This window comes from Nocardia sp. NPDC051750 (assembly GCF_044453135.1).
In the GTDB taxonomy this organism is placed as follows: Bacteria; Actinomycetota; Actinomycetes; order Mycobacteriales; family Mycobacteriaceae; genus Nocardia.
The window spans coordinates 1,245,201-1,302,061 of record NZ_JBITCK010000002.1; the positions used below are offsets into that span (position 1 = coordinate 1,245,201).

The 56,861-nt window shown below is 68.1% G+C and carries 53 protein-coding genes (2 of these 53 cut by a window edge); 35 read left to right on the top strand and 18 right to left on the bottom strand.

Annotated features, from left to right (window positions below):
* The 7 genes from ACIA75_RS13205 to ACIA75_RS13235 form a co-directional block, all read left to right on the top strand.
* Positions 1-699 carry the 3' portion of a branched-chain amino acid ABC transporter permease gene (locus tag ACIA75_RS13205; protein WP_397103502.1) on the top strand. The gene continues 315 nt to the left of window position 1, outside the view, so 699 of the gene's 1,014 nt are visible here — the last part of the coding sequence; its start codon lies beyond the left edge, outside the window; its stop codon occupies positions 697-699.
* Complete coding sequence (locus ACIA75_RS13210; RefSeq protein ID WP_397103248.1) at positions 696-2,117, top strand: branched-chain amino acid ABC transporter permease; 1,422 nt, start codon at positions 696-698, stop codon at positions 2,115-2,117. Before ACIA75_RS13205 ends, ACIA75_RS13210 begins: the two co-directional genes overlap by 4 nt.
* Positions 2,114-3,151, top strand: coding sequence for an ABC transporter ATP-binding protein (locus ACIA75_RS13215; RefSeq protein ID WP_397103250.1), 1,038 nt, complete (start codon positions 2,114-2,116; stop codon positions 3,149-3,151). The genes ACIA75_RS13210 and ACIA75_RS13215 overlap by 4 nt, the downstream gene beginning before the upstream one ends.
* Positions 3,148-3,897 carry an ABC transporter ATP-binding protein gene (locus ACIA75_RS13220; RefSeq protein ID WP_397103252.1) on the top strand — a complete coding sequence of 250 codons (750 nt, stop codon included), beginning with the start codon at positions 3,148-3,150 and terminating at the stop codon, positions 3,895-3,897. Before ACIA75_RS13215 ends, ACIA75_RS13220 begins: the two co-directional genes overlap by 4 nt.
* A 58-nt stretch (positions 3,898-3,955) precedes the next feature.
* The gene (gene polA, locus ACIA75_RS13225) at positions 3,956-6,700 is read left to right on the top strand and encodes a DNA polymerase I (RefSeq protein ID WP_397103253.1); all 2,745 of its coding nucleotides are present in this window, start codon (positions 3,956-3,958) and stop codon (positions 6,698-6,700) included.
* Between the two features lie 200 nt (positions 6,701-6,900).
* A complete protein-coding gene (locus ACIA75_RS13230; protein WP_397103255.1) occupies positions 6,901-7,035 on the top strand; it encodes a hypothetical protein in 135 nt (44 codons plus the stop codon).
* Positions 7,036-7,126: 91 nt separating this feature from the next.
* Positions 7,127-7,567 (top strand): alpha-isopropylmalate synthase regulatory domain-containing protein, encoded by a 441-nt coding sequence (locus ACIA75_RS13235; protein ID WP_397103257.1) that lies wholly within the window; start codon positions 7,127-7,129, stop codon positions 7,565-7,567.
* 134 nt (positions 7,568-7,701) lie between these two features.
* On the opposite strand, the gene trxA is transcribed toward ACIA75_RS13235, so the two are convergent.
* Complete coding sequence (gene trxA / locus ACIA75_RS13240) at positions 7,702-8,085, bottom strand: thioredoxin (RefSeq protein ID WP_397103259.1); 384 nt, start codon at positions 8,083-8,085, stop codon at positions 7,702-7,704.
* A gap of 187 nt (positions 8,086-8,272) precedes the next feature.
* The gene (locus tag ACIA75_RS13245; protein WP_397103261.1) at positions 8,273-8,806 is read right to left on the bottom strand and encodes a 2'-5' RNA ligase family protein; all 534 of its coding nucleotides are present in this window, start codon (positions 8,804-8,806) and stop codon (positions 8,273-8,275) included.
* A gap of 203 nt (positions 8,807-9,009) precedes the next feature.
* On the opposite strand from ACIA75_RS13245, the gene ACIA75_RS13250 reads away from it, so the two are divergent.
* From ACIA75_RS13250 to ACIA75_RS13260, 3 genes are all read left to right on the top strand, one after another.
* Positions 9,010-9,882: an ABC transporter substrate-binding protein gene (locus ACIA75_RS13250; RefSeq protein WP_397103504.1), complete on the top strand. Its 873-nt coding sequence runs from the start codon at positions 9,010-9,012 to the stop codon at positions 9,880-9,882.
* 284 nt (positions 9,883-10,166) lie between these two features.
* On the top strand, positions 10,167-11,096 hold the full coding sequence (locus tag ACIA75_RS13255; RefSeq protein ID WP_397103263.1) for an amino acid ABC transporter permease: 930 nt from the start codon (positions 10,167-10,169) through the stop codon (positions 11,094-11,096).
* Positions 11,093-11,869 (top strand): amino acid ABC transporter ATP-binding protein, encoded by a 777-nt coding sequence (locus ACIA75_RS13260; RefSeq protein WP_397103265.1) that lies wholly within the window; start codon positions 11,093-11,095, stop codon positions 11,867-11,869. Before ACIA75_RS13255 ends, ACIA75_RS13260 begins: the two co-directional genes overlap by 4 nt.
* A gap of 13 nt (positions 11,870-11,882) precedes the next feature.
* On the opposite strand, the gene ACIA75_RS13265 is transcribed toward ACIA75_RS13260, so the two are convergent.
* The gene (locus ACIA75_RS13265; protein WP_397103267.1) at positions 11,883-12,968 is read right to left on the bottom strand and encodes an isocitrate/isopropylmalate dehydrogenase family protein; all 1,086 of its coding nucleotides are present in this window, start codon (positions 12,966-12,968) and stop codon (positions 11,883-11,885) included.
* Positions 12,969-13,129: 161 nt separating this feature from the next.
* On the opposite strand from ACIA75_RS13265, the gene ACIA75_RS13270 reads away from it, so the two are divergent.
* Positions 13,130-14,014, top strand: coding sequence for an SPFH domain-containing protein (locus tag ACIA75_RS13270; RefSeq protein ID WP_397103269.1), 885 nt, complete (start codon positions 13,130-13,132; stop codon positions 14,012-14,014).
* Complete coding sequence (locus ACIA75_RS13275; protein WP_397103271.1) at positions 14,014-14,187, top strand: hypothetical protein; 174 nt, start codon at positions 14,014-14,016, stop codon at positions 14,185-14,187. Before ACIA75_RS13270 ends, ACIA75_RS13275 begins: the two co-directional genes overlap by 1 nt.
* Before the next feature lie 63 nt (positions 14,188-14,250).
* Here ACIA75_RS13275 and ACIA75_RS13280 read toward each other — a convergent pair whose 3' ends face one another.
* The gene (locus tag ACIA75_RS13280; RefSeq protein WP_397103273.1) at positions 14,251-15,123 is read right to left on the bottom strand and encodes a class I SAM-dependent methyltransferase; all 873 of its coding nucleotides are present in this window, start codon (positions 15,121-15,123) and stop codon (positions 14,251-14,253) included.
* Positions 15,124-15,290: 167 nt separating this feature from the next.
* Here ACIA75_RS13280 and rpsA point away from each other — a divergent pair, with 167 nt between their 5' ends.
* Positions 15,291-16,757 carry a 30S ribosomal protein S1 gene (gene rpsA / locus ACIA75_RS13285; protein WP_397103506.1) on the top strand — a complete coding sequence of 489 codons (1,467 nt, stop codon included), beginning with the start codon at positions 15,291-15,293 and terminating at the stop codon, positions 16,755-16,757.
* A 155-nt stretch (positions 16,758-16,912) separates the two neighbouring features.
* Here rpsA and ACIA75_RS13290 read toward each other — a convergent pair whose 3' ends face one another.
* A complete protein-coding gene (locus ACIA75_RS13290; RefSeq protein WP_397103275.1) occupies positions 16,913-17,125 on the bottom strand; it encodes a hypothetical protein in 213 nt (70 codons plus the stop codon).
* A 185-nt stretch (positions 17,126-17,310) separates the two neighbouring features.
* Here ACIA75_RS13290 and coaE point away from each other — a divergent pair, with 185 nt between their 5' ends.
* Positions 17,311-18,513: a dephospho-CoA kinase gene (coaE, locus tag ACIA75_RS13295; protein ID WP_397103277.1), complete on the top strand. Its 1,203-nt coding sequence runs from the start codon at positions 17,311-17,313 to the stop codon at positions 18,511-18,513.
* A gap of 169 nt (positions 18,514-18,682) precedes the next feature.
* Here the strand turns inward: coaE and ACIA75_RS13300 are convergent, their stop codons facing one another.
* On the bottom strand, positions 18,683-19,195 hold the full coding sequence (locus ACIA75_RS13300) for a DUF402 domain-containing protein (RefSeq protein WP_397103508.1): 513 nt from the start codon (positions 19,193-19,195) through the stop codon (positions 18,683-18,685).
* Positions 19,196-19,327: 132 nt separating this feature from the next.
* On the opposite strand from ACIA75_RS13300, the gene uvrB reads away from it, so the two are divergent.
* Positions 19,328-21,520 (top strand): excinuclease ABC subunit UvrB, encoded by a 2,193-nt coding sequence (gene uvrB, locus ACIA75_RS13305; RefSeq protein ID WP_397103279.1) that lies wholly within the window; start codon positions 19,328-19,330, stop codon positions 21,518-21,520.
* Between the two features lie 20 nt (positions 21,521-21,540).
* On the opposite strand, the gene ACIA75_RS13310 is transcribed toward uvrB, so the two are convergent.
* Positions 21,541-22,011, bottom strand: a complete 471-nt coding sequence (locus ACIA75_RS13310; RefSeq protein ID WP_397103281.1) for a VOC family protein — start codon at positions 22,009-22,011, stop codon at positions 21,541-21,543.
* 164 nt (positions 22,012-22,175) lie between these two features.
* Between ACIA75_RS13310 and ACIA75_RS13315 the strand changes: the two genes are divergently transcribed.
* The 3 genes from ACIA75_RS13315 (at position 22,176) to ACIA75_RS13325 (ending at position 24,306) form a co-directional block, all read left to right on the top strand.
* Positions 22,176-23,051: a DUF6597 domain-containing transcriptional factor gene (locus ACIA75_RS13315; protein WP_397103283.1), complete on the top strand. Its 876-nt coding sequence runs from the start codon at positions 22,176-22,178 to the stop codon at positions 23,049-23,051.
* 60 nt (positions 23,052-23,111) lie between these two features.
* On the top strand, positions 23,112-23,519 hold the full coding sequence (locus tag ACIA75_RS13320; RefSeq protein ID WP_397103285.1) for a DoxX family protein: 408 nt from the start codon (positions 23,112-23,114) through the stop codon (positions 23,517-23,519).
* A gap of 334 nt (positions 23,520-23,853) precedes the next feature.
* Positions 23,854-24,306, top strand: a complete 453-nt coding sequence (locus ACIA75_RS13325) for a universal stress protein (protein ID WP_397103287.1) — start codon at positions 23,854-23,856, stop codon at positions 24,304-24,306.
* 68 nt (positions 24,307-24,374) lie between these two features.
* Here the strand turns inward: ACIA75_RS13325 and ACIA75_RS13330 are convergent, their stop codons facing one another.
* On the bottom strand, positions 24,375-26,705 hold the full coding sequence (locus ACIA75_RS13330; RefSeq protein WP_397103289.1) for an ATP-binding domain-containing protein: 2,331 nt from the start codon (positions 26,703-26,705) through the stop codon (positions 24,375-24,377).
* A gap of 147 nt (positions 26,706-26,852) precedes the next feature.
* Positions 26,853-28,187, bottom strand: coding sequence for a diguanylate cyclase domain-containing protein (locus tag ACIA75_RS13335; RefSeq protein ID WP_397103291.1), 1,335 nt, complete (start codon positions 28,185-28,187; stop codon positions 26,853-26,855).
* Between the two features lie 156 nt (positions 28,188-28,343).
* Between ACIA75_RS13335 and ACIA75_RS13340 the strand changes: the two genes are divergently transcribed.
* On the top strand, positions 28,344-29,534 hold the full coding sequence (locus tag ACIA75_RS13340) for a beta-ketoacyl synthase N-terminal-like domain-containing protein (protein ID WP_397103293.1): 1,191 nt from the start codon (positions 28,344-28,346) through the stop codon (positions 29,532-29,534).
* A gap of 477 nt (positions 29,535-30,011) precedes the next feature.
* On the top strand, positions 30,012-33,068 hold the full coding sequence (gene uvrA, locus ACIA75_RS13345) for an excinuclease ABC subunit UvrA (RefSeq protein WP_397103295.1): 3,057 nt from the start codon (positions 30,012-30,014) through the stop codon (positions 33,066-33,068).
* Positions 33,069-33,239: 171 nt separating this feature from the next.
* On the opposite strand, the gene ACIA75_RS13350 is transcribed toward uvrA, so the two are convergent.
* The gene (locus ACIA75_RS13350; protein WP_397103297.1) at positions 33,240-33,581 is read right to left on the bottom strand and encodes a DUF1844 domain-containing protein; all 342 of its coding nucleotides are present in this window, start codon (positions 33,579-33,581) and stop codon (positions 33,240-33,242) included.
* 346 nt (positions 33,582-33,927) lie between these two features.
* Entirely contained in the window at positions 33,928-34,476 is a 549-nt protein-coding gene (locus ACIA75_RS13355; protein ID WP_397103299.1) for a DinB family protein, read from the bottom strand.
* Between the two features lie 331 nt (positions 34,477-34,807).
* Between ACIA75_RS13355 and infC the strand changes: the two genes are divergently transcribed.
* The 3 genes from infC to rplT all read left to right on the top strand — a co-directional run bounded on the left by infC (position 34,808) and on the right by rplT (position 36,280).
* Positions 34,808-35,449 carry a translation initiation factor IF-3 gene (gene infC, locus ACIA75_RS13360; protein ID WP_397103510.1) on the top strand — a complete coding sequence of 214 codons (642 nt, stop codon included), beginning with the start codon at positions 34,808-34,810 and terminating at the stop codon, positions 35,447-35,449.
* Between the two features lie 143 nt (positions 35,450-35,592).
* Entirely contained in the window at positions 35,593-35,787 is a 195-nt protein-coding gene (rpmI, locus tag ACIA75_RS13365) for a 50S ribosomal protein L35 (RefSeq protein WP_033245213.1), read from the top strand.
* Between the two features lie 112 nt (positions 35,788-35,899).
* On the top strand, positions 35,900-36,280 hold the full coding sequence (gene rplT, locus ACIA75_RS13370) for a 50S ribosomal protein L20 (RefSeq protein ID WP_033245214.1): 381 nt from the start codon (positions 35,900-35,902) through the stop codon (positions 36,278-36,280).
* Positions 36,281-36,436: 156 nt separating this feature from the next.
* Here the strand turns inward: rplT and ACIA75_RS13375 are convergent, their stop codons facing one another.
* Together ACIA75_RS13375 and ACIA75_RS13380 are read right to left on the bottom strand one after the other, a co-directional pair.
* Entirely contained in the window at positions 36,437-36,784 is a 348-nt protein-coding gene (locus ACIA75_RS13375; RefSeq protein ID WP_397103302.1) for a winged helix-turn-helix transcriptional regulator, read from the bottom strand.
* A 12-nt stretch (positions 36,785-36,796) separates the two neighbouring features.
* Positions 36,797-37,183: a hypothetical protein gene (locus ACIA75_RS13380; RefSeq protein ID WP_397103304.1), complete on the bottom strand. Its 387-nt coding sequence runs from the start codon at positions 37,181-37,183 to the stop codon at positions 36,797-36,799.
* 373 nt (positions 37,184-37,556) lie between these two features.
* Between ACIA75_RS13380 and ACIA75_RS13385 the strand changes: the two genes are divergently transcribed.
* A complete protein-coding gene (locus ACIA75_RS13385; RefSeq protein WP_397103306.1) occupies positions 37,557-38,411 on the top strand; it encodes a TrmH family RNA methyltransferase in 855 nt (284 codons plus the stop codon).
* Positions 38,412-38,429: 18 nt separating this feature from the next.
* Here the strand turns inward: ACIA75_RS13385 and ACIA75_RS13390 are convergent, their stop codons facing one another.
* Both ACIA75_RS13390 and ACIA75_RS13395 read right to left on the bottom strand, forming a co-directional pair.
* On the bottom strand, positions 38,430-38,780 hold the full coding sequence (locus tag ACIA75_RS13390; protein WP_397103308.1) for a hypothetical protein: 351 nt from the start codon (positions 38,778-38,780) through the stop codon (positions 38,430-38,432).
* 91 nt (positions 38,781-38,871) lie between these two features.
* On the bottom strand, positions 38,872-39,438 hold the full coding sequence (locus ACIA75_RS13395; RefSeq protein WP_397103310.1) for a TetR/AcrR family transcriptional regulator: 567 nt from the start codon (positions 39,436-39,438) through the stop codon (positions 38,872-38,874).
* A gap of 101 nt (positions 39,439-39,539) precedes the next feature.
* Between ACIA75_RS13395 and ACIA75_RS13400 the strand changes: the two genes are divergently transcribed.
* Positions 39,540-40,985, top strand: a complete 1,446-nt coding sequence (locus ACIA75_RS13400; RefSeq protein ID WP_397103312.1) for a DHA2 family efflux MFS transporter permease subunit — start codon at positions 39,540-39,542, stop codon at positions 40,983-40,985.
* 43 nt (positions 40,986-41,028) lie between these two features.
* Here ACIA75_RS13400 and ACIA75_RS13405 read toward each other — a convergent pair whose 3' ends face one another.
* On the bottom strand, positions 41,029-42,321 hold the full coding sequence (locus tag ACIA75_RS13405) for a glycosyltransferase 87 family protein (RefSeq protein WP_397103313.1): 1,293 nt from the start codon (positions 42,319-42,321) through the stop codon (positions 41,029-41,031).
* A gap of 169 nt (positions 42,322-42,490) precedes the next feature.
* Here ACIA75_RS13405 and pheS point away from each other — a divergent pair, with 169 nt between their 5' ends.
* The 4 genes from pheS (at position 42,491) to ACIA75_RS13425 (ending at position 47,825) form a co-directional block, all read left to right on the top strand.
* Complete coding sequence (gene pheS, locus ACIA75_RS13410) at positions 42,491-43,564, top strand: phenylalanine--tRNA ligase subunit alpha (protein ID WP_397103315.1); 1,074 nt, start codon at positions 42,491-42,493, stop codon at positions 43,562-43,564.
* A gap of 28 nt (positions 43,565-43,592) precedes the next feature.
* Entirely contained in the window at positions 43,593-46,094 is a 2,502-nt protein-coding gene (gene pheT, locus ACIA75_RS13415) for a phenylalanine--tRNA ligase subunit beta (RefSeq protein WP_397103317.1), read from the top strand.
* A 135-nt stretch (positions 46,095-46,229) separates the two neighbouring features.
* Positions 46,230-46,742, top strand: coding sequence for a hypothetical protein (locus tag ACIA75_RS13420; RefSeq protein WP_397103319.1), 513 nt, complete (start codon positions 46,230-46,232; stop codon positions 46,740-46,742).
* A gap of 39 nt (positions 46,743-46,781) precedes the next feature.
* A complete protein-coding gene (locus ACIA75_RS13425) occupies positions 46,782-47,825 on the top strand; it encodes a hypothetical protein (RefSeq protein WP_397103321.1) in 1,044 nt (347 codons plus the stop codon).
* 38 nt (positions 47,826-47,863) lie between these two features.
* Here ACIA75_RS13425 and mscL read toward each other — a convergent pair whose 3' ends face one another.
* Positions 47,864-48,301, bottom strand: a complete 438-nt coding sequence (gene mscL / locus ACIA75_RS13430) for a large conductance mechanosensitive channel protein MscL (protein WP_397103323.1) — start codon at positions 48,299-48,301, stop codon at positions 47,864-47,866.
* Between the two features lie 248 nt (positions 48,302-48,549).
* Between mscL and ACIA75_RS13435 the strand changes: the two genes are divergently transcribed.
* The 5 genes from ACIA75_RS13435 to ppc all read left to right on the top strand — a co-directional run bounded on the left by ACIA75_RS13435 (position 48,550) and on the right by ppc (position 55,141).
* Positions 48,550-48,906: a hypothetical protein gene (locus ACIA75_RS13435; RefSeq protein WP_397103325.1), complete on the top strand. Its 357-nt coding sequence runs from the start codon at positions 48,550-48,552 to the stop codon at positions 48,904-48,906.
* A gap of 274 nt (positions 48,907-49,180) precedes the next feature.
* Positions 49,181-50,365, top strand: a complete 1,185-nt coding sequence (locus ACIA75_RS13440; protein ID WP_397103327.1) for a Cmx/CmrA family chloramphenicol efflux MFS transporter — start codon at positions 49,181-49,183, stop codon at positions 50,363-50,365.
* Between the two features lie 357 nt (positions 50,366-50,722).
* A complete protein-coding gene (locus ACIA75_RS13445; protein WP_397103329.1) occupies positions 50,723-51,304 on the top strand; it encodes a GNAT family N-acetyltransferase in 582 nt (193 codons plus the stop codon).
* Positions 51,305-51,471: 167 nt separating this feature from the next.
* Positions 51,472-52,152, top strand: a complete 681-nt coding sequence (locus ACIA75_RS13450; protein ID WP_397103331.1) for a hypothetical protein — start codon at positions 51,472-51,474, stop codon at positions 52,150-52,152.
* 118 nt (positions 52,153-52,270) lie between these two features.
* Positions 52,271-55,141: a phosphoenolpyruvate carboxylase gene (gene ppc / locus ACIA75_RS13455; protein WP_397103333.1), complete on the top strand. Its 2,871-nt coding sequence runs from the start codon at positions 52,271-52,273 to the stop codon at positions 55,139-55,141.
* A 12-nt stretch (positions 55,142-55,153) separates the two neighbouring features.
* Here ppc and ACIA75_RS13460 read toward each other — a convergent pair whose 3' ends face one another.
* On the bottom strand, positions 55,154-56,350 hold the full coding sequence (locus ACIA75_RS13460) for an FAD-dependent monooxygenase (protein WP_397103335.1): 1,197 nt from the start codon (positions 56,348-56,350) through the stop codon (positions 55,154-55,156).
* A 79-nt stretch (positions 56,351-56,429) separates the two neighbouring features.
* On the opposite strand from ACIA75_RS13460, the gene ACIA75_RS13465 reads away from it, so the two are divergent.
* A protein-coding gene (locus ACIA75_RS13465) for a TetR/AcrR family transcriptional regulator (protein ID WP_397103337.1) crosses the window boundary here: on the top strand, positions 56,430-56,861 show its 5' portion. It continues 129 nt past the right edge of the window; the window shows 432 of its 561 coding nt (coding positions 1-432); its start codon is at positions 56,430-56,432; the stop codon falls past the right edge of the window.

Genomic DNA, 56,861 nt, shown 5'->3' on the forward strand with positions numbered 1-56,861 from the left:
GCCACGGCGGTGGGGCTGGAACGGGTGGCCTATCGACCGCTACGGCGGCGCGGCGCCAAACCGCTGGTCTTCCTCATCACGGCCATCGGAATGTCGTTCGTACTCCAGGAATTCGTGCATTTCGTGCTGCCCAAGGTGTGGCCGGATCTGGGCGGTACCAATGCCCAGCAGCCGATCATCCTGGTGGAACCCACGGTGCAGTTCAGTTTCGGCGGCGCCGATGTCACCAATGTGACCCTGGTGATCGTGGTGTCGGCGGTGGTGCTGGCGCTGCTGGCCGAACTGCTGATCAACCGGACCAAGTTCGGGCGCGGTATCCGCGCGGTCGCCCAGGACCCCGATACCGCGACCCTCATGGGTGTCTCGCGCGAACGCGTGATCATGCTGACCTTCCTCATCGGCGGCCTGCTCGCGGGCGCGGCGGCCATGCTGTACGCGTTGAAGATCCCCAACGGCATCATCTATTCCGGCGGATTCGTGCTCGGTATCAAGGCCTTTGCCGCCGCGGTGCTCGGCGGGATCGGTAATCTGCGCGGCGCACTGCTGGGCGGACTGTTGCTCGGACTGGTGGAGAACTACGGGCAGATACTGCTGGGCACCGAATGGCGCGATGTGGTGGCGTTCGTGGTACTCGTCGCGGTGCTGTTCTTCCGGCCGACCGGCATTCTCGGCGAAAGTCTCGGGAAGGCCCGCGTATGACTGTCTCGACGAAGACTCCGGAGAAACGCCCGCCCGCCGCGTCTCCGCCGGCGCGGGGGCTGGGCGATACGTTGCGCGCCTGGTGGAACGGGCTGAGCCGGCCCGCGCAGTGGGCGGTCGGCGTTCCCGCGATCCTGCTGCTTGCGCTGTTGCCGCTGTTCCCGCCGCCGCTGCTGGACACTCCCGCTACCAGTTTCGGTGGCGTCATGGCGCAGTTCGCCATGTACGCGCTCATCGCGATCGGGTTGAACGTGGTGGTGGGCCAGGCCGGGCTGCTCGACCTCGGCTACGTCGGCTTCTACGCTGTCGGTGCCTATACGGTCGGCTTGCTGACCAGCCCGAACAGCCCGTGGAACCAGACCGACGGCGGCTGGCTGGACTCGGATTGGGCCTGGCTGGCCTGTGTGCCGCTGGCCATTATGGTCACCGCGGTCTCGGGTTTGATCCTGGGATCGCCGACGCTGCGGTTGCGCGGTGACTATCTGGCGATCGTCACCCTCGGCTTCGGTGAGATCGTGCGCCTGCTCGCCGATAACCTGGGCGATCTGACCAACGGCAGCCTGGGGTTGTCGGGTATCGCGTATCCACGAGTGGGTGAATCGGAGACGAGTCCGGGCGGGGTGTTCTCCGCCGGCAATGTCGGCTCCGACAGTTCGAACCTCCTGGAACGGGCCAACTCCGGCACCTGGTGGTACTGGGTGGGCATGCTGGCCGTGATCGCGGTCCTGCTGCTGGTCGGCAATCTGGAGCGCAGCCGGGTCGGCCGGGCGTGGGTGGCGATCCGGGAGGACGAGGACGCCGCCGAGATCATGGGCGTGCCGACGTTCACATTCAAACTGTGGGCGTTCATGATCGGCGCCGGGATCGGCGGACTGTCCGGCGCCCTGTTCGCCGGGCAGGTCCAGTTCATCAACCCGACCGGCTTCAACATCATCAACTCGATGCTGTTCCTGTGCGCGGTGGTGATCGGCGGCCAGGGCAACAAGCTCGGCGTGATCGTGGGCGCGTTCCTGGTGGTATATCTGCCCAACCGGCTGATGTCGGTGCAGCTGGTGACCGATGAGGCCACCGGCTATGTGCGGCTGGCGGTGATCGCCGTGGTTGTTGCCGCGCTGCTGGCCGGCTGGCGGTTGTGGGCGCGTAAGGCGGCCGCGACCTGGATCCGGTGGGCGTATCTGACCGTGACGGTGATCGCCGCGGTCTACGCCGTGCTGCTGCTGAGCAGCATTCTGCTGTTCTATCCCGGCGGCGCCCAGTCCCTGGGTGACCTGAAATATCTGTATTTCGGCATTGCGCTGGTGGTGATGATGATCCTGCGACCGCAAGGGTTGTTCCCGGTCCGGCAGAAACTACTGGCCTACGGGCGGCAGATCATCCGGGCGGTACGGCCGGCCGGGGCCGTGGAGGTGAACCGATGACCGGGCCGCACGCCGGTGGTGCGATGTTCAACAACGACGATATGAATGCCGAATTCGCCACCGAGAAGCTGCCCGTCATGGACCAGCCGGCCGGTCCGGTGGATGTCACCGCCATCGATCCGGCACTCGGTGATGCCACCGTGGTCGCCGAAACCGTTGCCCCGCACCGGGAGATCCGGACCGCGGTGGGCGAGTCACTGCTCCGCACCGAGGATCTCACCGTGAAATTCGGTGGGCTCACCGCCCTGGACGCGGTGAGTTTCGATATCCGGCGCGGCGAGATCCTGGGCCTCATCGGACCCAACGGCGCGGGCAAGACCACCTGTTTCAACGCCATCACCGGCGTCTACCGGCCGAGCGGGGGCACTGTCGTCTTCGACGGCCAACCGCTGACCAAGATCAAACGGAATACCATCACCCGGCTCGGCATCGCGCGCACTTTCCAGAATGTGCGGTTGTTCGGGGAAATGACCGCTCTGGAGAATGTGGTGGTGGGTACCGACGCCCGGCACCGGACCTCGATCCCGGGCGCGATACTGCGCACCCCGCGGCACCGCCGCGAGGAACGCGATGCCGTCGAACGCGGGATGGCGCTGCTGGAATTCGTCGGGATCGCGCCCCGCGCGGTGGAAAAGGCCCGCAATCTGTCCTATGGCGATCAGCGCCGGCTGGAGATCGCGCGCGCCCTGGCCACCGAACCGAAACTGCTGTGCCTGGACGAACCGGCCGCCGGGTTCAATCCCAGCGAGAAATCCGCGCTGATGGATCTGATCCGCAAGATTCGCGACGACGGGTTCACGGTGCTGCTGATCGAGCACGATATGCGACTGGTGATGGGCGTGACCGATCGCATCGTGGTGCTCGAGTTCGGGCGCAAGATCGCGGACGGTCTGCCCGCGGATATCCGCCAGGATCCGGCCGTGATCGCGGCGTACCTCGGTGTACCCGACGACGAACTGGAGGCACGGGATATGCCCGGTCCCGGTCCCGGCCCGCGTGGCTACCCGAACTACCCATCGGAAGGACAGCGATGACGGTGCCCGGGTTCGTCCACGGGGCGGACACTCTGCTCGAGGTCGACGATATCGTCGTCAATTACGGCAGAATCCAAGCGCTGCACGGTATTTCACTGCAGGTGACCGACGGTGAGCTGGTCACCCTGCTCGGCGCGAACGGTGCCGGTAAGACCACCACCATGCGCGCGCTGTCGGGTCTGCTGCCGCTGACCCGCGGGCGGATTCTGTTCGAAGGCCGCGATATCACTCGGATGAAGGCCCACGATCGGGTTGCCGCCGGGCTGATCCAGGCACCCGAGGGGCGGGGTGTGTTCCCCGGGATGACAGTGCAGGAGAACCTCGATATGGGCTGCTATGCGCGGCCCTACCGGCACAAACCGGAGTACAACACCGCGCTGGAGCAGGTGTTCGAGCTGTTCCCGCGGCTGCTCGAGCGGCGCCGGCAGGTCGGCGGCACCCTCTCGGGCGGCGAACAGCAGATGCTGGCGATCGGCCGGTCGCTCATGGCCCGGCCGCGGCTGCTGCTGCTCGACGAGCCGTCCATGGGGCTGGCGCCGATGGTGATCCAGCAGATCTTCCGGATCATCGCCCAGATCAACCGGACCGGTACCACGGTGCTGCTGGTGGAGCAGAACGCCCGGCAGGCGCTGGCGCGTAGTCATCGCGGCTACATCATGGAAACCGGGGAGATCGTCAAGACCGGCCGCGGGCCGGAGCTGCTGGACGATCCGGCGGTGCAGGCCGCGTACCTCGGTGTCGGCTGACCGGCCGGGAACTCCCTGGGGCCCGGGATGTCGGGGGCAGTCCCTAGACTCTCGGGGTGTGACCCCACCGACCACCGCGCAGCCGACCGCCCCCGCCCCCGCCGACGCCTCCGGTTCGCCGGAAACCCGGCCCACGCTGCTGCTACTGGACGGGCACTCGCTGGCCTATCGGGCCTTCTACGCGCTGCCGGCGGAGAACTTCCAGACGGTCACCGGCCAGACCACCAACGCGGTGTACGGGTTCACCGCCATGCTCATCAACCTGCTGCGCGATGAGAAACCCACGCATATCGCGGCGGCCTTCGATGTCTCCCGGCAGACCTTCCGGGTGGACGCGTTCCCCGAGTACAAGGCGAACCGGTCGAAGACCCCGGACGAATTCCGCGGGCAGGTCGAACTCACCAAAGAGGTACTGGGCGCGCTCGGTATCCCGGTGATGGCGATCGAGGGGTACGAGGCCGACGACCTCATCGCCACCATCACCACGCAGGCCGTACCGCAGGGATACCGGGTGCTGATCGTGACCGGTGATCGCGACGCCATTCAGCTGGTCAACGAGAACGTCACCGTCCTGTACCCGCGCAAGGGTGTCTCGGATCTCACGCGGTTCACACCCGAGGAGGTCGACAAGAAGTACGGTCTGAGCCCCACCCAGTACCCGGATTACGCCGCGTTGCGCGGGGATCCGAGCGATAACCTGCCGGGCATCCCGGGTGTGGGGGAGAAGACCGCCGCCAAATGGATCCGCGAATACGGGGATCTGAACACCCTCGTGGACAAGGTGGACGAGGTCCGCGGCAAGGTCGGCGACGCGCTGCGCGCCAACCTCAGCAGTGTGGTGCTCAACCGGCAGCTCACCGAGATGGTCCGCGACGTCCCGCTGCCCTACACCCCCGACCAGCTGGCCCAGGGCGCCTGGAACCGGGAGCGGATCCACCAGTTGTTCGACGATCTGGAATTCCGGGTCCTGCGCGACCGGTTGTTCGAAACCCTCGCGCCGCCCACCATCGAGGCCGAATCGGGTTTCGAGATCAGTGGTCAGGCGCTGGAACCCGGCAGCGTCGCGGACTGGCTCGCCGAGCATGCGAAAGCCGGTGCCCGGCACGGTATTTCCCTGTCCGGTAGTGGTGTGCCGGCCGCCGGGGATGTGCGTGCCCTGGCGATCGCCGCCGCGGACGGCGAATCCGGCTATATCGATGTCACCGGCCTCACCGCCGAAGACGACGCGGCGCTCGCGGCGTGGCTGGCCGATCCCGCCCCTGCCAAGGCCCTGCACGAGGCCAAGAGCGCCCTGCACGCGTTGCGCGGCCGCGGCTGGAGTCTCGCCGGCCTCACCAGCGATACCGCCCTCGCGGCCTATCTGGTCCGGCCCGGACAGCGCAGTTTCAATCTCGACGATCTGTCGCTGCGCTACCTGCACCGGGAACTGCGCACCGAAACCGAGGCGGAGCCCCAACTGTCGCTGCTGGACGCGGAGGACGCGGTCGACACCGAACTCGCGCAGCACGAGATGCTGCGCGCCCGCGCCGTGGCCGATCTGGCCGACGCCCTGGACGAAGAGCTGGCGAAGATCGAATCCACGCCGCTGCTGGACGAGATGGAATTGCCGCTGCTCGCGGTGCTCGCCGATCTCGAAGACGCCGGAATCGCCGTCGATATGGACCAGCTCACCGCGTTGCAGCGGCAATTCGCCGATAAGGTCGCCGATGCCGCCAACGCGGCGTACGGGGTGATCGGCAAACAGATCAATCTCGGTTCGCCCAAACAGTTGCAGGTCGTCCTGTTCGACGAGCTCGATATGCCCAAGACCAAACGCACCAAAACGGGGTACACCACCGACGCGGACGCACTGGAATCGCTCTACGAGAAGACCGAACATCCTTTCCTGCAGCATCTGCTGGCGCACCGCGATGCCACCCGCCTCAAGGTCACCGTCGACGGCCTGCTGAAATCCGTCGCCGACGACGGCCGGATCCACACCACCTTCAACCAGACGATCGCCGCCACCGGCCGGCTGTCGTCCACCGAACCCAATCTGCAGAACATCCCCATCCGCACCGACACCGGCCGGATGATCCGGGACACCTTCGTGGTCGGCGACGGGTACGAATCGCTGATGACCGCCGACTACAGCCAGATCGAAATGCGGATCATGGCACATCTGTCCGGCGACGCCGGCCTGATCGAGGCCTTCAACTCCGGCGAGGATCTGCACACATTCGTCGCGTCCAAGGCGTTCGACATCCCGATCTCCGAGGTCTCTCCGGAACTGCGCCGGCGGATCAAGGCCATGTCCTACGGCCTGGCCTACGGTCTCAGCTCCTACGGCCTGTCCGCCCAGCTGAAGATCAGCACCCAGGAGGCGAAGGAGCAGATGGATATCTACTTCGCCCGGTTCGGCGGTATCCGCGACTATCTGCACGCCGTCGTGGAACAGGCCCGCAAGGTCGGCTACACCCAGACCCTGTTCGGGCGCCGCCGCTACCTCCCGGATCTGGACCACAGCAACCGCCAGCGCCGCGAATCCGCCGAACGGATGGCCCTCAACGCGCCCATCCAGGGAACGGCCGCCGATATCATCAAGGTTGCCATGATCAACGTGCAGCACGCGCTGCGCGATACGGGCCTGCGGTCGCGGATGCTGCTGCAGATCCACGACGAACTCGTCTTCGAAGTGGCGCCGGGGGAGCAGGAGCAACTGCGGGAGCTGGCTCGGGACAAGATGTCCTCGGCGATCGAACTGTCGGTGCCGCTGAGTGTTTCGGTCGGCGTCGGGCGCAGCTGGGACGCCGCCGCGCACTGACTCGCCTGTTCGCAGGTCCACGACCCCGCCGCGGCGCCGATACCCGGCCGGCGGGGTCGCTGGAGTCTGGTTCGTCACCGTCGGCTCCGGCGAATTCCGGGTTACGGGCCGGTGACCAGCGGAAACACTACTGCGGGGTAGGTCGAACCGCGCCGCGGATATGGTTGCTATCCGCCGGATGAGTCTTTATCCTCGATCCCGTGCAGATCCCCGCCGACGGCCTACGTGCCGCGCCGATTCTCGCGGACCGCGAGGGCGCGGCGCTTCTTGCGCGCACCGCGAAGGCGGCCCGGCGGGTCCTTGCCGTAGTAGTAACCCGCCGTAGCGGGGTCTGATTCGGACCGGCCCCCTCGCTGCGGGCCCCATTTTCTTCGATTTTGCTGGTCCCCCAACCTGCCAACCTTCTCTGGGAAGACCTACGTGCTCATGACCACACTGACTCTGGAAAACGACGCCCTGACCATTGCCGCGCCCCGTAGCCTGCGCTCCGAATGCGCCGAGCTGACCGCGGCCCAATTCCACGACCGCTACGGCGAATGCGCGGGGCCGATCCGCCTCGCGGGCTGGTCGTCCACCGGCAACCGTGGTGGTGCGTTCACCGCCACCCTCGAATTCGCCGGATGGTCGCGTTCGGTGGTGGCCGCCGGCAGCCCCATCGCCGCGATGACCTCGGCACTCTACGAGGCCGGCTATCCGGTCGAGATCCTGCGGTTCCATCAGCGCCGGACCGCCGCCGGTACCGCCACCTTCGTGCAATGCGAATTCGACGGCCGGCGCGGCTGGGGGGTGGCGCTCGCGGCGGACGGCGCGGAATCGTCGGTGCGCGCGATGATCGCCAACGTGAACCGGCTGGTCGCGCTGCACTGAGCAGGGCGAACCCCCGGCAATCCGGACCACCGGCATTCGAAAACCGGGAACCGAACGCCGGGCGAACGGAATGAAACAACGGCGGGCTCTACACCATCCCCGGAAAGTGTAGAGCCCGCCGTCGTTCGCCGATTCTATTCGGCGACTTCGCCGTTGGCCGCTTGTTGCTCGGCGAGTTGCTTACGAACCTCGTCCATATCGAGCTCCTTGACCTGAGACACCAGATCTTCGAGCGCCGCGGGCGGCAGCGCACCCGGCTGCGCGAAGACCAGGACGCCCTCGCGGAAGGCCATGATGGTCGGGATGGACTGGATATTGGCTGCCGCCGCCAGGCCCTGTTCGGCCTCGGTGTCGACCTTGCCGTGCACGACATCGGGATGCTTGTCCGACGACGCCTCATAGGTCGGGGCGAAACTGCGGCACGGTCCGCACCAGGAAGCCCAGAAATCGACCAGTACCACATCGTTGCTGGTGACTATGTCATCGAAATTCTGCTGCGTCAGTGTCTGGGTGGCCATGACGTCCTCTCGTGGTCGGTATACAGGCTGCAACGCCGGCCCCGGCCGCGGTTGTTCCACGGCGGTGTCGTACGCCACCGGACCCCACCATAGTTGCGCCCGGGTGCTCCAGTGGCGCGGCTCGGCGCCGCAGGTGGGCGCAACCGGGCCGGGGGTGGTGTCGTCGCGGTGACGTGGGTGCCCGCGGTCAGGCCTGTTCCGCGATCGGCCAGGCGCGGCGCTGGTCGCCGTCCCAGCGGCGCAGCCCGACCACGGTCGCGGTCATGTCCTTGTCCGCTGCGACGGCCGTCACCGCCTCGCCGATCCGCTGCGGCAGTACCCGCCGGGCCAGGGTGATATGCGGGGTCCAGTGATTCGGGTGCAGATTCGCCGGGACATCCGGGCACGGCGCCACCACCTGATATACCCGCCGGTGCCACGCCAGCAGCTGGTCGGACGGCACCACCGCGCGCACCAGAATCGGCCGGCGCGCCCCGAATACCAGTACCCCGCCGAGCCGGATCGGGAACGGCCGGAACGGCAGATTGCCGAGCTCTGTTTCGATCCGCGGCCAGATCTGCCGGGCCACCGCCACCGTGATGTGGGGCCGGTGGCTTTCGGTGTCACCGGCCCGGGCGGTGCGCCCGAGCCCGGGCAGGCCCGCTTCGGCGAGCAGTTCCCACTGTCGCCGGATTCGCTGCTCGGTTACCTCGTCGAGCAGTAATTCCACCGACTGCACCATGATCTGCAGACGCTAGCCGGTCGGCGGCCGTGTCAGCGGCGGAATGGTCGCGGTGCGCGCCGCGCCGGGATCAATTCTGGGTTACTACGGCCGTGTCGGCCGCCCGGTTCGCCTAGTGTGCTGACAACGTCCACTAGTGGCCGTGGGCCCACGATTCTTCGCGACGGCAGGTGGTGAGGGTGGCTTATCGATCCGGTGCCCGGATGCGGCGGATACTGTGCGGGCTGGCCGGTGTGCTGCTGACGGCGGGGTGCGTGACCAATATCGAGGACACCGGGCCGGTACCACCCAAGGTGGCGGTGCAGACCGTGCCGGAGCTCGCGGCGCGCCTGCCACCCGGGATCGCGGCGGCGGGGGAGGTCGTGGTCGGCGTGAATGTGCCGTACCAGCCGAACGAGTACCGCGATCGGCACGGTGAGATCGTCGGGTTCGATATCGATCTGATGGACGCCGTGACCGCCGTCCTGGGGATACGCGCCCGGTACACCGAGTCGGCGTTCGAGAAGATCATTCCCGCGGTCCAGGCCGGTACCTACGACCTCGGCATGTCGTCGATCACCGACACCCCCGAGCGGGAAGAGCAGGTCGATTTCGTCACCTACTTCACCGCCGGGGTGCAGTGGGCGCAGCGGACCGGCGACGATATCGATCCCGAGAACGCCTGTGGTGCGCGTGTCGCGGTGCAGGCGACGACGGTGGAACATATCGACGAGGTGCCGGCCAAGAGTGAGGCATGTATCGCCGCCGGCAAGGATCCGATCATCATCGACGCCTTCGACGAGCAGAGTGCGGTGACGAACGCGCTGGTTCTCGGGCAGGTCGACGCCATGTCGGCGGATTCGCCGGTCACCGCGTACGCCATCAAACAGACCGACGGCAAGATCGAACCGGCGGGACCGGTGTTCGACGCGGCGCCTTACGGATGGGCGGTCGCGAAAGGTTCGCCGCTCGGGCCGCTACTGCGGGACGCGGTGCAGTACCTGATGGACAGCGGGCAGTACCGGCAGATCACCGAGAACTGGGGTGTGCAGGAGGGTGCGCTGGGCACCTCCGTGATCAACGGCGCGAGGAGTTGACCCCAGGATGCGATACCTCCGTCTCGGCTGCGTCCTCCGCGGACCGAATGAATACGACCCGAGGGAGCTGCCATGATGCGGTACTGCGATACCTCCGCTTTCGCTACGGCCTCCGCCGACCGCAGGAATTCGATCCGAGGGAGCTTTCATGATTCGGTGTCTCTGCCTTCGCTGCGGCCTTCGCCGACCGTGTGACTTCGATCCGAGGAAGCTTTCGTGATGCGATACCTCAGCCTCGGCTGCGGCCTCCGCCGGCCGCATGAACACGATCAGAGGAAGCTTCGATGAGTGGTGGGCCGGGCGCGGTACGTGAGGAGACGGAACCGGAACCGATCAGGGCTGTCCCGTTGCGGCGGCCGGGCCGGTGGGCCGCCGCGATCGTGATCCTGGCGCTGGCCGGGTTGTTCGTCTACGGCGCGGCCACCAACCCCGCCTACCGCTGGGACGTGTACTGGCAGTATCTGCGGGATACGCGGATCGCGTCCGGTGCGGTGGTCACCCTGGAACTGACGGTTCTCGCGATGGTGATCGCCGTCGTGCTGGGCACGGCGCTCGCGGTGATGCGGTTGTCCCCGAACCCGGTCCTGCGGGCCACCGCCTGGGTCTACCTGTGGATCTTCCGGGGCACCCCGGTATATGTGCAGCTCGTGTTCTGGGGTCTGGTGCCGTCGCTGTATCAGCATGTGGCGCTGGGTGTTCCGTTCGGACCCCGCCTGCTCGAGGTCGATGTGCAGAGCCTGCAGGCGGCGTTCGCGTTCGCGGTGATCGGGCTGGGGCTCAACGAGGCCGCGTATATGGCCGAGATCGTCCGGGCCGGGATCAACTCGGTGGGCGAGGGGCAGCGGGAGGCCTCGATCGCGCTCGGGATGTCCTGGTCGCAGACCATGCGCCGGACCGTGCTGCCGCAGGCCATGCGGGTGATCATCCCGCCGACCGGTAACGAGCTGATCAGCATGCTGAAGACGACCGCGCTGGTTACCGCGATCCCGCTCAGTACCGATCTGTTCGGCCGTGCCCGCGATATCTACGGCGTGAACTTCCTGCCGATCCCGCTGCTGCTGGTCACCGCGACCTGGTATCTGGCGATCACCAGCATCCTGATGGTGGGCCAGTACTACCTGGAGAAATACTATTCGCGGGGTATCTCCCGGCAGCTGACCGCGAAACAGCTGCAGGAACTGGCCGACGCGCAGGGAGAGGCACAGGCGAAATGAGCGCGACGAGTCCGGAGCCGATGGTCCGCGCCGACCGGGTGCACAAGAATTTCGGTGCGCTGCGCGTGCTCAACGGGATCTCGCTCGAGGTCCGTCGTGGGCAGGTGCTCTGTCTGATCGGGCCTTCGGGGTCGGGTAAATCCACATTCCTGCGCTGTATCAACCACCTGGAACAGGTCGACGCCGGCCGCCTGTACATCGACGGGGAGCTGGTGGGCTATCAGGAGCGCAAAGGCCGGTTGTACGAACTGCATCCCCGGGAAGCGGCCCGGCAGCGCCGGGATATCGGGATGGTCTTCCAGCATTTCAATCTGTTCCCGCATCGCACCGTGCTCGGCAATATCGTCGAAGCGCCCACGCAGGTGAAGAAGTTGCGCAAGGCGGCCGCCCGGGAACGCGCCACCGAACTGCTGGACCGAGTCGGGCTGGCGGACAAGGCGAATGCCTATCCGGCGCAGCTGTCCGGTGGCCAGCAGCAGCGGGTCGCCATAGCCCGGGCGCTGGCCATGGACCCGAAACTGATGCTGTTCGACGAACCCACCTCGGCTCTGGACCCCGAACTGGTCGGCGAAGTTCTCACCGTGATGCGGGAGCTGGCCGATTCGGGGATGACGATGGTCGTCGTCACGCACGAAATGGGCTTCGCTCGCGAGGTCGCCGACCAGCTGGTTTTCATGGACCAGGGCGTGGTCGTCGAAGCGGGACCACCCGCGGAAGTGCTGGCCGCCCCGCGGCACGACCGGACGAAAGAGTTTCTCGCCCGGTTGCTGTAGCGGTGGTCACCCGTCACCACTTGTGGACCCGTGCGGTGACCTGTTCGGTGAATTCGCTCGTCGATGCCAGCCCGCCCAGATCGGCTGTGGCTATACCGGCGGCAAAGGTCGCGGCCACCGCCCGGTCGATCCGGTCCGCCGCCTGCGCCAGGCCCGGATCGGCGCGCCGGCCCGCCAGCCAGCGCAGCAGCATGGCCGCGGAGCGGTGCAGGGCGACCGGGTTCGCGCGGTTCCGGCCTGCCAGGTCGGGCGCGGCACCGTGTACCGCCTGCGCCATGGCCCGTGTGGCAGAACAGTTCAACGATGCCGCGGTGCCCAGTGAGCCGCCGAGCTGGGCGGCCAGGTCGGACAGGATATCGCCGAACAGGTTCTCGGTGACCAGGACATCGAAATCGCCCGGTGCGCGCACCAGATGCGCGGCGGTCGCGTCGACGTGTTCGTCGTCGACCCTGATATCGGGGTATTCACGCGCCACCTGATAGCAGGCATCCCGGAACAGTCCCATGGTGAGCGGCAGGACATTCGCCTTGTGCACGATCGTCACCTGCCGGCGCCGGGTCGCGGCCAGCCGGAAGGCCTCATGGGCGATCCGCTCGCACGCGGCACGGGTCACCAGACCGACCGATAGCGCGATATCCGGGGTGGGGCAGAATTCCCCGGAGCCGACGGCCATGTTCCGGTCGGCGTAGAAGCCTTCGCTGTTCTCCCGCACGATCACCAGGTCGATATCGGGTGCCACCGACCGGATTCCCGGAATCGCCTGCACCGGACGGATATTGGCGTGCAGCCCGAAATGGCGGCGGACGGCACCGCCGGGTGCGCTGCGGTGCTGCGGGGGATAGGCGGCGTTGTCGTGCGGGCCGAGGATCCAGCCGTCGGTCTCGGCCATGCCGTCGAGGGTGGATTCCGGTAGCGCGGTGCCGAATTCGTCGATCGCCCGGCGACCCATCGGCAGCGCGACCCACTCCGCGGCCCGGCAGCCGGCGGCCGACAGGGCTTCGTCCACCACCCGCCGCGCCGAACCCACTACCTCCGGCCCGATCCCGTCCCCGTCGACGAGACCCAGGCGTAGCCGCTGTCCCGATCCTGTCTCGCCCATTCGGTCATCGTTGCAGGAGCGCGCACCCCGGATTGTGCCGGCCCGCTGAGTGTGGCACCGCGGCCCGCGGACCGGCTATCTGCCTCGTGGCGGCGGCGGTCTTGTCGGTGCCGCCGCCGGGTGCTAGCTTAGTGATATCACTTTGATAGAGGGAGGATGTCATGAAGTTTCGGGACGCCGCACGGGTCAACGGGTTTCTCGTCTTGCTGATCTGGCTGGTTCTCACGATCGCCGTGGCGGCCGTGGCGGTAGCGGGCTTCGTCGTTTTCGGGCAGAACCAGAACGTCGCCGCGCTGGCCGGGGCCATCGTCGCCTGTGTCGTCGGAGTGCTGCTGCTGCTCGGGATCACCGGGCTGGTCGTGGTGAACCCGAACGAGGCCAAGGTCGTCCAGTTCTTCGGCCGCTACATCGGATCGGTGAGCGATCCGGGATTCTTCTCCGTGCTGCCGCTGACCGACCGGCGCAGTATCTCGCTGCGGGTTCGCAACTTCGAAACGCAGAAGCTGAAGGTCAACGACGCCGACGGAAACCCGGTGGAGATCGCGGCGGTGGTCGTCTACAAGGTGGTCGACAGCTTCAAGGCGGCCTTCGCCGTCGACGACTACGAGGAGTACGTGGAGACCCAGTCCGAGGCAGCGGTGCGGCACCTGGCCACCACCCATCCCTACGACGCCCACGACGACGACCGGACCAGCCTGCGCGACGGCGCCGAGGTCGCCTCGGAACTCACGGTGGAACTGCGGGAACGTACCGAAACCGCGGGGATCGAGGTCATCGAGGCCCGGATCACCCACCTCGCCTACGCGCCGGAGATCGCCCAGGCGATGCTGGTCCGCCAGCAGGCCAACCAGGTGGTCGCCGCCCGGGCGCGGATCGTGGAGGGTGCGGTCGGCATGGTCGGGATGGCACTGGACCGGCTCACCGCCGAGGGGATGGTCGAACTGGACGAGGATCGCAAGGCGACCATGGTGTCGAACCTGCTCGTGGTGCTGTGCGGTGACCGGCCGGTCCAGCCGGTGGTGAACACGGGATCGCTGTACAGCTGATGCCGGAACGCAAGAAGGTCCTGCTCCGGCTCGACCCGGCGGTGTACGACGCGATGGCGAAATGGGCAGCCGACGATCTGCGCAGCGTGAACGCGCAGATCGAGTTCGCCCTCCGGCGCGCTCTCGAGCAGGCCGGGCGTCCTCTGCGACCCTCCCGCGGCGACGACTCCTGAATGGTTCCCGCCCTCCGGGCCCGCGATCACGGCGGGCACGGAGGGCGTTCTCTTGCCGATGATCTAACCGGTGGCGGACGCGGGTTTGTGGCTGATGAAGATCGCGGTTCCGGGGAATATCTGTCCGCGTAGCGGGCTCCACTGGCCCCATTCGCGGTCGAGCCATTCCGGCCAGTCGGGTTCGATGATGTCGTCGAGTACCAATCCGGCTGCCACCAGTTCCCGGACGCGGTCACCGATCGTGCGGTGGTGTTCCACGTAGGTGCAGCGGCCGTCGGCATCGAATTCGGTGTACGGGGTGCGGTCGAAGTAGGGGAACACGGCTTCGAGGCCGTCCGGGCCGGGATCGTCGCGGAAGATCCAGCGCATCGGGTGGTTCACCGCAAAGACCCAGCGGCCGCCGGGGCGCAGGACCCGGGCGATCTCGCGCATGACCCGCGCGGAATCGGCGACGAACGGGACCGCCCCGAACGCCGAGCAGGCCAGATCGAAGGATTCGTTCGCGAAGGGCAGGGCCTCGGCACCCGCCTGCACCAGCGGGACCCGGGGCCCGCCCCGGTCCATCGCGGCAAGCCCCCGCGACAACATTCCCATCGATATATCCAGCCCGACCGGATGCGCGCCCTGCCCGGCCAGCCATCGCGCACACGGTGCCGAACCGCAGCCGAGCTCCAGGATCCGCTTCCCGCTGATCTCCCCGAGCAGCCGCATATCGCCTTCGTGCAGGCCCTCCGGACACCAGACGAACTCACCCCCGGGGCTTGCCGTACCCAGGAACTCTCCGTGCGTATCGTGGTACTGGCCGGCGTCGGCATCCCACCAGCGCCGGCTCGCACGTTCACTCTCTGCCGAATCGACCCGTGAGCGTGCGGCACCCGTGGTTCCCAGCCGTGCGGTGGCCTGAGCGTGGCGATCTTGAACGAGGTCGTCGGACACGACGCGAAGCCTATAGTTCCGCAGCGGGGGGTCGTTTGCCCGGCTGGATACGGGTCGCGTACGCTGAACCCGCAAGTGATCACACCCGGAGCCGCTGGGTGTATCGCAGCGTACCGAAAGTCTCAATGTCCGCAACCGATCACAATCCGTCCGGAGCAAACCGCCACATGCCCACCACCGTCACCTCGCCGCAGGTAGCCGTCAACGACATCGGCTCCGCCGAGGATTTCCTCGCCGCCATCGACGCCACGATCAAGTACTTCAACGACGGCGATATCGTCGAAGGAACCATCGTCAAAGTCGACCGCGACGAGGTCCTGCTCGACATCGGTTACAAAACCGAAGGCGTCATCCCGTCTCGCGAGCTCTCCATCAAGCACGATGTCGACCCGAACGAGGTCGTTTCCGTGGGCGATGAGGTGGAGGCCCTTGTTCTCACCAAGGAGGACAAAGAGGGTCGCCTGATCCTGTCCAAGAAGCGGGCTCAGTACGAGCGCGCCTGGGGCACGATCGAGGAGCTCAAGGAGAAGGACGAGGCCGTTCGCGGCACCGTGATCGAGGTCGTCAAGGGCGGTCTGATCCTCGATATCGGTCTGCGCGGCTTCCTGCCCGCGTCGCTGGTCGAGATGCGCCGCGTCCGCGATCTGCAGCCGTACGTCGGCAAGGAGATCGAGGCCAAGATCATCGAGCTCGACAAGAACCGCAACAACGTGGTTCTGTCGCGTCGCGCCTGGCTGGAGCAGACCCAGTCCGAGGTGCGCAGCGAATTCCTGCACCAGCTGCAGAAGGGCCAGGTCCGCAAGGGTGTGGTCTCCTCCATCGTCAACTTCGGCGCCTTCGTCGATCTCGGCGGTGTCGATGGCCTGGTGCACGTCTCCGAGCTCTCCTGGAAGCACATCGATCACCCGTCCGAGGTGGTCGAGGTGGGCACCGAGGTCACCGTCGAGGTTCTCGACGTCGACCTGGACCGCGAGCGCGTTTCGCTGTCGCTCAAGGCCACCCAGGAAGATCCGTGGCGGCAGTTCGCCCGCACCCACGCCATCGGCCAGATCGTGCCGGGCAAGGTCACCAAGCTCGTTCCGTTCGGTGCGTTCGTTCGCGTCGAAGAGGGCATCGAGGGCCTGGTGCACATCTCCGAGCTGGCCGAGCGCCACGTCGAGGTCCCGGACCAGGTTGTGGTCGTGGGCGACGACGCGATGGTCAAGGTCATCGATATCGACCTGGAGCGTCGCCGGATCTCGCTGAGCCTCAAGCAGGCCAACGAGGACTACAGCGCCGAGTTCGATCCGTCGAAGTACGGCATGGCCGACAGCTACGACGAGCAGGGCAACTACATCTTCCCCGAGGGCTTCGATCCCGAGACCAACGAATGGCTCGAGGGCTTCGACAAGCAGCGGGAAGAGTGGGAAGGCCGCTACGCCGAGGCGGAGCGCCGGCACAAGATGCACACCGCGCAGATGGAGAAGATGGCGGCCGACGCCGCGGCCGAGGCCGTCAATGGCACCGGCGCGTCGAACTACTCCTCCGAGAGCGGCCAGCAGGCGGCGTCGAGCCCGGCCGAGTCGGGTGGCGGTTCGCTGGCCAGCGATGCCCAGCTCGCGGCCCTGCGGGAGAAGCTCTCCGGTAACGCCTGAGGCGTTCCGGTAGCGGAATAGCAGAACGAAAGACCCCGGTCCGGTGGACCGGGGTCTTTCGTGTCAGTAGCCGACGGTGAACCGGTGGATGTGCGGCGGGTGCGAAAACAACAGTGGCCCGGTCCGGAGACCGGGCCACCGTTGTCCGTCGCGAACTAACCGGCCGGGACCGGGACCCAGCGCGGCCAGGCAATCGACGGACGTGGGCGATGAGCGGCGAGACTGTGCCGGGGCGCGGCCGTATAGGTACTGAACCAGGAGCGGCGATACTTCGCCAGGAATGCCGCGACGGCCGGAATCGCGAGACAGTGCACACGACCCGCCGATCCCAGCCGATGCCGGCCTGTGCGGTAGTGCCAGATGCGCATGCTCGTTCCTTTGCTATCCGTGACAGATGCGGTGAAATCGGGGCCTGCACTCAGGCCGAACAGTAACCCAGGAGGTGGCGTAATCAGGACATTTGTGTCGTTCTCCCCCGACTGGGCGTGTCGAGAGGGTAGGGCGGCGTCAACCTCGTCACCGGTTCGGTGCCCGCGGATGCGAGACTGAGCGAATGTTGCGAATCGGCCTCACCGGAGGTATGGGCGCGGGCAAATCGACGGTCGCGCGGGCACTCGTCGCGCGGGGCGCGATGCTCATCGACTCCGATGTCATCGCCCGGGAGGTAGTCGCCGCGGGTACTCCCGGACTCGTTGCTCTGGTCGAGGCATTCGGCGCGGATATCCTGGCCGCCGACGGCAGTCTGGACCGTCCGGCTCTGGCGGCCAGAGCATTTCGCGACGACGAATCACGCACGACCCTGAACTCGATCACCCATCCGCTGGTGGGGCAGCGCACCGCCGAATTGCTGGCGGCCGCGGCGCCGGACGCCATCGTGGTGCAGGATGTCCCGCTGCTGGTGGAAAACCATATGGCGCCCTTCGTGAATCTGGTGCTGGTGGTGGATGTCGCTGCCGAGACCCGGATCCGGCGGCTCGTCGAGTACCGCGGCGTCCCCGAGGACGACGCGCGTGCCCGGATCGCCGCGCAGGCGACCGATGAGCAGCGGTACGCGGCCGCGGATGTGCTGCTGGACAACAGCGGCCCCGCCGGTGCGGTCGAAGCGACGGTGGATCGGCTGTGGGACGAGCGGCTGGTTCCGTTCGAGGCGAATATGCGGTCCGGCGCGGCGGTGCGGCCGGCGCCGCGGATCGTGGAACCGAACCCGGAATGGCCGGCGCAGGCGCGGCGGCTGATCGCGCGGCTACAGGTGGCCGCCGACGCGGCCGCAGTGCGAATCGATCATATCGGTGCCACCGCCGTGCCCGGCCTGGCCGCGAACGACGTTCTCGACCTGCAGGTCACCGTGCCGGACATGGCTGCGGCCGACGGTATCCGGGAGGCTGTGGCGGCCGCCGGATTCCCCGCTGTCCCGGGCCGTACCCACGATGATCCGGAGCCGGTTTTCGGGGACGCCGCGGCTCCGCACCATCGGACTCTGCGCGTACACGGTAGCGCCGACCCTGGTCGCCCGGCATATATCCACGTCCGGGCCGCCGGTGATCCCGGTCAGAAGTTCGCCCTGGCCTTCCGGGACTGGTTGCGCGCCGAGCCGGCGGCCCGGGCGGAATACACCGAGGTGGAGCAGAAGGCAGCGGCCGCAGCCTCCGGGCTCGATCGTGACGAGGCGAGCGCTGCCTACCATGCGGTGCAGGAGCCCTGGTTCGACTCGGTGTCTCCGCGGGTTCGCGCCTGGCGAGCCGAGAACCCGGAGTAGGTAGCGTCTGCACCGGAGTAAGGTTCCCGGCCGCATCGGCGGCGACCAGCACGGCCCATCCGGTTCGAGCGATCCGAACGGCGCTGCCGGTGCGGTAGTGGCGTGCGGGGTCCACCGAGCCACAGGTACCGGCGGCCCGGCCGGGGTGGTGGATTTCGGCCGCCGGGGCTCACAGCCAGGTGAGCGGCATACCCAGGGAAGCGGTCCAGGCTTGGAAATCGTGGCCGTGGGCGGCGATTCCGTCGATGGCGCGGGTGGCGGTCGCCACTGCCTGCTCGGCGGCGGCCGCGTCGAGCAGGCCGGTCGCGTGGGCGGCGAGCAGTTCGTCGACATCCAGCAGCTGGGTTTCGCGTCCGGTCCGGACGACCAGGTCGAGGTAGTGGTCGATCGAACGCCAGCGTTTCGGCCCGACCTCGCCGAATTCGCCGATATCGATGTAATAGTCCTGGTCGCGCATATGGGCGGGATGGAAATGGAAGACCGTCGCTCGGATGGCGAGTGCGGGCAACAGCCAGGATTCCATGTAGTGGAACTGCGGGTGGTCGGCGGTGCGGGCCATGTACAGCCCCCAGGGTTCGAGGTGGTAGCGCTCGACCTCGCGGATGAAACCCTTCGGGTCGGTATTGGTCAGTTCCGCGATATCGAAGTACTCCACCTTGGGCCGGTGGACCTCCACGCTCATTGCCTCTGTCACAGCTGCTGAAGCTACCGCAGCACGGGCCCCGCCGTAGACCGGCGGTATGTGCGCGCGGTGCACTGCGGCGGCATCAGCGGAGGGCGGAAATCTGTCGGTGACGGCGCCTAGTCTTGGGGTATGGCATTCGCAACCGAACTCCGTGCGGCCGGCGTCTCCGGGACCGAGGCCGACGGGGAGACTCCGCTGGCGAAATCGGAGTTCCGCCCGGTCGGGGAGATCGAGCGCACCGGCGGGCGGTTCGAGGTCGTCAGCCCCTATCAACCGGCCGGTGATCAGCCGGCCGCCATCGAGGAACTGGAACGCCGGATCACGGCGGGCGAACCCGATGTGGTGCTGCTCGGCGCCACCGGTACGGGTAAATCCGCGACGACCGCCTGGCTCATCGAACGGCTGCAGCGCCCCACACTGGTGATGGCCCCGAACAAAACGCTGGCGGCCCAGCTGGCCAACGAGCTGCGGGAGATGCTGCCGCACAATGCGGTGGAGTACTTCGTCTCCTACTACGACTACTACCAGCCCGAGGCGTATATCGCGCAGACCGATACCTACATCGAGAAGGACAGCTCGATCAACGACGATGTGGAGCGGCTGCGCCATTCGGCCACCTCCGCGCTGCTGTCGCGCCGGGATGTGGTGGTGGTCGCGTCGGTGTCCTGTATCTACGGTCTGGGCACCCCGCAGTCCTATCTGGACCGTTCGGTACTGCTCGAGGTGGGCGCGGAGGTCGACCGGGACGCGTTTCTGCGGATGCTGGTGGATGTCCAGTACACGCGCAACGATATGTCCTTCACCCGCGGCTCGTTCCGGGTGCGCGGCGATACCGTCGAGATCATTCCCTCGTATGAGGAATTGGCCGTGCGCATCGAATTCTTCGGCGACGAGATCGAGGAACTCTATTATCTGCACCCGCTCACCGGGGATGTGGTGCGCAAGGTCGATATGGTGCGGATCTTCCCGGCCACCCACTATGTGGCCGGTCCGGACCGGATGGCGCGCGCGGTCACCGATATCGAGGCCGAACTCGAGGAACGTCTGGCCGAACTGGAGGGCAAGGGCAAACTCCTGGAAGCGCAGCGGCTGCGGATGCGCACCCAATACGACCTGGAGATGATCCGGCAGGTCGGCTTCTGCTCGGGTATCGAGAACTATTCACGCCATATCGACGGGCGGCCGGCGGGTTCGGCACCGGCCACTTTGCTGGATTATTTCCCGGACGATTTCCTGCTGGTCATCGACGAATCGCATGTGACGGTGCCGCAGATCGGCGGTATGTACGAGGGGGATATGTCGCGGAAGCGCAACCTCGTCGAATACGGTTTCCGGCTGCCGTCGGCGGTGGACAACCGCCCGCTCACCTGGGAGGAGTTCGCCGAGCGGATCGGGCAGGCGGTGTATCTGTCGGCGACCCCCGGCGACTACGAACTCGGCCGTGTCGGCGGCGAGGTGGTGGAGCAGGTGATCCGCCCCACCGGTCTGGTCGACCCGCAGGTGGTGGTCAAACCGACCAAGGGCCAGATCGACGATCTGGTGCACGAGGTGCGGCTGCGGGTCGAACGCGACGAACGGGTCCTGGTCACCACACTCACCAAGAAGATGTCGGAGGACCTGACCGACTACCTCCTCGGCCTGGGGCTGCGCGTGCGCTACCTGCACTCCGAGATCGACACCCTCCGGCGGGTGGAGCTGCTGCGGCAGCTGCGGCTCGGCGAGTACGACGTGCTGGTGGGTATCAACCTGCTGCGCGAGGGGCTGGACCTGCCGGAGGTATCGCTGGTCGCCATCCTGGACGCCGATAAGGAAGGGTTCCTGCGCAGCACCAAGAGCCTGATCCAGACCATCGGCCGCGCCGCCCGCAATGTGTCGGGCGAGGTGCACATGTACGCGGACAAGATCACCGATTCGATGCGTGACGCCATCGATGAAACCGAACGCCGCCGGGCCAAACAACTCGCCTACAACGCGGAGATGGGGATCGACCCGCAGCCCCTGCGCAAGAAGATCGCCGATATTCTCGATCAGGTCTATTCCGAGGCCGACGACGAGGTCGCGGTGGGCGGATCCGGCCGCAACGCCAGCCGCGGCCGGCGGGCGCAGGGCGAACCGGGCCGCGCGGTGAGCGCGGGGATCGTCGAGGGTCGCGATATCAAATCCATGCCGCGTGCCGAACTCGCCGATCTGGTCGCCGAGCTCACCGATCAGATGATGAACGCGGCCCGCGAGCTGCAGTTCGAACTCGCGGGCCGGCTCCGCGACGAAATCGCCGACCTGAAGAAGGAGTTGCGCGGTATGGACGCGGCCGGCCTGCAGTGACCGGGTCCGGTGCGCGGTGGTCAGCTCTGGGTGGCCAGCCATTCGTCGACCCGGCGTTCGGCTTCCTCGCGCGACACGTCCTCGACGCGGGTCATGACGACCCAGCGGTGGCCGAAGGGGTCCTTGAAGGCCGCGTAACGGTCACCGGTGACGAAGGTGGCCGGATCCTCGGCCACCGCGGCACCGTGGTCGCGGGCCCGCGCGATGACCGCGTCGACGTCGGGGCAGTAGTGGACGAGGGATGTGTGCACCCATTCACCGTTCGGCGCCAGGACGTTCTGGTCCGGGACCGGTTGGCCCATCTGGATCGTGGAGTCTCCTATCTTCAGTTCGGCGTGGGCAGGCTGTCCATCGGGCATATCGTTGCGGGAGAGCACCTCGGCATCGAGGACCGCGCAATAGAAATCGATCGCGGCGTTGCCGTCGCTCACTGCGATGAAACAGGTGATCGAGTGGTAGCCCTCGGGGATGGGGTTCACGGTTTCGCTCATAACGCCGAGTCTGCTCGGACGCGCGGCCGGGGTCTTGTAAGAAAGCGACAGCCTCCCGGCGCGCGGAAGCCGCCGGGTCACGGGGCGCGGAAGCCGCGGGCCTCGGCGCCGCGGCCTGCTCGGCGCTCTCCCGCGCGGGCTTCCCACAGCCGCCGGGTGCTGTCGTGACAGATCCGGGTACTCCGGCGCGGGTACCCCTGGCTGCCGACCGCAAGGCGATCCTGCATCCGCATGAGCAGGAGCGCTATCGGACGCTGAATCGCCTACCGGCCGGCCCGGCGGTGGCCACCCATGTCGAGTGGTACTGGTCGGTGCGCTGGGATATGCGGGGCCGGGCCCCCTATTTCGCCGAGGTGCTGCCGTATCCGTGCATGCACCTCACCTTCGAGCAGGACGGGGACCGGCGTGGGAGTTTCGTCAACGGCGTGTGCACGACGAAATACGTGCGGGAACTAGCCGGTGCGGGCGAGACCTTCGGGGTCCGGTTCCGGCCCGGCGGCTTCGGCGCGTTCACCGGGTTCGATGTCGGCGCGTTCAAGGACCGGGCGGTGCCCGCCGCCGAGGTGCTGCCCGATATCGGCGATCTCGCCGACCGGGTACTCGCCGAATCCGGCGATCCCGGCCGGCGCCGGGTGGTGGAGGACTATCTGGGGACGAGGCCCGTTCCGGACGATCCGAATTACCGCCGGGTGCTGGAGATCGCCGCCGCAATGGCCGGCGACCCGGAACTCACCCGGGTCGACCAGGTCGCCGAGCGGTTCGGGGTTCCGGTGCGGACAGTGCAGCGATTGTTCCGCCGCTATATCGGTGCCGGCCCGAAATGGGTGCTGCGCCGGTATCGGCTCCAGGACGGCGCCGATCTGCTGGCCCGGGGCCGCACCGCCGACCTCGCGGCGCTCGCCGCCGAACTCGGATATTTCGATCAGGCGCATTTCACTCGCGAATTCACCGCGGAAGTCGGAATGGCGCCGCTGGAATATGCCAAGAATTCGTTACGCTCGCGCGATGAGGTGACCTCCAAGGTGCTGCCTGCCTCATAATCGACCGCAGCATGATCACGCAGGCCCTGCTCGTGCCCCATCGATCTCGAGGAGCTGGACATGGACGTCGTGGTGTTGATCGGCCGGGTGATGTTCGTCATTCTTTTCCTGAGCTCGGCGCTGGGACATTTCACCCAGACCAAAGCCATGGCCGGTTATGCGCAGGCCAAGGGCGTACCCATGCCGGAGATGGCGGTCCGGGCCTCGGGGGCGCTGATGCTGCTCGGCAGCCTCAGCATTCTGCTCGGGATCTGGGCGGACCTGGGTGCCCTGCTACTGCTGGTGATGATCGTCCCCACCATGATCATGATGCACAGTTTCTGGAAGGAAACCGATCCCGAGGCCACCCAGGCGGAGACCATCCAGTTCAATAAAGACCTCGCCCTCGCGGGCGCCCTGGTGATGCTGTTCGGCTTTTTCGCGCGCTCCGATGATTTGGGACTGACAATTACGGGTCCGCTGTTCTGACTGTGCCCGGCGGTGGAAATGCCGCGAACACCGATATGCGGTGCGGCCGAGCTGTGAGGAAAATCCCACCGCGCCAACGGTGTTCGTATTTCTTGTGACTCGTCACAGGTTTGCCCGGGCGGCCGGTACGAAGTGCCAGGTAGGCGCGGACGGCGCCGGTCGCGGTGGCAAACTGTGAAACACCGGTGTTGCCGCGACGCACTGTGATGTAGAACGAATCCGGTTGATCGGCCCTCGGTTACGGCTATGGTCTACGCAGTCGCTGCGCCGTTGCCGGACTTTCCCTCGGGCGTTCGGCCGGCCGCGTTTATACCCCGCACAGTTGGAGGAGAGAATGACCGCCTACCGGACCATTGTCGTCGGTACCGACGGCTCGGACTCGTCGTACGTCGCCGTGGACAAGGCCGCCTCGCTGGCCGGAGCCGCGGGCTCGACACTGATCGTGGCCTGCGCCTACTACCCGACCGACGACCGTGATGTCGCCGCCGCGAGCGATATGCTCAAGGACGAGGCCTACCAGGTTCGTGGTTCGGCGCCGACCAACGAGATCCTGCGCACCGCGCGGGACCGGGCCGTGGCGGCGGGCGCCAAGGAGATCGTCGAAAAGGCGATCGTCGGTGAGCCGGTGGAATCCCTGCTGGATCTGATCAAGGAGACCCAGGCCGATCTGCTCGTGGTCGGCAACCGCGGCCTGAACACCCTGGCCGGCCGCCTGCTGGGATCCGTGCCCTCCGATGTGGCGCGGAAGTCGAAATCCGATGTCCTGATCGTGCACACCGTGCGCTGATCACCCCGCCGTAGTAGCGACGCCGCGCCCGGAACCCGGTTCCGGGCGCGGCGTCTGTGTAGCGGGGGTCAGCGCGCCAAGCGGTGCAGTTCGGGTGGGAGATCGGTGCTGTGGACTACGGTGAGCCGCTGGGTGGCGCGGGTCAGCGCGACGTACAGATCGTTGCGGCCGCGCGGCGAATCGGCGATCACCGCACCGGGTTCGACCAGATACACCGCATCGAACTCCAGGCCCTTGGCTTCGGTCACCGTCAGCACCCGCACGGATTCGGTTTCCAGATGGGCCAGCTCGCCGAGGTTCTCGGCCGGAGCCAGCACGGCCGCGGTTCCGGGGCCGTGCTCTTCGGCGAGCAGCCGGGCCAGTGTCGGCCCGATCTGCGGGGGCGGCACCCGGTGGGCCCGCGGGACCCGGCCCGTTTCCCGGACGGACCGTGGCACCTGGGCGGCGGGGTCGACGGCGGCGAGGACATCCGCCGCGATCGCCATGATCTCGGCCGGGGTGCGGTAGTTCACCGTCAGCTCGGTGCGCTTCCACCGCTTGGCCACATAGGGCTCCAGCATCTGCTCCCACGAGTTCGCGCCTGCCGGGGCGCCGGTCTGCGCGATATCGCCGACCACGGTGACCCACCGGTTCGGGATTCGGCGCATCACCATGCGCCAGTCCATCTCCGACAGTTCCTGCGCCTCGTCGACGATCACATGGCCGTAGGTCCAGGTCCGGTCGCCGGCGGCGCGTTCGGCGGTGGTCTGCCGGTTGCGCACCTGCTGTCGTTCGGCGAGCTGGCTCGCATCGATGAGGTCGTAGGCCATCAGGATTTCCGGGTCGAGTTCGTCCTCGAGGTCCTGCGGGGCGGAACCGGTCAGGATGTCCAGGGCATCCTGGGCTTCGGCGAGCTGGGCGCGCCAGCGGCGCCGGGCGCGCTCGCGCTCCTCCGCGTCGTCGGTGCCCAGTAGTTCGGCCAGTTCGTCGAGCAGCGGGGCGTCGGCGGCGCTGAACTCACCGGTTCCGGTACGCAGGAGTTCGGCCCGGTCGGCCGGGCCGAGGATCTTCCCGGCGGCGCGGTCGAGGCGCTCGGCGTCGGCGAGCAGATCGCCCAGGACCTGCTGCGGGGTGAGCAGCGGCCACAGGTCGGCGAGGACTCGGACGATCTTCTGATCGGCGCGCAGTTCATCGCTGATCTCGCTGAGATCGGCGGAGCTGAGCAGGCTGCGGCCGCCACCCAGGGGGTCGGCGCCCATGGTTTCCGCCAGCTGGTCGGTGAGTGCCTCGATCACCATCGAGACGAAGATCGGCCGCGCCAGGTTGTGCGGGCGGCGGGACGAGCGGGCGCGCCCACGAGCCCTGGTGACGATCTTGCGGTCGAGGGTGACCGGATAGCCGTCGAAACTCAGCGTGATGGGTTCGCGCGGGACCTGCTGCCGGTCCCGGACGGCGTTCTTCAGAATATCGAGGATCTGCAGTGATCCCTTGAGTTCCGCGGCGCGCAGCGAATCCTCCCGGGTGGCCTTCACCCCGGGATACAGGTTGCCGATCGTGGACAGCAGCACCCCGGTCTCACCGAGCGAGGGCAGCACCTGGCCGATGTAGTCCAGGAACGTGGCATTGGGCCCGATGATCAGCACACCGCTCTTGGCCAGCTGCTGACGGTAGGTGTAGAGCAGGAACGCGGCGCGATGCAGCGCGACCGCGGTCTTACCGGTGCCCGGCCCGCCCTGCACGACCATCACGCTCTTGTGCTCCGCGCGGATGATCGCGTCCTGTTCGCTCTGGATGGTTTCCACGATGTCGGACATATGCCCGGTCCGCGCGGCGTTCAGTGCCGCCAGCAGTGCGCTTTCGCTGCCGACACCGCCGTCGGAGGTGGTCGCGCCGGCGCGGCGGGCCGCGTCGAGATCGAGGTATTCGTCGTTGACCGCGGTGACCCGGCGGTTGCGGGAGCGAATATGCCGCCGCCGCGCCACCCCGTCCGGGGCGGCGGTGGTGGCCAGGTAGAACGGCCGGGCCAGCGGGGCCCGCCAGTCCAGCAGCAACGGCTCGTAGTCGTTGTCCTCGTCCAGGATGCCGAGGCGGCCGATATAGCGCTGCTCCGGCCCCTCGTCGCCGTCCGTGATGTCGATGCGGCCGAAGCACAGACCGTGCTCGGCGGCATCGTATTTGGCCAGATCCTCGGTGTAGAGGTGGGTGAACGATTCCCGTTCGGTGCGGGCCTGCGGGGTGCCCCCGGTTTCCAGCAGCACCGTGCGCAGCCGCTGGTCGGCGTAGGCGCGCATACCGTCCAGCCGGTCGTACAGCACCGACAGGTACGCCTGCTCCTGTTCGATATCTCGTGTCGCCGCATCCGGCGGCAACTCGGCGGAGTCCAGGGCGTCGGGGCGTTCCTGGGTGCGGTTGTCGGGCAAGTTCTGGCTCCTTCTCACCCACGGCGGGACAAGCTCGGCGAAACACGACGCTGCGGTGCACATCGGTGATGCTGTGGTGCGCACAGAGTTGTCGAGTCTACTGCGGGTGCCGATCGCATGACGTTCCCGCTGGTCCGGTGGCTGTTGTCAGGAGACGTTGGTGTTGTCGCCGCGGCGGCTGTGCCTCTGGGCCGCCTCGCGCTGTCCCAGCGGTTTGGCCTCGTACATGGCGATATCGGCATCGTGCAGCACCGCTTCCGGGGTGCGGGTGTCACCGGGCTCGAGGGTGGTGACCCCGATGGAGGCATTGACCGCGATCCGGTGGCCGCGCGCGACGATCGGTTCGGCCATGGCCGCACGCAGCCGCTGGACCAGGGGTTCGAGTTCTTCGTCGCCGGGCCGGCCGCCGAGCAGTACGAGGAATTCGTCACCGCCGAGCCGGCCTACCAAGTCCTCGGCGCGCAGCGCGGACCGCAGCCGGTGGGCCACGATGCGCAGCACCGTATCGCCGATCGCGTGACCCATCGTGTCGTTGATCGATTTGAAGCCGTCGAGGTCGATGAACATCACGGTGGACACCCGCCGGTGCGCGCTGCTGGCGGTCAGCGCGCCCGACAGTTGCGACAGGATCAGCGACCGATTGGCCAGGCCGGTCAGCGGGTCGTGGGTGGCCTGGTATTCGAGCTGGCGGCGGCCGGCCAGGTATTCGGTGATATCGGTGTACGAACACACTGCCGCGACGCCCTGTTCGTCCGGGTTCAGCAGCCGGCTCGACACAGCCAGCCAGCGCCGCTGGCCGTCCGGGCGGCCCACCGCGAAGACGAAGCCGGTGATCGTCTCGCCGGTGGCGAGGGTTCGCGCGACCGGGTGCCGGGCGCGCGACATCGGCGCGCCGTTGGCATCCAGCCACTCCAGCGGCAGATCGGCGATCTTGCGTCCGACCACCGGTATCCGTTCATCGATCCCGAGAATGCGGCGGGCGGCGGGATTGGCGGAGGCGATGGTGCCGTCCTGGTAGATCACGGCCACCCCCTCCTCGAGTTGCGCCACCACCGTGGTGAAGTGCTGCTCGGCGCGGAGCTGGGCGCGCTCGGCGCGGCGCTGGGCGGACAGGTCGTGGATGACCACCTGGTAGGCGAGGCGGTCGTGCCAGGCGGTGAGCACCGAGACCGTTTCCACCGGGACCTCGCGGCCGTCCAATGCGAGCAGGATCATCTCGGTGGGTTCGGTGGCTACGCCGGTCGCGGTGAGGGCCGCGATCCGCTCGAACATCGACTGCCGGGAGTCGGGGTGAACGAACCGGGCGATGTGCTGGCCCAGCACCTCGGCGAGATTTTTCGCGCCCATGATCCGCAGGGCGGCGGGGTTGGCATAGACCACGATGCCGCGTTCGTGGACGCAGATTCCGTCCGGGGAATGCTCCACCAGGGAGCGGTACCGATGCGCGAGTTGCTCGGCGGCGGAGGCCCTGCGCTCTCCCATACCAACCCCCTTGTCGGCTGACCCGGACATTCAAACACGGCATAACTCGGGTATCCACACGCATAGAATCGATAGTGCGGACGTGATTTCTCCGATGATCACGCCACAACGTGTTCCCGGCGGGGCCGGACAACCGGGGGCCGGGAGGGAGAAGTCATGGTGGGCACCGGACTCACTACCGATCTTATGTCGATTACCGGGATCGGTGCCGTCACCGGGTACGGATGGGGGCGGGAGACCCTCTGGGAAGGTCTGCTCAGCGGCGTGCCGGCGGCGCGTTTCGAGCCCGGATACGGCCTGGATCCCACGACCGGGGGCTGGGTGGCGCTGGTTCCCGACGACGGCGCCGCGACCGGGGCGGACGGCACCCGATACGGGCGCGCGGTGCTTGCCGCGGTCGCCGAGGCCGTAGCGGACGCGCAGGATCGAGGTTGGTCGCCCGGGCCACGGGTCGGGCTGGTGAATGCGGCCGTGCTGGGTGATGTCCGGCACTGGCTGGCGTTCTCCGGGCCCGGCGGTACGGATTTCCGCGGCCGGGATTTTCTGCGCCTGCTGCCCTCCACGCCGGTTTCGGTGGTCAATCAGGCGTTCGGTTTCACCGGGCCGGTCATCGGTGTTTCGGCCGCCTGTAGTTCGGCGAATGTGGCGATGGTGCAGGCGCAACTGTGGTTCGCCGCCGGACTGGTGGACGATGTGGTGTGTGTGGCCTCGGATCTGTCGGCGACGCCCGAGCTGGTCCGCCAGTTCTGCGCGCTCGGAGCCGCGGTGGTCGATACCGAATCGCTGGACGGCTGCCGGCCCTTCCAGGAGGGCAGCCGCGGGTTCAGTGTGGGGGAGGCGGCTGTCGCGTTCGTGCTCACCCGGGATCCGGTCCCGGCCTACGCAACGGTACTGGGTGGTGCGATGAACAACGAGGCCCACCATGTGGTTTCGCTGGAGCCGAGCCACGACCGGGTCGTGGAGTGCGTGCGCCTGGCCTTGGCCGACGCCGGTGTCGACGCCGCGGATATCCGCTATCTGAACGCGCACGGTACCGGCACCGCCCAGTGCGACCGTGCCGAACGCGACCTGCTCACCCGGGTCTTCGCCGACCGGCCCGCGGTGTACTCGATCAAGCCGCTGGCCGGACACTGCCAGGCGGCCTCGGGTGCGGTGGAACTGGCCGCGGCGGCACTCGGCTACGAACGCGGGGTCATCCCGGCGCCGCCCGCGGTCGCGCCGGCCCATCACCGCATGCTCGACGGTGCCACCGCCGCCGAGCCGGGGCTCACCGCCAAACTGTCGCTGGGGATGGGTGGCAACAATTCCATGGTGGTGCTGGCGCCCGGGTCGCACGCCGCCGCCTGAGTGAGGGCCGGGCAGCCCGCGCGGTCGGCACGCTGAGCCTGCCCGTCCCGGCTCCGGCGGCGCCGGGACGGCGTGGTCCCGTCCATCATCGTGATCGGTGACACGCCCCGGTGGCGCCGCTCGTTGGCCTACGCTGGGGGAGCGAGCCCGTCCGGCCGGCGCAGCCGGTGTGCCGGTTCCCGGGGGATGCCGTGCGGGCACGTCCCGCGCAGCCCGTGGACGTGCCCCGTATCCGCCGGTGGCCGGTTGTCCGGCGAAACTTGTCGGTGGCTCGTCCTAGCATCACCGCGGACGCATCTGCGGCCCGAACCGGCAGGTCCGGCCCGGCCGATGCGGCTGTCCTCCGCGCTGTGGCCCACGACCAGTGGACCGGTCGCGGCGGCTCCATCGAACGGTATTCACGGGCGCGCCTCCGGCGCGACACTTGACGACGCGCCTCCGGCGCGGCGACGAACGATACGAGAAGGGACCCACCTGGTGGCGGAACGCCTGACTGTCCGCGGCGCGCGGGAGCACAACCTCAAAGGGATCGACCTCGATCTACCCCGCGACAGTCTGATCGTCTTCACCGGCTTGTCGGGGTCGGGGAAGTCCAGCCTGGCCTTCGACACGATCTTCGCCGAGGGGCAACGCCGGTACGTGGAATCGCTGTCCGCCTATGCCCGGCAGTTCCTCGGGCAGATGGACAAACCCGATGTGGATTTCATCGAGGGCCTCTCACCCGCGGTCTCGATCGACCAGAAATCCACCAACCGCAACCCGCGCTCCACGGTCGGCACCATCACCGAGGTGCACGACTACCTGCGCCTGCTCTACGCCCGCGCCGGTGTCCCGCACTGCCCGGTGTGTTCGGAACTCATCGCGAAGCAGACTCCGCAGCAGATCGTCGACCAGGTGCTGGCCATGGAGCCCGGCGTCCGGTTCCAGGTGCTGGCTCCGGTGGTGCGCACCCGCAAGGGCGAGTTCGTCGACCTCTTCGACCAGTTGAACTCGCAGGGTTACGCCCGGGTCCGGGTGGACGGCGTGGTGTACCCGCTCACCGATCCGCCGAAGCTGAAGAAGCAGGAGAAACACGATGTCGAGGTGGTGGTGGACCGCCTCGCCGTCAAACCGACTGCCAAACAGCGTCTCACCGATTCCATCGAGACCGCGCTGCGCCTGGCCGACGGGATCGTCGTCCTCGATTTCGTCGACCGCGACGAACACGCGCACGATCGCGAGCGCCGCTTCTCCGAGAAACTGGCCTGCCCCAACGGGCATCCCCTCGATATCGAGGATCTGGAACCGCGATCCTTCTCGTTCAACTCGCCCTACGGCGCCTGCCCCGACTGCACCGGTCTCGGTATCCGCAAAGAGGTGGACCCGGAACTCGTCGTTCCCGACCCGGAACTGAGCCTGGCCGAGGGCGCGATCGCACCGTGGTCGCGCGGGCAGAGTGCCGAGTATTTCGTGCGGCTGCTCTCCGGCCTGGCCGCCGCCCAGGGATTCGATCTGGACACCCCGTGGCGGGAACTGCCGCCGCGGGCGCGTAAAGCGGTGCTCGAGGGCAGTTCGGATCAGGTGCATATCGTCTACACCAACCGATACGGCCGCAAACGCTCCTATTACGCCGATTTCGAGGGCGTCATGCCGTTCCTGCAGCGGCGGCTGGACAACACCGATTCCGAGCAGATGAAGGAGCACTACGAGGGCTATATGCGCGATGTGCCGTGCCCGGTGTGCAACGGGGCGCGGCTGCGGCCGGAAATCCTGGCGGTCACGCTCGCCTCGGACGCGGAGCGCAAATCCATCGCGGAGGTCAGCGAGCTGTCCATTCGCGACTGCGCCCAGTTCCTGAACGCGCTGACGCTGGGGGAGCGGCAGGCGGCGATCGCCGGTCAGGTGCTCAAAGAGGTCCAGGCCCGGCTGGGTTTCCTGCTCGATGTCGGGCTCGACTATCTGACTCTGTCCCGGGCTGCGGCGACGCTGTCCGGTGGGGAAGCGCAGCGCATCCGGCTCGCCACCCAGATCGGCTCCGGGCTGGTCGGCGTGCTGTACGTGCTGGACGAACCGTCGATCGGCCTGCACCAGCGGGACAACCGGCGGCTCATCGAAACGCTGACGCGGCTCAAGAACCTCGGCAACACCCTGATCGTGGTGGAACACGACGAGGACACCATCCGCGCCTCGGACTGGGTCGTCGATATCGGCCCGTTCGCCGGCGAGCACGGCGGTCAGGTCGTGCACAGCGGGCCGTATTCGGAGCTGCTCGCCGACAAGAATTCGCTGACCGGCGCCTACCTCTCCGGCCGGGAGCGGATCGAGCTCCCGCTGATGCGGCGTCCGATGAACAAGAAACGGCGCGTCACCGTCGTCGGGGCGACCGAGAACAACCTGCGCGGGATCGATGTGGCCTTCCCGCTGGGTCTGCTCACCGCCGTCACCGGTGTGTCCGGTTCCGGTAAATCCACGCTGGTCAACGACATCCTGGCGACCGTCATGGCCAACAAACTCAACGGCGCGCGACAGGTCCCCGGCCGGCACACCCGGGTCAACGGGCTCGACCAGCTGGACAAACTGGTGCGAGTGGACCAGTCGCCGATCGGCCGGACCCCGCGCTCCAACCCGGCCACCTACACCGGGGTGTTCGACAAGATCCGCAGCCTGTTCGCGGCCACCACCGAGGCCAAGGTCCGCGGTTACCAGCCCGGGCGGTTCTCCTTCAATGTGAAGGGCGGCCGGTGCGAGGCGTGCTCCGGCGACGGGACCCTCAAGATCGAGATGAACTTCCTGCCGGATGTCTACGTCCCGTGCGAGGTCTGCCAGGGTGCCCGCTACAACCGGGAAACCCTGGAGGTGCACTACAAGGGCAAGACCATCGCCGAGGTGCTCGATATGCCGATCGAGGAGGCCGCCGAATTCTTCGAACCGGTGACCTCGATCCATCGCTATCTGGCCACACTGGTCGATGTCGGGCTGGGCTATGTGCGGCTCGGGCAGAGCGCGACCACGCTGTCCGGTGGTGAGGCACAGCGCGTGAAACTATCGGCCGAACTGCAGAAACGCTCCAACGGCCGCACGGTCTACATCCTCGACGAGCCCACCACGGGCCTGCATTTCGAGGACATCCGCAAACTCCTCGCGGTGATCAACGGCCTGGTCGACAAGGGCAATACGGTGATCGTCATCGAACACAACCTGGACGTCGTCAAAACCGCGGACTGGGTGATCGATATGGGTCCCGAAGGCGGTTCCGGCGGCGGCACGGTGGTCGCCGAGGGAACCCCCGAGGACATCGCCGCGTCCCCCGACAGCTACACGGGGCAGTTCCTGAAGGAGATCCTGGAGCAGCCCGCGGCCACCGGATCGGCGTCGAAGGGCGGCGGCGCGGTGACACCGGATGCCGCACCGCGGAAGGCCGCGGCGAAGAAGGCGCCGGCAGCGAAGAAAACAGCGAAGACCGCCGCGCCGGCGGAAACGAGTAAGACCGCCGCGAAAGCACCGGATGCGCAGAAAGCGAAACGTCTGGCACGTAAGGCGGCTGCACTGCGCTGACAGGTTCCGCACCGCGACCGTCGTGCTCGGCTCGGCGGTCGCGGCCGGTGTCTGCCGGACCGATGTGGGAGCCGACTGCCTGCGCGGAACGGGACGGTGTACTGGTCCCGGCGTGGCAGTCCAGGTGATCGGTGCCTCGCTCCACCAGTGGTGCTGCCGGCCTGGGGCAGGTCAGTGGACCGGGCCGGTGTATTTCTCGCCGGGGCCGGCTCCGGGGGCGTCGGGGACCGCGGAACTCTCGCGGAAGGCTTTCTGGAGCGACTGCAGGCCCTCGCGCAGCGGTCCGGCATGCGGTCCGAGGTATTCCACCGACGCCGTGATCAGCCCCGCCAGCGCGGTGATCACGCGCCGCGCCTCGTCCATATCGCGGTGCGGGCTGTTCTCCGGGTCGGCGTCGCTGAGCCCGAGCTTTTCGGCGGCCGAACTCATCAGCATCACCGCGGCGCGGCTGATCACCTCCACGGCGGGGATATCGGCCAGTTCGCGCACGTCGGTATCGGGCTGTTCGGTCATGCAGTTCAGACTAGGCGTGCCCCGAGCGGTGACCCGGCCGGGCCGCGGGTGATGTGTGCCGCGCGACTCTTTTCCGAAACGCTGATCGGCGGGCCGTGCGGATACCGCGTGCCGCGGGGGTCGGCCGGGGCCGGGTCGCCTCGGCAACATCTCGAGCGGCATGCGGTCGATAGGCGGCTGCGGGTCTGCTGGGAGACCGCCGCGGGAAGCCTGGACGGTGCGACGGCAGGGTGGTGCACGACGTCGCTCGCCCTGTCGGGCCAGGATGCGGCGTCGGCACTGCGCTGCAGTCCTCCGTGCCGCCCGCGACACCGTCGCGGAACTTGCGGTCGAGGCCTTGCGGCGCTCAGCTGCCGAGTGATCCGGCGGGGCCCGCGGATCCTGCCGCGCGCAGGATCCGCAACTGGCCTATCTCGGTCGCGTTTTTCAGCAGTTCCACATTGACCCAGGCCGCCAAGTGGGCGACGGTGAGTCCGGCATCTGCCGGCCAGGGGTAGGACGTGGCCCGTTCGAGCTCCGTGTCGTCGCAGCCGTCGAGGATGTGGAGCCAGCGCGCGCGGAGTTCGTTCAACCAGGTCAGTGCCGCAGTGGTGTCGCCCGGCCAGTGGACCTCGGTGCGGTCGGGAATCGACTTTCCCTCGGCGTGCGCGATTGCCGAACTCCACCACCAGCCGATATGCCAGGTCAGCCAGGCGATCGTGGTTGCCGGGACGGGTTCGGGTTCGGTATCGGCGAAATCCGGCCGCCACCTCCCGTCCGTGCCGCGGTGGACCGTCCAGATCACTTCCGCGGGCGCCCAGTGGGTATCGTCGTCGGTCAGGACCTCGAAATGCAGCTGGGACAGCGACCAGACCAGGTCGAATTGCCAGCGCAGCAGGTCACGTCGGCTGCTCACGAGTGTCGAGCCTGGCAGGCGTGCCGGGTGCGGGCAACCGGTTTCCGTACCGGCCGCGGTAGCGCGATTCGTTGATCCGGCGGAGAACTGTTAAACTTTTCGGCGACGACCGCCCCGGGCCTGTCCGGGGCAAACAAGTGGAGCCCGACTCCCACCGTTGCCGGCGAGTGATCGCCTGGTGAAACGGTCCGGTCACCCGCCCTGGAGGGTGGGTTCACGATCTCGCACGACGAGGTTGTGGCGTAGGCGTCCAGCCTGCGTGCGCCGGTCGACATCGGGCCCCGTGGCGGTGAAATACCGCACCGGGGCTTTCGTGTTGAACCAGGGGTTCATTTCGAGCGGTCGTCGAACGAGACCGCTAGACCTAGGAGGCCCCATCAGCACTGAGACCCGCATCAACGATCGCATCCGTGTTCCCGAGGTCCGGCTCATCGGACCCGGCGGTGAACAGGTTGGGATCGTGCGTGTTGAAGATGCACTACGCGTCGCCCTGGAGGCAGACCTCGACCTCGTAGAGGTCGCACCGGACGCCCGTCCGCCGGTCTGCAAGATCATGGACTACGGCAAGTTCAAGTACGAGACCGCGCAGAAAGCGCGCGAGTCCCGGAAGAACCAGGTCCAGACCGTGATCAAGGAACAGAAGCTGCGGCCCAAGATCGACGATCACGACTACGAGACCAAGAAGCGCAATGTGGTGCGGTTCCTGGAAGCCGGGTCGAAGGTCAAGGTCACCATCATGTTCCGGGGGCGCGAGCAGTCCCGGCCCGAACTCGGTTTCCGGCTGCTTCAGCGGCTGGCCTCCGATGTGGCGGAATTGGGTTTCGTCGAGACCTCGGCCAAGCAGGACGGCCGCAACATGACGATGGTCCTCGCCCCGCACAAGGGTGCGAAGACGCGGGCCAAGGCCGCCGAGGATTCGGTCCGGTCGCAGCCCGGCGCGGCCCCGAATGCCGGTCGGCCGGTCGCGCAATAACAACGGCGTAGCCGTGCACACTGCGGCGTCGAGCCGCACACAACCGCGGCGCACGCCGCAGCGCTATTGCGTCGAGCCTGCAATAACGCTGATCAGTACACCTGGTCCGCCCCTGCGCGGGCACGACACAGATTGAGGTTGCCATGCCGAAGATGAAGAGCCACAGCGGCGCTTCGAAGCGTTTCAAGGTGACCGGTAAGGGCAAGCTGCGCCGTCAGCAGGCCAACCGCCGGCACCTGTTCGAGTACAAGTCCTCCCGCCGGACTCGTCGTCTGGAAGGCACGGAGGCCGTCGCCCCGGCCGACGTCCGCCGGGTGAAGAAGCTGCTGGGTATCTGATTCCCTTCCCGGGGCAGATACCGTCCGGTACCGCACACGCGACCGGACGCCGATGAACCGACCCACTCGGGTGCGCACGACGGGCACCCCCAAGATCGATTAGGACTGACCAGTGGCACGCGTCAAAAGGGCCGTCAACGCTCAGAAGAAGCGCCGTTCCATCCTTGAGGCCTCCAAGGGTTACCGTGGGCAGCGCTCGCGGCTGTACCGCAAGGCCAAGGAACAGCAGCTGCACTCGCTCACCTACGCCTACCGGGACCGCCGGGCCCGCAAGGGTGATTTCCGTAAGCTGTGGATCGCCCGGATCAACGCCGCGGCCCGCGCGAACGACATCACCTACAACCGCTTCGTGCAGGGCCTGAAGGCCGCCGGTGTGGAGGTCGACCGCAAGAACCTCGCCGAGCTGGCCGTCTCCGACGCCGAAGCGTTCGCCGGCCTGGTCGCCGTCGCCAAGGCCGCGCTGCCCGCGGACGTCAACGCCCCGGCCGCCTGAGTCGTAGATTCCCCCGCCGGACCCGGTCCGGCTGTCTCGAAGGCCCCCTCCTCCGGGAGGGGGCCTTCGTCCTGTTCGAACCGGCTTTACGCGGCCATGGGATGCACGACGACGCTCGGGGCCGCTGGCCCGCCGCCGGTCCGGAATGTCACACGTTCAGCCAGAGGCTTCCTTCATGTCGGCAGCCCATATCTCCGCCCAGGCCGTCAGCGGTTGCAGATGGTCGATCAGCGCATTTCCCAGCTCGGTCAGCGTGTAACCGGCAGTGGCCCGCTCGACGATATGCGTCTCGCTCAGTTCGTGTAGCCGGCGGGTCAGCAGGCTGGAGGACATGTCGTCGCATCGGGCGCGGAGTTCCCGGAAGGTGAGCGGTCCGGTCGCGCGATGGAGTTCCCAGAGCACGCGCAGCGTCCAGCGGCGGCCGATGAGGTCGAGCAGGGCCATGATCGGTCGTCCGGTGGCGGATCCACGGACCGGATTTCCGGGTTCGGGTATCGAGGACACGGCGGATCCGGCTCAGCTGGATTGTGCGGGGAGGGGGGACCGGTCCAGTAGGTCTCGCATCGCGCCCATGGCCGCTCGCAGTGTGGAATACGGCCGGAGGAACAAGGTGACGTGCACCAGTCGACCGGCCGGGTCGCGTTCCTCGTGGAGGACGCCCTGCACCTCGTCGCCCGCGGCGTGTGCCGTGAATCGGGAGAACGCCTCCGGCCCATCGCTCCATCGGTGGGTTTGGCCGGGATTTTCGAGGACCTCGGAAATCAGCCGGATCATGTGCAACGCGGCGTCGCGCCCGGCGTAATCCGCGACCGGGCTGGAGAATACGAGCTCCGCGGTGGACGTCTGTGCCAGCTGTTCCGTGTTCCCGGACTGCCATGCCGAAAGGATCGGGGAAGTCTCCATGCCTCTATAATAGAGGCATCATCGGAAACGGTCCCGGGCGGGCTGCACGGTGGTCACCGTGCGGGTACCTCAGGCTTTGCGGGTCTCGGCCTGTTGTCATCGGGTGCGGGCCCGGCGGCCGATCTGAACGTCGGAACACAACAGAAAACACAACTCCGGACGAGAGCGTCTTCGCCCAGGGGGCGTCCACCTGGTCCGCGTCCATCGACACGACGAGATGGCACAGCATGCCGACGGCGAAGAAATCCTGCACCTGCTGGACATCGGCTCCTGACGCGCTGCGGACGTACTCGACCGATCGCGCGTAGCCGCCGCTGGGCCGGCGCGGTCGATCGTCCCGCCGGAGCCGACGGGTGGCAGCGGCAGTGTGGCGATGTCCCATGGGTCCCCGCACTACGATCTACGGGTGCGTGGTCAACAGGAAGCCATCGACTGGCGCAATTCCCGCGTCGTCGCCGCCGCGAAGCTGCACCGGGGGGCGGCGCGGAAGAAGGCGGGGCAGTTCCTGGCCGAGGGTGCCAACTCGGTCGAGGCGGCGGTGGACACCGGTCGCGTCCGTGAACTGTTCTACTCCGCGGACGGCGCCGAACGGGAGCATGCCCTTATCGCCGGGGCGGCGGCCGCGGGGGTGCGGACCACGCTCGTCACCGATCGGGCCGCGCAGGCGCTGGGGGAGACCGTCACACCACCCGGATTGGTCGCGGTCTGCGATCTGGTCGATGTGCCGCTCGAACGCATCGTGGCGACCGGCGTGGAGACGCCGCGGATACTGGCGGTGCCGGTCGGGATAGCGGATCCGGGGAATGCGGGGACCCTGATCAGGGTGGTCGACGCGGTGGGTGCGGACGCGGTGGTGCTGGCCGGGGACAGCGTCGACCCGCACAACGGGAAATGTGTGCGCTCGTGCGCGGGCAGTCTCTTCCACGTGCCGATCGCCCGGGATCGCGAGACCCATGCGGTGCTCGACCGGATCGAAGCCGCCGGGATCGCCACGGTGGCCACCGCGGCCGACGGCGAGCTGGACCTCGACGACGCCGGCGACGTGTTCACCGGGCCCGTCGCCTGGTTGTTCGGCAACGAAGCCCACGGTCTCGATCCGGACGTCACGCGCCGGGCCCGGCACCGGATCCGGATTCCGATCAGGGGCCGGGCCGAAAGCCTGAATCTCGCCACGGCCGCCGCGATCTGCCTGTACGCGAATTCCCGCGTGCGGTACGCGGACCGATAGCCGACGGGAAGCGTCCGGTCAGCTACGCCGGTCGGCGACGGCGCGTTGCAGGACGTCGACCGCATCGTTCACCCGGTTGATGACGAACAGTTCGGTACTTCGGTCGCGGAGGTCGATCCGGAGCCGGGTGCGCATGCCGCCGTCGAATTTGTTGCCGCTGGGCGCTTCCGTGCCGACGGCGGCCACATCCGAGAGGGCGATATGGCAAGACCGGCCGCCGGTGAGTGCGTCGAAATGGGACGGCTCGAACAGGATGCGCTCGCCGGTGAGGTAGAGCCTGCCGCCGACCGCGCGGTGAGCGGACTGTGTCCGGTTGGCCAGCCGCTTCCAGGTAATCGTTTCCGAGGCGGTCAATTTCGGTGACTTCATCCAGATCCCCACAGTTGTGGATGATACGTGCGCGCCTCTGGGCCGGAGGGCGCTTCCGTAGGCTCGGACGGCGGGCGGTCGGGCCGCGGGTTCAGCTGCCGTGCTCGTACAGGTCGGTGAGGATCTCTTCGGCCCAGTCGGCGGCGATGGCCCCCGGTCCGGTGACGCGCAACGCGGTCATCACGGTGAGCAGCATGCCCGACGACAAGAATCGGCGGGCATCGGCGACCGAGGCGCCGGTCAGCTCACGGACCAGGCGATAGATCCGGCCGTATCGCTCGCGGGCGACCGGGCCGATCTCCGGATCGCCCCCGGCCGCGAAGCCGTGCAGGAGTAGCTGGAGCAGGTCCCGGTCGGCCAGGAACTGGTCGTAGGCATCGGACATCGCGCTCATCGGTTCGCGGTCGCCGGCGTCGGCCGCGGCTTCGGTGAAGATGGCTTCGATCCGATCGCAGACCTGCCCGAACGCGGCCAGGAACAGTCGCTGTTTGGAGCCGAAGAGGCGGATGACGTACGGCTGGGAGACGCCCGCGCGGCGAGCGATCTCGTCGGTGCGGGTGGCGGTGTAGCCGGTTTCGGCGAAGGCGGCGACCGCGGCCGCCAATACCTGGGCGCCGCGTTCCTCGGCGGTCATCCTGGTCCTGGTCGATTCCGGCATGGTCCTCCTCGGTGGTTCTTCTCGGCTGTTGACATGTTATCAGTCGATGCATACCGTTGGCAGTGAGATAGTTATCATTCAATTACAACAAGGATTTCGATATGACTGAACAGCTGATATCGCCCCCGGTTGTCACTCCTGCACACACCGCGGCCGAGCCGAGTCGCGGTACCGGAGTGCCGCGCCGGCCACTGGCCGCCGTCCTCGCGGCGGTCGGAATTCCGATGTTCATGGTCACCTTGGACAACCTGGTGGTCACCAATGCGTTGCCGGTGATCCGCACCGAACTGGGCGCTTCGCTCAGCGATCTGCAGTGGTTCGTCAACGCGTACACGCTGTCGTTCGCGGCGCTGCTGCTCACCGCGTCCGCGCTCGGCGACCGGCTGGGCCGGCGCCGGATCTTCCTCGGCGGTATCACGTTGTTCACCCTCGCCTCCGCCGCCTGCGCGCTGGCCACCGATCCGGGCATGCTCGTCGCGGCCCGGGTGGTGCAGGGGCTCGGTGGCGCGGCGGTGATGCCGCTATCGCTCACCCTGCTCTCCGGCGCCGTGCCGGAACGCCTGCGCAGCGCGGCCATCGGGATCTGGGGCGGGATCGCGGGACTCGGGGTCGCCCTGGGACCGCTGCTCGGCGGCGCGGTCGTCGACGGTTTGAGCTGGCAGTGGATCTTCTGGGTGAACGTGCCGATCGGGATCCTGGTCCTGCCGCTGGTGGCCTGGGCGTTGCGCGACGCACGCGGCGGCGCGGGCCGGCTGGACCCGCTGGGGCTGGTCCTGGCGTCGGCCGGAGTGGTCGCGATCGTCTGGGGGATCGTGCACGGCGCGGACGACGGATGGAGTTCGTTCGGTGTGCTGGGTGCGCTCCTGGGCGGCGCGATCCTGCTGGCGGCGTTGATCGGCTGGGAACACCGGGCCGCCGCGCCCATGCTGGCACCGCGCCTGTTCCGGATCCGGGCCTTCAGCGTCGCGAATGTGGTCGCCTTCGCGTTCTCCGTCGGGGTGTTCGGGGCGATCTTCCTGCTCGCGCAGTATTTCCAGGTGGTGCAGGGCTACAGCCCGCTGGAATCCGGTATCCGCACCACGCCGTGGACCATGGCCCCGATGGTCGTGGCACCGCTCGCGGGCCTGGTGATCGACCGGGTCGGCGCCCGGGTCCTGCTGGTGACCGGGCAGGTGATGCTGGCGGCGGCGCTGGCCTGGATTGCCGCGATCACGACGGTCGACCTCGGCTACAGCTCCTTCGTCGCCCCGCTCCTGCTCGCCGGGGTCGGGATGGGACTCACATTCGCGCCGCTGGCGACCGTGGTGATGGCCGCGGTACCGGAGGCGGACCGCTCGGTGGCCTCGGGCACCAACAACACGGTGCGTGAGGTCGGGGTGGCCATGGGTATCGCGGTACTGGCCTCGGTCTTCGCCTCCTACGGCGCCTACACCGACCCGCAGGGATACGTCGACGGCCTGGTGCCCGCGGTCTGGGTGGGCGCGGGGATCGTGGCGGCCGGGGCCTTGGCGGCGGTACTGCTGCCGGGGCCCGTCCGGCGCGGATAACGCGACCCGGTGATCGGCGGCGCGCTCGCGGGTGGGCCGCCGATCAGCGTTCGGGGACCGTCACCAGGGTGTCGTCTTCTGCGCCGGCGGGGACGGGCCGGGGCAGGGCGCGCGACCGGCGTCCTGCCGTGCTTGCGTACAGCACGACAAGCAGCAGGCTGAACCAGACGTATCCGTTGCCGACCACTTTCTCCCACACCGACCAGTCGAGCTCCCGCCCGTCGTTGCCGGGGAGATCATTGTGTTCGGCCAGGACGAACACCACCGCGGTGGCGGCCGCCGCGGCATACCAGCCGCGGGCCTGCTGCCAGGGGCGTGTGGTGGCGTAACCGGCCATCGCGAGCAGGGTCGGCGCCACCCACACCCAGTGGTGTGACCAGGAGATCGGCGATATCAACAGCGCGACCACCGCGTTGACCGCGAGGGCGATCATCGGCGGGGCGCCGGTGCGCCGGATGGCGACCACGGCCAGGGCGACCAGTGCCACCGCGGCCAGCAGCCACAGGGCCGTGGCCAGGGTGCCGGTGATCTCGAAGCGCGCGAGCACGGCCTGGATGGACTGGTTGGTCTGGAACTCCGACCCGCTCAGCCCGCCCACATTGCCGAAGCCGCCGAACCAGTACCGCACGGATTCGTCGGGCATCACCGCGAAGCCGATGATCGTGGCCACCGCCCCGCTGATCGCGGCGGTCGCCGCGGCCTTGTAGTCCTTGCGGATCAGGAAGAACAGCACGAACGCGGCGGGGGTGAGTTTGATCGCGGCCGCGATGCCGAGCAGCATGCCGCGCGGCCAGCGCGGATTGCGCGTCAGGCAATCGGCCGCCACCAGGCCCATCAGGATCAGATTGACCTGGCCGAAGTCCAGGGTCGACCACACGGGTTCCAGCAGCAGGGCCAGCGGGGTGGCGGTCGCGCAGACCACCAGCGCGAGTTTGCGCTGATCCTGGCGGGGCCACAACTGCCGCGCCACCAGGAACAGGGTCAGGGCCAGGGCACCCACCGAGACCGCGAGGTAGGCGATCACCGCCGTCGCCCACGGCAGCAGCGCGTAGATACCGAGGGCCAGCGCGGCGAACGGCGGATAGATGAACGGCAGGCTGATATCGGCGGCCGTTTCCGGCAGATGCCCGTAGAGGTCACCGCCGGCGCGCCACTCCTCGACGCCGAGCCGGTACACCTCCAGGTCGATGTACTCCCCGCTGATGGCGCGGAACGGATCGATGGGTCGCGACATGCATACCCACGTCACGATCACCGCTAGCAGCGGTAGCAGCCAGATCGCCTGCCGGCGGGCACGTCCGGCGAGCGTCTCGGTGCGGGTCGGGGCGTTCGTCATCGCAGAGGACTTTACCGGTTCGAGGTGTCCGCGCAGCGGGCAGTGATCGCCGGGGGATATCCGCGTGAACCGGGCACCGGCCATCGAATACGATTCCACCAGCAGCAATACGGGCGCCGGGGCCTACCGGGGTCCGCTCACAGATGCCTAGGGGAGAGACGAGTAGACCGTGGCCGACGACACCGACGCAGGCGCAGCGACCGGCGGGCAGGAATCCGCGCTCACCGAGGAAGCCCTGGCCGCCGCGGCCGCGGCCGCCGAGAAAGCCTTCGCGGCCGCCGCCGATCTGGACGCCCTCGCCGCCGCCAAAACCGAGCATATGGGCGGCCGATCGGCGATCTCGCTGGCGCAGCGGTCGCTGGGCAGCCTGCCGAAGTCCGAGAAAGCCGACGCCGGTAAACGGGTCAATATCGCGCGGGGACGGGTCTCGCGGGCCTTCGAGGAGCGGCAGGGCATCCTGCTCGCCGAACGCGATGCGGCGGTCCTGGTCGCCGAGGCGATCGATGTCACCCTCCCGGCCGACCGCGGTCCGGTCGGCGCCCGGCATCCGATCACCGTGATCTCCGAGCAGATCGCCGATGTGTTCGTCGCGATGGGCTGGGAGGTCGCCGAGGGCCCCGAGGTGGAGACCGAGCATTTCAACTTCGATGCGCTGAACTTCCTGCCCGACCACCCCGCGCGCACCATGCAGGACACCTTCCATATCGCGCCGGAGGGGTCGCGGCAGGTGCTGCGCACCCACACCTCGCCCGTGCAGGTGCGGTCCATGCTCGAACGCGACCTGCCGGTCTACGTCGTCTGCCCCGGCCGGACCTTCCGCAACGACGAACTGGACGCCACCCACACCCCGGTGTTCTCCCAGGTCGAGGGCCTGGCCATCGACAAGGGCCTGACCATGGCGCATCTGCGCGGCACGCTCGACGCGTTCGCGCGGGCGCTGTTCGGCCCCGATACCACCACCCGGATCCGGCCCAACTACTTCCCGTTCACCGAACCCTCGGCCGAGGTCGACGTGTGGTTCCCGGACAAGAAGGGCGGCGCCGGCTGGGTCGAATGGGGCGGCTGCGGCATGGTCAACCCGAAGGTGCTGATCGCCAGCGGTATCGACCCCGACGAATACAGCGGTTTCGCGTTCGGGATGGGCCTGGAACGCACGCTGCAGTTCCGCAACGGTATCCCCGATATGCGCGACATCGTCGAGGGCGACGTGCGGTTCACCCTGCCCTTCGGTATCCGGTCCTGATCTTCCGAGCGAGAGAGCGAACGTCACAGTGCGAGTAGCGCAATCCTGGCTGACCGAAACGATCCGCCGCACCGTCCCCGACTGGTCGGTGACACCGGAGGAGCTCGACGCCGGCTTCGTCCGGGTCGGGCTCGAGGTCGAGGAGGTCGACCGGCTCGAACGGGTGGGCGGTGAGATCGAGCATCCGCTGGTGGTCGGGCGGGTCGCCGAGATCACCGAACTCACCGAGTTCAAGAAACCCATCCGGTTCTGCAAGGTCGATATCGGAGCGCCCGAGCTCCAGGAGATCGTCTGCGGAGCGACCAATTTCGCGGTCGGCGATCTGGTGGTCGTGGTACTGCCCGGCGGCGTGCTGCCGGGCGGTTTCGCCATCTCCTCGCGCAAGACCTACGGCCATGTGTCCAACGGCATGATCTGCTCGGTCGCCGAACTCGGTATCGGCAAGGACCATTCCGGCATCCTCGTGCTCGAACCGGGAACCGCCGAACCGGGCACCGATGCCAACGAGCTGCTGGGCCTCGACGACACCGTTATCGAGCTGAACATCACCCCCGACCGCGGCTACTGCTTCTCAGTCCGCGGGCTGGCCCGGGAACTGGCCTGCGGTTTCGACCTCGAATACGCCGATCCCGCCGTCCGCACGCTGCCCGAGGGTCCCGAGGCGTGGCCGGTGCGGGTGGAGCCGGAGTCGCAGTGCACGCGGTTCGGGGTCCGCCGGGTGACGGGTGTCGACCCGGCCGCGGTGAGCCCGTGGTGGCTGCAGCGGCGGTTGCTGCTGGCCGGCGTGCGGCCGATCTCGCCGGCGGTCGATGTGACCAACTATGTGATGCTCGAGCTCGGCCAGCCGCTGCACGCGTTCGATGCCGCGAAACTCGCCGGTGGCCTGGTGGTCCGCCGGGCGCAGGCCGGGGAAAAGCTGCGCACCCTCGACGACAGCGAACGGGAACTCGATCCCGAGGATGTGGTGATCGCCGACGACACCGGGGTCGTCTCGCTGGCCGGGGTGATGGGCGGTGCGTCCACCGAGGTGAGTGCCGAGACCACCGAGGTGGTGCTCGAGGCCGCCACCTGGGATCCGCTGCTCATCTACCGCACCGCGCGGCGGCACAAACTGGTGTCGGAGGCGAGTAAACGCTACGAGCGGGTGGTGGATCCGGAACTCAACCTCGCCGCGCTGGACCGCGCCGCCACCCTGCTCGCCGATATCGCCGGTGGGACGGTCGAGCCGGCCCTGACCGATGTGCGCACCGACCTGGCGCCGGTCGAACCGATCCGCATCGATATCGATCTGCCCGACCGGGTGGCCGGTGTCCACTACGCGCCCGGCACGTCCGCGCGCCGTCTCACTCAGATCGGCTGCCATGTGGAGGTCGATGTGGACGAGACCAGCGGGCACGGCCAGCTGGTGGTCACCCCGCCGAGCTGGCGGCCGGACCTGGCGCAGCCCGCCGACCTGGTGGAAGAGGTGCTGCGGCTGGAGGGCCTGGAACAGATTCCGCTGGTGCTCCCGCAGGCCCCGGCCGGCCGCGGCCTGACCGCGGTCCAGCGGCGCCGCCGCGCGGTGAGCCGGGCGCTGGCCTTCGCGGGCTGCGTCGAGGTGCTGCCCCCGGTTTTCCTGCCCGCGGACGTTTTCGACACCTGGGGGCTGGAAGCCGGCGACCCGCGCCGCACGACCACCCGGGTGCTGAACCCGCTGGATGTCGAGCGCGCCGAACTGGCCACCACCCTGCTGCCGGGGCTGCTCGAGGTCGCCGCCCGCAATATCTCCCGCGGCGCCCGCGATCTCGCGCTCTACGGGATCGCCCAGGTGGTCCTGCCCGGGCCGGAGACCAAACCGGTGGCACCGCTGCCGGTGGACCGCCGCCCGACGGATGCCGAGGTCACCGAGCTGCTGGACTCGCTGCCCGAACAACCGCAGCATGTGGCCCTGGTGCTGACCGGCCGCCGGGAACCCCGGGGCCCGTGGGGGCCGGGCCGGGCCGCCGAAGCCGCCGATGCCTTCGCCCTGGCCGATGTGATCGGCGAGGCCGCCGGGGTCCGGATCGACCGCCGTCCCGGAAAGTACCTGCCCTGGCATCCCGGTCGCTGCGCCGAACTGGTGGTGGACGGCACGGTCGTCGGATACGCGGGCGAGCTGCACCCCGGTGTGCTGGAACGGTCCGGGCTGCCGCCGCGTACCTGTGCGGTGGAACTCGACCTGGATGCCCTGCCGCTGGTCGAATCCCGGCCGGCGCCGGCGATTTCCCCGTTCCCCGCTGTACTGCAGGATGTCTCGGTCACGGTGCCGGCGGAAACCCCGGCGGCGGCGGTCGAGACGGCCCTGCGGTCCGGCGGTGGCGAACTGCTCGAGGACATCGCGCTGTTCGATGTCTACGAGGGCGCACAAGCCGGGGAAGGCCGTAAATCGTTCACCTACGCGCTGCGGTTCCGGGCGACCGACCGCACCCTCACCGAGGACGAGGCCAGTGCCGCCCGCGACGCCGCGGTGGCCGCCGCCGCGGATGCAGTCGGCGCGGTGATCCGTTCGTAAGCGTGCCGCCGCATCCGCTCCGGCCGTGCCCGGTCTGCGCCCGGCTGTGCCTGCGGGGCAAGGGAGTTTGTGCCTGCGGGGCAACGGAGTTCCGGTCCGTCCGAACGGACGGACCGGACGTCGTAGGCTGGTCGTATGAGTGAACCGAGCGCAGGCGATCCGGGCGCGCTCGCCGCGCGGTTGGCGGCCCTGCCCGACGAACAGTTGCTGGCCGTACTGGTCGTCGCCACGGCGGGCCGGGAGAACCTGGCGCCCCTGTACGAAGCGGTCACCCGGCTGCTGTCCGAAACCGGGCAGAGCGGCCCGGCCACCGGTGTGATTCCCGGCACCGATATGCCTCCCGGCTATGGTGCGGCCGCCGATTTCGGGTCATCGTCGCAGGTCACCGGTGGTATCGGCGCAGCAGTCGCTGATTCGGCCGCCGCCGGTGGGACCGCGGGTGGTTACACCTCGAGCGGTGTGCCGACGTTCGGTTCGCTACGCGATAAGGTCGAGCGGCGCATCGGCACCGCGTTCGGCACCCGGGAACTCGATCGGCAGACCCCGGCCGGCCGCGGCGCCGAGCAACAGTGGGAAGCGCGTGAACAGGCCGCGCGGGAACGTCTGGAACAGATTCGTACCTCCCTGCACGAGGGCGAAGGGTCGTGATCCCGCCGGCCCCCGCGCCGGAGAACAAGGGATGGACCTATGAGCGAAACCGCTGACGCGGCTGCCCGTGTCATCGCCGACCGGCTGCTCGACGCCCAGGTGCGATGGCTGCTGGACGAGGTCAGTGGCGACCGGTTCGCCGAAGTCGTCGCCCGCGATGTGGCGGCCGTCCTGGACGTGGCGGCCACCGTGAACGCCGGGGATGTGGTGGAGGTCGAACAGCTCGAAACCACCGTGGCCACGGTCGTCGACAAGGTCGGCGGTAGTGCCGTGCTCGCCGATACGGTCGGGGTGTTCGCCGACGCGATCTACGACAGTATCGCCGCCAACGAGGACCATACGCTCGGCGAACTCGTCGAACGCGAACCCGTCGAGGCGCTGCTGCAGAAGATCGTCGATATGCACCAGACCCAGGAGCGGGTTCTGGAACGGCTCACCGACAGCCCGCTGGTGGCCACGGTGGCCTCCAAATTCGTGGACAAACTGGTCGGCGATTTCGTGGAGGCCAATCGGCAGCGGGCGGAGAAGATCCCCGGGATGGGGACCTTGATGTCGATCGGCCAGTCCGCGGCCGATCGCGCCCGCAAGGCCGCCGAGAGCAACACGATCCTGGGTGATATCGCGGGTAAGGGCGCCATGTACGCGCTCAAACGGACCAACAACGCGATCCGCGAGATGCTGCGCGACGCCCCCGTGCACGACGCCACGATGGAATTCTGGGATCTGCACGCCGACGAACCGATCAGCGGTCTGCGCGAATACCTGACCAAGCAGGACCTCAACGAGCTGGTCCGGCTCTGCTACCGGATCGCGGTGACCACCCGGGAGAAGGAGTACTTCGGCCTGCTGGTGGCCGAATGCGTGCAGGTGTTCCACGAGAAATATCGCGAGCACACCCTGGCTGCCGTGCTCGGCGAACTGGGGTTGACGGGCGAGGATATCGTCACCGAGATCCTGCGGTACGGACCCGCGGTCGTCGAGGCCGCCAAGCGCGACGGGGTGCTGGAAGGTCTCCTCCGGGAGCGCCTCGAGCCGTTCTACTACTCGGACGAGGTGCTGAAGATCCTGACCGTACCCGCGTAACGGTGCGTGATCCGAACCGGTTGCCCGCGGGTTCCGGGTCAGGCCGAGGGCGAATGGATCTGTGCCGATTCTTTCTCCCGGGCCGCCTGCGCGGCCAGCAGATCGCGGATCTCGATCAGCAGCTCGGTATCGGTCGGCACGGGCTTGTCCGAATCGGCGCCTTTGCGGGCCAGATACCGCTTCTGCACCGTTTTCATCGGCAGGATGAGCGCGAAATACAGCACCGCCGCGACCATCACGAAATCGATGGCGGCGCCGATGATGGGGCCCAGTGCGATGAAGGTCGCGGGCTTGCCCGCGATCAGGGTGACACCGAAACCGAGGTGGCTGTTACCGCCCAGGACGGCCAGCAGGGGTTCCAGCACACCCTTGGTCACCGAACTGACGATCGCGGTGAACGCGGTGCCCATCACCACGGCGACAGCGAGGTCGATGACGTTGCCGCGCATCAGAAAGTCTTTGAAACCCTTGAGCATGAACTCAACTCCGTATCGCACGTTGCTTTTGCCGCCGGTCGGCGAACCGGTGCCGGCGCTACCCGGGCCCGGCACTACACGGCAGGTGATAGTGGCAGCCGCACCCGCGGTACGCAAACCGGCCGTGGCGTCGCACAGGCCCTGCTCCGCGGTGCCGCAGGCTCGAACAGCGACCCTGCGGCGGCTCGGGGGTCACGCTAGGCTCGGAAAATATTCGGGCACTGTCGGGTAGCGATCAGGAGGATTCCGTGGCATCGACGACACTGATGGGCCGGGCGGTCCGGGGTTTCAACGCCGGAATGGTGGCCCTGATGGGCGTACCCGTCATCGGACCGCTGCTGGGCAAGGGCTTCGTGGAGATCGAGTACGTGGGACGGCGCTCGGGGCAGGTGTTCCGTACTCCGGTGAACTACTTGAAGAAGGGCGACGAACTGGTGATCGGCGTCGCCATGCCCGACAAGAAGAACTGGTGGCGCAACTTTCTCGGCGACGGCGCCCCGCTCCTGCTGCATTTCCGCGACGGTGCCCGTCGCGGTCACGCGACCTCGCGGCGTGACGAGAAAGGCCGGGTCAGTGTCCGGGTCCGGCTGGACGATCTCGGCTGACCGCAGCGGGGCCGTCCGGACTCTCGCCGGACAGTGGAGCGGGGTGAGCGGGCGATATCGAGATGCTGTTCGCTCGGGTGGTTGGTAGCCTTCGTTCCATGTCGAGCCCGGAGGCATCCAGAGCAGGGCTGTCGGTCACCCCCGTCAGTCCCTGAACTCCTTGATTTCGTAGCGGTGCCCTGCTGTCGCCGGCACCGCGCAGTGTCGACCTCCGGGTAGCTGACCGGGGTGACGAGACGTCTCTGTTCTGTCTCTCCCACCTCGGAGCCTGCTGATGCCTTTTTCGCTCTATCTCCTTGCCGTGGCGGTTTTCGCCATGGGCACGTCGGAATTCATGCTGGCCGGTCTCGTGCCGGATATTGCCGCGGATCTCGGCGTGGATATCGCCGCGACGAGCCTGCTGACCTCGGCCTTCGCCGTCGGAATGATTATCGGCGCGCCGCTGATGGCCGCACTCGCCCGCAATCGGCCCGCGCGGTCGAGCCTGCTGGTATTCGTGCTCGTGTTCCTGGCGGCGCATATCGCGGGGGCGATGACGACCAGCTTCCCGGTGCTGGTGGCGACCCGGGTGATCGCGGCCCTCGCGAACGCGGGATTCCTCGCCGTCGCGCTGACCGCCGCCACCGCGCTGGTTCCGGCCGGACAGCGGGGCCGGGCACTGGCGGTGCTGCTCTCGGGCACCACGCTGGCCACCATCGCCGGGGTCCCCGGCGGCGCTCTGCTGGGCGCGTTCTTCGGCTGGCGTATCACGTTCTGGGCGGTGGCGCTCGTCTGCGTGCCCGCCGCGATCGGCGTGCTCACCGGAATTCCGGCGTGTCGGGCGGACTCGGCGACCCGGGGCCCGGGTCTCGTCGCCGAACTCGCGGTGCTGGCCCGTCCCGGGCTGATCGCCGTCATGCTGCTCGGTGCCCTGGTGAACGCCGCCACGTTCGGTGCCTTCACCTTCCTCGCTCCGCTGGTGACCGGGCCGGCCGGACTGGGTGATCTGTGGGTGCCGGTGGCGCTGGTGCTCTTCGGCGCCGGTTCCTTCGCCGGGGTGACGGCCGCCGGACGGCTCTCCGACACCCGCCCCGGGGTCGTGGTCGCGGTGGCCGGGCCGTTGCTGTGCGCCGGCTGGTTCGCGACGGCGGTCGCCGCGGACCGTCCCGCGGTCCTGCTGGTCCTCGTCTTCGTCCAGGGAGCCCTGTCCTTCGCACTCGGCAGCACCTTGATCGCGCGGGTCCTGTACGAGGCCGCAGCGGCGCCGGCCATGGGCGGTTCCTATGCGACAGCCGCGCTCAATATCGGTGCCGCGGTGGGGCCGGCGGTCGCGGCGGTCGCCTTCGCCACCTCGCTCGGGTCTCTCGGACCGGTGGTGACCAGCGGTGTGCTCGTAGCGGTCGCACTGGTGGCGGCCATAGGCTGTCGCGCCGCCCTGATCGGCGACCCTCGTCCACCGGTAGCCGCCGTGCCGCGGTAACGGTGGATCGGGCTGCGCCGGGTGGCCCGGGCTACCCGGCGCGCCTGCGTTCGTACTGCGGTGAACGACGCCCGGTTCTCTCAGTTCGGACGCGCCCGGCAAGTGCCGCCGCGACCGGTGTCGTACCGGGGCTGCTGCAAGGGTTTCCGGACCGCGTGTGATGCGGGTGCGCCGCGCGCGGTTCAGGTTTCGAAGTAGTGAACACAGGATGGTGTAAACGCGACGTAACGGTGTCCAGAGTTTGGTGACACTCGACTCGAACCGGTGTTTCTGCAGGTCCGGTTCGCTAATCTCGAAGGACCATCCGGAGTGGCCGTGTGGTGTGGCGCAATGGCCAGGGGTGATGGAGGACTGCGCGTGAGTACACCGTCGGCAATCGATTTTCGAGCACAGGGGCCGCGGATCTACCATGTGCGGCCCGACCACCCGCTGGCGGCCGCTGTCACGGTGGAACTCGCCATCGAATACAGCACCCGGTACGGCGCATCCGCCGGTGCGATACATCAGCGGATGCGTGCCCGGCCGGCCGCCGATTTCACCCCGCCGACCGGGGACCTGGTGGTGCTGGTCGAACACGGAGAGCCACTGGCCGGTGGCGGTTTCCGCCGATCCGATCGCACCACGGCCGAGCTGAAGCGGGTCTGGACTGCCCGCGAGCAGCGCCGTCGTGGGCTGGCGAGCCGGGTACTCGCGGAACTGGAGACGATGATGGTCCGCCTCGGCTATCGCCGGGCGTTCGCGACCACGGGCGATCGCCAGCCCGAGGCGCGGAGCCTCTACCGGGCCTCCGGTTATACCGAAGTGGGCGGCGCCGAACGCGATGGCGGGGGGTGCCGGTTCGAGAAACTGCTCGGCTCCGCGGAGCTCGGCGGCGCGCGCGTCCCCGGTACGGCCGATCCCGCGCGCGGGATCGGCCGGCGCGACGTCTACCTCGTGTAGGCCGTGCGCTCGGGGCGCGGTGGTGCGGTGCCTGTTCGGTGCGGTGATCGTCCGATTCGCGGGCCGGATCACGGAATTGTCCGCCCGGCCGAACCGTCGCCGTGCCGGGCGGCCGCAGTAGGGTATGGCATCGGTCCGGCGACAGCCGCGGGCCGGGAAGGTGTGCCGTGCCGGCTTCGATACTTTTCGCGGTGCTCGCCGCCGGGCAACTGGCGCTGGTCTGCTGGTGCGTACTGCGGTACCGGCGAACCGGGGACCGGATGCTCATCGTGCCCGCTGTCGTCTGCGCGGCGCTGGTCTACGACAACGCGATACTCGCGGCCGGCCGCTGGATCGGCGCCGGCGACGCACTGGAGACACTGTCGGTGTTCCGGTTCGTGGCGCATCTGGTGCTCACTCCGCTCCTGATGCCGTGGGCGCGGGCTGCCGCGGGCCTGGCCGGAGTCACCTGGGTGCGGCGAGCGTTGGTGCGGGCGGTCGTCTATGCGGCGACGTTGGGTGTGATCCTGCTGGGCGTGTTCGGGGAACTGGCCGGATTGGCCCTGCGGCCGGCGGAATGGGCCGGGACCGTGCGCTATACGACCGAGCACGCCTCCCCGGCGGGCGTGCTGTCACCGGTGGTCACCGTCGTGGTGGTCCTGGTCGCGGCCGCGGCGGTGTGGCGGGTGCGCGGCTACCGGCTCTGGACGGTGACCACGGTGACGATGACAGTGGTGTCCGCCGCGATGCCGCCCATGCTGCTGACCAACTGCGCTGAACTCGTCTTCGCCTGGGGCGTGGTCGCGACCGCGGTGTGGCTGTCCGGCGCCGGACGCATCTCCGCGCCTGCGGCGATGTCCGAATCGTGAGCGGTGCGCACGGCACGCGGATCTTCGCGACGGAATCGAGAACCGACACGCGTAGGTTCGGCGCGGTCGTGTGCGTCGTCACAGCCGTGGACCCGGCGGCCGACCATACTGTCTGACCATGGGTGATGCGCAGACCGGTAATGGAAACGACGCGACCCGGCCGCTTCGCGAGGACATCCGGTTCCTCGGTGGCGTCCTCGGTGACACCATTCGCGATCACGAGGGCGCGGAGGTGTTCGACCTCGTCGAAAAGGTGCGGGTCGAAGCGTTCCGGGTGCGGCGGGAGGAGGTCCGGCGCAGCGCGGTTGCCGAAATGCTGGCCGGTGTGGAGATCGGCGTGGCCCTGCCGCTGATCCGCGCGTTCAGTTATTTCGTGCTACTGGCGAACCTGGCCGAGGATATCCAGCGCGACCGCCGCCGCGCCGCCCACGAATCGGCGGGGGAGGCGCCGCAGGATTCCTCGCTGGCCGCGACCTACCGGAAACTGGATGCCGCGGGGGTCCGGGGTGAGCGGGTGGCCGAATTGCTGGCCGACGCGCTGGTATCGCCGGTGATCACCGCCCACCCGACCGAGACGCGACGGCGCACGGTATTCGACACCCAGACCCGGATCACCGAGCTGATGCGACAGCGCCAGCGTGCGCCCGAATCCGAGCAGGCCCGGCTCGACCTGGAGATCCGCCGCCAGGTGCTGACCCTGTGGCGGACCGCGCTGATCCGGTTGTCGCGGCTGCGGATCCAGGACGAGATCGCGGTCGGATTGCGGTATTACGAGCTCACCCTGCTCGATGTGATTCCGGCGATCAACGCCGATGTCCGGGCGGCTCTGTGGTCGCGCTGGCCCGAGCAGGCTCTGCTGCCGAAACCGATTCTGCGCACCGGGTCGTGGATCGGCGGTGACCGGGACGGGAACCCGTTCGTCACGGCGGAGGTGGTGCGGACCGCGGCCGGTCAGGCGGCCGGGGTGGCGTTCGGACGGTATCTGCGAGATCTGGTGCAGGTGGAGAAAACGCTGGCCTTGTCGGCCCGGCTGGTGCCCGTGACTCCGGCGGTGCGCGCGCTGGCCGAGGCGGGCTATCCGGATCCGGCCACATTCGCCGACGAACCGTACCGCCGGGCGCTCTACGGGATCCGGGCCCGGCTCACGGCGACCGCGCGCGGTGCGCTGACCGCGGTGGGTGGCGGGAACTCCGACGGCGGGCAGGTATCCGCCGCGACTGCCTCCGCGGATCCGGTCGCGGCGATCGATTCCCGGATGCGGGAGTTCATCGCACTCGGCGCCGAGGACGCCACTGCCGCTGCCGGGGTCCGGCCGTACGCCACGCCCCAGGAGTTGCTGGACGATCTGGCCGCGGTCGACGCCTCGTTGCGCGCGAGCGGTGACGGCCTGCTGGCCGATGATCGGCTCGCGGTCCTGCGCCACACCGTGGAAGCCTTCGGGTTCCATCTGCAGGGCCTGGATATGCGGCAGAACTCCGAAACCCACGAGCAGGTCGTCGCCGAACTGCTGGCCTGGTCGGGTGTCCATCCGGACTATCCGAGTCTGCCCGAAGCGGACCGGGTGCGGTTGCTCACCGGCGAACTGCGCACCCGCCGCCCGCTGCTGGGCCCGCATGCGCGGCTGAGCGATCTCGCCGCGAAGGAACTGGGGATCATCCGGGCGGCTGCCGAGGTGGTGGCCACGCTGGGCGCGGAGGCGGTACCCAACTACATCATCTCCATGTGCACCTCGGTGAGTGATCTGCTCGAGGCCGCGCTGCTGCTCAAGGAAGGTGGCCTGCTGGATCCCGGGACCGCCGGCAGCGAACCCTGTTGCCCGGCGGGCATCGTGCCGCTGTTCGAAACGATCGAGGATCTCGCGGCGGGCGCGTCCACCCTCGCGGCGGCGCTGGCGGTTCCGGAGTACCGGTCGCTGGTGGCGGCGCGCGGTATGCGCCAGGAGGTGATGCTCGGCTATTCGGATTCGAACAAGGACGGCGGCTATCTGGCCGCGAACTGGGCGCTGTACCGCGCGGAGCTGGATCTGGTGGACCTCGCCCGGGAACACGGAATCCGGTTGCGGCTCTTCCACGGTCGCGGTGGCACGGTGGGCCGGGGAGGTGGCCGCAGCTACGACGCCATCCTCGCCCAGCCCGCCGGTGCGGTCCGCGGGTCGCTGCGGCTCACCGAGCAGGGCGAGGTCATTGCCGCGAAGTACGCCGAGCACGGGTCGGCGCATCGCAATCTGGAATCGCTCATCGCGGGCACGCTCGAATCGACACTCCTCGATGTCGAGGGCCTGGGCGCCGACGCCGAGCCCTCCTACGCCCTCATGGACGATCTCGCCGCCCGCGCCCGCGCGGCGTACGCGCAACTGGTGCACGAGACCCCCGGTTTCGTCGAGTACTTCCGGCAATCGACCCCGGTCGCCGAGGTGGGTGACCTGAACATCGGCAGCCGCCCGGCCTCCCGCAAACCCACCAGTTCGGTCTCCGATCTGCGGGCCATCCCCTGGGTGATGTCGTGGAGCCAGGCCCGGGTCATGCTGCCCGGCTGGTACGGCACCGGTACCGCCCTCGAGGAATGGGTGGACGGCGATCCGGACCGTCTCGCCCGGCTGTCGGACCTGTACCGGCGGTGGCCGTTCTTCCGCACCGTCATGTCGAACCTGGCGCAGGTGATGGCCAAGAGCGATCTGGCGATCGCCGCCCGCTACGCCGACCTCGTCGACGATATCGCCCTGCGCGAACGGATCTTCGGGATGATCGAAGCCGAACACGCCCGCACGGTGGCGATGCACGCGGCCATCACCGGTAACGACCATCTGCTGGCCGACAACCCGTCGCTGGCCGAGTCCATCCGCAACCGGTTCCCGTATCTGGAACCGCTGAATCAGATGCAGGTCGAACTCCTGCGCCGGCTGCGCGGCGGCGACGATTCCGAACTGGTCAAGCGCGGCATCCTGCTCACCATGAACGGATTGGCCACGGCCCTGCGGAACTCGGGCTGACCGCGGCGGCGGTCAGTCCGGCAGGGTGAACGAGGACAAGGTATTGCTCGCACCGTCGGCCATCAGGCGGTGGACGATGCCGGCGGGAAGCCGGGGCAACAGGCGCATCGCGTACTCGTTGAACCTCAGGCGTGCCCGGGACCGCGGAATTCCGCGGCGCAGCACCCCCGGTGCGACCTCGCGGCAGCGTCGTACGTAATCGCCCAGCTGCTCCTCGTAGGCAGCGAACGCTGTCTCGTGCGCGCCGCCGGCCTCGGCCAGCGCCCGCGCCAGCACATACGCGCCCACGACGGCCAGCGTGGTGCCCCCGCCGACGGCCGGGCCGGGTGCGTAGCCGGCATCGCCCACGAGAGTCACCCGGCCGCGTGACCAGGAGTCGAGCCGGATCTGGTCGATGGTGTCGAGATAGAAGTCGTCGGCCCGGTCCATTTCGTCGAGCAGTCGCGGTACCTCCCAGCCTTCACCGGCGTACGCGGCCCGCAGCAACCGGCGTTGTTCATCGATATCGCGATGGTCGAAGGAGATGTCCCCGCCGGGCCGGAACAGGAACACCGCGCGGGCCTGGCCGGTCTGCCACACCGGATACATCGCCGCGAGGCGGTCGACCGAGTTGTAGATCACCGTCAGCGCCGGCAGGTCGAGATAGTTCGGCAGGGTGCCGACCGCGAGGCAGCCGCCGAGCCGATGCCGCAGCTGCTGCTCCGGGCCGAATACCAGCCGCCGGACCGTGGAATGCAGGCCGTCGGCGCCGATGACCAGGTCGAACCGGCGGGTCTCGCCGCTGTCGAAGGTGACGTCGACACCGTCGTCATGCTCGGTGAGCCCGCTGATCGAAGCGCCGAAGCGGTAGTCGATCCGATCTCGGGTGGCGTCGTGCAGGATCTCCGCCAGTTCGCCGCGCATGATTTCGAGGTGGCTGCCGTCGGCGAATGCCTCCGAGAGTTCACGCAGGTCGAGATCGAACGACGGTCTGCCCGGCCGCTCGTACCGCAGCACGGTCGATTCCGTGCTCGCCGCGCGGAGCCGCGGAACCAGGTCCATCCGGTCCATCACCTCCGTGGCCGGGGCGAACAGATCCACGGCGTGACCGCCGAGACCCAGCCGCGGCCGGGGGGTGCGCTCGACCACCGTCGGGGTGAAACCGAATCGGTCCAGCCAGTACGCGAGAACCGGGCCCGCCACGCTCGCGCCCACGATCAGAACTTCCATATCCGCCGCCTCATTTGTTTACCTATCGGTAGGTAAACGAGTTTACTTACCGATAGGTAAACGCGCTAGGGTGGAGCTCGTGCCCAGACCCCGATCCACCGAGACCCGAGAGCGCATTCAGGCCGCGGCCCTGGAGCTGTTCGCCGAGCGCGGTGTCCGGGAGACGAGTCTGCGCCATATAGCCGAACGTCTCGGAATCACCAAACCCGCTCTCTACTACCATTTCTCGTCACGCGAAGACCTGCTGCGCAGCCTGGTGCAACCACTGATCGACGACGCTTCCGCCGCCATCGATGCGGACGAGGCCCGCGCGGGTAGCGGTCCGATCGACGCACGGGAACTGCTGGGCCGCTACTTCGACGTCTCGTACCGGCATCGCGCCGTCACGGCGCTGATGATCCGCGATATCGCACCCCTCGGCGAATTGGGCTTCGTCGAACGCATCGTCGACTGGCGGCGCCGTCTCACGACACTGCTGGTCGGCCCCGACGCCGATATCGCCGCCCGGGCC

Bases quoted from the DNA above. Each gene is read 5' to 3' on its own strand.
- ACIA75_RS13210 (WP_397103248.1), top strand. From the start codon at position 696: ATGACTGTCTCGACGAAGACTCCGGAGAAACGCCCGCCCGCCGCGTCT.
- ACIA75_RS13215 (WP_397103250.1), top strand. From the start codon at position 2,114: ATGACCGGGCCGCACGCCGGTGGTGCGATGTTCAACAACGACGATATG.
- ACIA75_RS13220 (WP_397103252.1), top strand. From the start codon at position 3,148: ATGACGGTGCCCGGGTTCGTCCACGGGGCGGACACTCTGCTCGAGGTC.
- ACIA75_RS13235 (WP_397103257.1), top strand. From the start codon at position 7,127: ATGACCACACTGACTCTGGAAAACGACGCCCTGACCATTGCCGCGCCC.
- trxA (WP_397103259.1), bottom strand. From the start codon at position 8,085: ATGGCCACCCAGACACTGACGCAGCAGAATTTCGATGACATAGTCACC.
- ACIA75_RS13245 (WP_397103261.1), bottom strand. From the start codon at position 8,806: ATGGTGCAGTCGGTGGAATTACTGCTCGACGAGGTAACCGAGCAGCGA.
- ACIA75_RS13250 (WP_397103504.1), top strand. From the start codon at position 9,010: ATGCGGCGGATACTGTGCGGGCTGGCCGGTGTGCTGCTGACGGCGGGG.
- ACIA75_RS13255 (WP_397103263.1), top strand. From the start codon at position 10,167: ATGAGTGGTGGGCCGGGCGCGGTACGTGAGGAGACGGAACCGGAACCG.
- ACIA75_RS13260 (WP_397103265.1), top strand. From the start codon at position 11,093: ATGAGCGCGACGAGTCCGGAGCCGATGGTCCGCGCCGACCGGGTGCAC.
- ACIA75_RS13265 (WP_397103267.1), bottom strand. From the start codon at position 12,968: ATGGGCGAGACAGGATCGGGACAGCGGCTACGCCTGGGTCTCGTCGAC.
- ACIA75_RS13270 (WP_397103269.1), top strand. From the start codon at position 13,130: ATGAAGTTTCGGGACGCCGCACGGGTCAACGGGTTTCTCGTCTTGCTG.
- ACIA75_RS13275 (WP_397103271.1), top strand. From the start codon at position 14,014: ATGCCGGAACGCAAGAAGGTCCTGCTCCGGCTCGACCCGGCGGTGTAC.
- rpsA (WP_397103506.1), top strand. From the start codon at position 15,291: ATGCCCACCACCGTCACCTCGCCGCAGGTAGCCGTCAACGACATCGGC.
- ACIA75_RS13290 (WP_397103275.1), bottom strand. From the start codon at position 17,125: ATGCGCATCTGGCACTACCGCACAGGCCGGCATCGGCTGGGATCGGCG.
- coaE (WP_397103277.1), top strand. From the start codon at position 17,311: ATGTTGCGAATCGGCCTCACCGGAGGTATGGGCGCGGGCAAATCGACG.
- ACIA75_RS13300 (WP_397103508.1), bottom strand. From the start codon at position 19,195: ATGAGCGTGGAGGTCCACCGGCCCAAGGTGGAGTACTTCGATATCGCG.
- uvrB (WP_397103279.1), top strand. From the start codon at position 19,328: ATGGCATTCGCAACCGAACTCCGTGCGGCCGGCGTCTCCGGGACCGAG.
- ACIA75_RS13310 (WP_397103281.1), bottom strand. From the start codon at position 22,011: ATGAGCGAAACCGTGAACCCCATCCCCGAGGGCTACCACTCGATCACC.
- ACIA75_RS13320 (WP_397103285.1), top strand. From the start codon at position 23,112: ATGGACGTCGTGGTGTTGATCGGCCGGGTGATGTTCGTCATTCTTTTC.
- ACIA75_RS13325 (WP_397103287.1), top strand. From the start codon at position 23,854: ATGACCGCCTACCGGACCATTGTCGTCGGTACCGACGGCTCGGACTCG.
- ACIA75_RS13335 (WP_397103291.1), bottom strand. From the start codon at position 28,187: ATGGGAGAGCGCAGGGCCTCCGCCGCCGAGCAACTCGCGCATCGGTAC.
- ACIA75_RS13340 (WP_397103293.1), top strand. From the start codon at position 28,344: ATGGTGGGCACCGGACTCACTACCGATCTTATGTCGATTACCGGGATC.
- ACIA75_RS13350 (WP_397103297.1), bottom strand. From the start codon at position 33,581: ATGACCGAACAGCCCGATACCGACGTGCGCGAACTGGCCGATATCCCC.
- rpmI (WP_033245213.1), top strand. From the start codon at position 35,593: ATGCCGAAGATGAAGAGCCACAGCGGCGCTTCGAAGCGTTTCAAGGTG.
- ACIA75_RS13380 (WP_397103304.1), bottom strand. From the start codon at position 37,183: ATGGAGACTTCCCCGATCCTTTCGGCATGGCAGTCCGGGAACACGGAA.
- ACIA75_RS13385 (WP_397103306.1), top strand. From the start codon at position 37,557: ATGTCCCATGGGTCCCCGCACTACGATCTACGGGTGCGTGGTCAACAG.
- ACIA75_RS13390 (WP_397103308.1), bottom strand. From the start codon at position 38,780: ATGAAGTCACCGAAATTGACCGCCTCGGAAACGATTACCTGGAAGCGG.
- ACIA75_RS13395 (WP_397103310.1), bottom strand. From the start codon at position 39,438: ATGCCGGAATCGACCAGGACCAGGATGACCGCCGAGGAACGCGGCGCC.
- ACIA75_RS13400 (WP_397103312.1), top strand. From the start codon at position 39,540: ATGACTGAACAGCTGATATCGCCCCCGGTTGTCACTCCTGCACACACC.
- ACIA75_RS13405 (WP_397103313.1), bottom strand. From the start codon at position 42,321: ATGACGAACGCCCCGACCCGCACCGAGACGCTCGCCGGACGTGCCCGC.
- ACIA75_RS13420 (WP_397103319.1), top strand. From the start codon at position 46,230: ATGAGTGAACCGAGCGCAGGCGATCCGGGCGCGCTCGCCGCGCGGTTG.
- ACIA75_RS13425 (WP_397103321.1), top strand. From the start codon at position 46,782: ATGAGCGAAACCGCTGACGCGGCTGCCCGTGTCATCGCCGACCGGCTG.
- mscL (WP_397103323.1), bottom strand. From the start codon at position 48,301: ATGCTCAAGGGTTTCAAAGACTTTCTGATGCGCGGCAACGTCATCGAC.
- ACIA75_RS13440 (WP_397103327.1), top strand. From the start codon at position 49,181: ATGCCTTTTTCGCTCTATCTCCTTGCCGTGGCGGTTTTCGCCATGGGC.
- ppc (WP_397103333.1), top strand. From the start codon at position 52,271: ATGGGTGATGCGCAGACCGGTAATGGAAACGACGCGACCCGGCCGCTT.
- ACIA75_RS13460 (WP_397103335.1), bottom strand. From the start codon at position 56,350: ATGGAAGTTCTGATCGTGGGCGCGAGCGTGGCGGGCCCGGTTCTCGCG.